At 36.0% G+C, this 57,671-nt stretch carries 46 protein-coding genes (2 of these 46 running past the window's edge); 28 read left to right on the top strand and 18 right to left on the bottom strand.

The window, feature by feature from the left end; all coding sequences use genetic code 11:
- Together JOD96_RS04985 and pdeM are read left to right on the top strand one after the other, a co-directional pair.
- Positions 1-63, top strand: partial view of a ligase-associated DNA damage response DEXH box helicase gene (locus JOD96_RS04985; protein ID WP_209563169.1) — the 3' portion only. The gene continues 2,397 nt to the left of window position 1, outside the view; only the last 63 of its 2,460 coding nucleotides appear in the window; its start codon lies beyond the left edge, outside the window; it ends in the stop codon at positions 61-63.
- Positions 64-68: 5 nt separating this feature from the next.
- On the top strand, positions 69-704 hold the full coding sequence (gene pdeM, locus JOD96_RS04980) for a ligase-associated DNA damage response endonuclease PdeM (protein ID WP_209563168.1): 636 nt from the start codon (positions 69-71) through the stop codon (positions 702-704).
- A 65-nt stretch (positions 705-769) separates the two neighbouring features.
- On the opposite strand, the gene JOD96_RS04975 is transcribed toward pdeM, so the two are convergent.
- Complete coding sequence (locus JOD96_RS04975) at positions 770-1,753, bottom strand: hypothetical protein (RefSeq protein ID WP_209563167.1); 984 nt, start codon at positions 1,751-1,753, stop codon at positions 770-772.
- Between the two features lie 658 nt (positions 1,754-2,411).
- Here JOD96_RS04975 and JOD96_RS04970 point away from each other — a divergent pair.
- On the top strand, positions 2,412-4,241 hold the full coding sequence (locus tag JOD96_RS04970) for a T9SS type A sorting domain-containing protein (protein WP_209563166.1): 1,830 nt from the start codon (positions 2,412-2,414) through the stop codon (positions 4,239-4,241).
- A gap of 34 nt (positions 4,242-4,275) precedes the next feature.
- Positions 4,276-5,769, top strand: a complete 1,494-nt coding sequence (locus tag JOD96_RS04965; RefSeq protein ID WP_209563165.1) for a hypothetical protein — start codon at positions 4,276-4,278, stop codon at positions 5,767-5,769.
- 420 nt (positions 5,770-6,189) lie between these two features.
- Here JOD96_RS04965 and JOD96_RS04960 read toward each other — a convergent pair whose 3' ends face one another.
- The 4 genes from JOD96_RS04960 to JOD96_RS04945 all read right to left on the bottom strand — a co-directional run bounded on the left by JOD96_RS04960 (position 6,190) and on the right by JOD96_RS04945 (position 9,337).
- A complete protein-coding gene (locus tag JOD96_RS04960) occupies positions 6,190-6,645 on the bottom strand; it encodes a DUF1810 domain-containing protein (RefSeq protein ID WP_209563164.1) in 456 nt (151 codons plus the stop codon).
- A gap of 117 nt (positions 6,646-6,762) precedes the next feature.
- Positions 6,763-7,539: an exodeoxyribonuclease III gene (xth, locus tag JOD96_RS04955; RefSeq protein ID WP_209563163.1), complete on the bottom strand. Its 777-nt coding sequence runs from the start codon at positions 7,537-7,539 to the stop codon at positions 6,763-6,765.
- A gap of 73 nt (positions 7,540-7,612) precedes the next feature.
- Positions 7,613-8,995, bottom strand: a complete 1,383-nt coding sequence (locus tag JOD96_RS04950) for an exonuclease domain-containing protein (RefSeq protein WP_209563162.1) — start codon at positions 8,993-8,995, stop codon at positions 7,613-7,615.
- Positions 8,996-9,181: 186 nt separating this feature from the next.
- On the bottom strand, positions 9,182-9,337 hold the full coding sequence (locus JOD96_RS04945; RefSeq protein WP_209563161.1) for a hypothetical protein: 156 nt from the start codon (positions 9,335-9,337) through the stop codon (positions 9,182-9,184).
- Between the two features lie 93 nt (positions 9,338-9,430).
- Here JOD96_RS04945 and JOD96_RS04940 point away from each other — a divergent pair, with 93 nt between their 5' ends.
- From JOD96_RS04940 to JOD96_RS04920, 5 genes are all read left to right on the top strand, one after another.
- Positions 9,431-9,985 carry an RNA polymerase sigma-70 factor gene (locus JOD96_RS04940; protein WP_209563160.1) on the top strand — a complete coding sequence of 185 codons (555 nt, stop codon included), beginning with the start codon at positions 9,431-9,433 and terminating at the stop codon, positions 9,983-9,985.
- 91 nt (positions 9,986-10,076) lie between these two features.
- A complete protein-coding gene (locus JOD96_RS04935; RefSeq protein WP_209563159.1) occupies positions 10,077-11,009 on the top strand; it encodes a FecR family protein in 933 nt (310 codons plus the stop codon).
- 66 nt (positions 11,010-11,075) lie between these two features.
- The gene (locus tag JOD96_RS04930) at positions 11,076-14,465 is read left to right on the top strand and encodes a SusC/RagA family TonB-linked outer membrane protein (protein ID WP_209563158.1); all 3,390 of its coding nucleotides are present in this window, start codon (positions 11,076-11,078) and stop codon (positions 14,463-14,465) included.
- 19 nt (positions 14,466-14,484) lie between these two features.
- A complete protein-coding gene (locus tag JOD96_RS04925; protein WP_209563157.1) occupies positions 14,485-16,020 on the top strand; it encodes a RagB/SusD family nutrient uptake outer membrane protein in 1,536 nt (511 codons plus the stop codon).
- A 191-nt stretch (positions 16,021-16,211) separates the two neighbouring features.
- On the top strand, positions 16,212-18,035 hold the full coding sequence (locus JOD96_RS04920) for an alkaline phosphatase (RefSeq protein WP_209563156.1): 1,824 nt from the start codon (positions 16,212-16,214) through the stop codon (positions 18,033-18,035).
- Positions 18,036-18,092: 57 nt separating this feature from the next.
- Here the strand turns inward: JOD96_RS04920 and JOD96_RS04915 are convergent, their stop codons facing one another.
- Both JOD96_RS04915 and JOD96_RS04910 read right to left on the bottom strand, forming a co-directional pair.
- The gene (locus JOD96_RS04915) at positions 18,093-18,482 is read right to left on the bottom strand and encodes a DUF4260 domain-containing protein (protein ID WP_209563155.1); all 390 of its coding nucleotides are present in this window, start codon (positions 18,480-18,482) and stop codon (positions 18,093-18,095) included.
- Between the two features lie 61 nt (positions 18,483-18,543).
- The gene (locus JOD96_RS04910) at positions 18,544-19,113 is read right to left on the bottom strand and encodes a Crp/Fnr family transcriptional regulator (protein WP_245188348.1); all 570 of its coding nucleotides are present in this window, start codon (positions 19,111-19,113) and stop codon (positions 18,544-18,546) included.
- 518 nt (positions 19,114-19,631) lie between these two features.
- On the opposite strand from JOD96_RS04910, the gene JOD96_RS04905 reads away from it, so the two are divergent.
- The 7 genes from JOD96_RS04905 to JOD96_RS04875 all read left to right on the top strand — a co-directional run bounded on the left by JOD96_RS04905 (position 19,632) and on the right by JOD96_RS04875 (position 29,713).
- Entirely contained in the window at positions 19,632-20,201 is a 570-nt protein-coding gene (locus JOD96_RS04905; protein WP_209563154.1) for an RNA polymerase sigma factor, read from the top strand.
- Between the two features lie 289 nt (positions 20,202-20,490).
- Positions 20,491-21,333: a FecR family protein gene (locus JOD96_RS04900; RefSeq protein WP_209563153.1), complete on the top strand. Its 843-nt coding sequence runs from the start codon at positions 20,491-20,493 to the stop codon at positions 21,331-21,333.
- A gap of 59 nt (positions 21,334-21,392) precedes the next feature.
- Positions 21,393-24,623 carry a carboxypeptidase-like regulatory domain-containing protein gene (locus JOD96_RS04895; protein WP_209563152.1) on the top strand — a complete coding sequence of 1,077 codons (3,231 nt, stop codon included), beginning with the start codon at positions 21,393-21,395 and terminating at the stop codon, positions 24,621-24,623.
- 528 nt (positions 24,624-25,151) lie between these two features.
- Entirely contained in the window at positions 25,152-26,450 is a 1,299-nt protein-coding gene (locus JOD96_RS04890) for a hypothetical protein (RefSeq protein WP_209563151.1), read from the top strand.
- A 168-nt stretch (positions 26,451-26,618) separates the two neighbouring features.
- Positions 26,619-27,467, top strand: a complete 849-nt coding sequence (locus tag JOD96_RS04885; RefSeq protein ID WP_209563150.1) for a T9SS type A sorting domain-containing protein — start codon at positions 26,619-26,621, stop codon at positions 27,465-27,467.
- Positions 27,468-27,529: 62 nt separating this feature from the next.
- On the top strand, positions 27,530-28,312 hold the full coding sequence (locus JOD96_RS04880; protein ID WP_209563149.1) for a hypothetical protein: 783 nt from the start codon (positions 27,530-27,532) through the stop codon (positions 28,310-28,312).
- A 30-nt stretch (positions 28,313-28,342) separates the two neighbouring features.
- Positions 28,343-29,713 (top strand): S41 family peptidase, encoded by a 1,371-nt coding sequence (locus JOD96_RS04875; RefSeq protein WP_209563148.1) that lies wholly within the window; start codon positions 28,343-28,345, stop codon positions 29,711-29,713.
- A 13-nt stretch (positions 29,714-29,726) separates the two neighbouring features.
- Here the strand turns inward: JOD96_RS04875 and JOD96_RS04870 are convergent, their stop codons facing one another.
- The 3 genes from JOD96_RS04870 to JOD96_RS04860 are packed head-to-tail and all read right to left on the bottom strand — an operon-like array spanning position 29,727 to position 32,643.
- Entirely contained in the window at positions 29,727-30,443 is a 717-nt protein-coding gene (locus JOD96_RS04870) for a YqjF family protein (RefSeq protein ID WP_209563147.1), read from the bottom strand.
- A 33-nt stretch (positions 30,444-30,476) separates the two neighbouring features.
- Complete coding sequence (locus JOD96_RS04865; RefSeq protein WP_209563146.1) at positions 30,477-31,055, bottom strand: flavodoxin family protein; 579 nt, start codon at positions 31,053-31,055, stop codon at positions 30,477-30,479.
- 7 nt (positions 31,056-31,062) lie between these two features.
- The gene (locus JOD96_RS04860; protein WP_209563145.1) at positions 31,063-32,643 is read right to left on the bottom strand and encodes an FAD-dependent oxidoreductase; all 1,581 of its coding nucleotides are present in this window, start codon (positions 32,641-32,643) and stop codon (positions 31,063-31,065) included.
- Between the two features lie 246 nt (positions 32,644-32,889).
- Here JOD96_RS04860 and JOD96_RS04855 point away from each other — a divergent pair, with 246 nt between their 5' ends.
- From JOD96_RS04855 to JOD96_RS04840, 4 genes are all read left to right on the top strand, one after another.
- Entirely contained in the window at positions 32,890-33,321 is a 432-nt protein-coding gene (locus tag JOD96_RS04855) for a hypothetical protein (protein ID WP_209563144.1), read from the top strand.
- A gap of 488 nt (positions 33,322-33,809) precedes the next feature.
- The gene (locus tag JOD96_RS04850) at positions 33,810-35,987 is read left to right on the top strand and encodes an HAD-IIB family hydrolase (RefSeq protein ID WP_209563143.1); all 2,178 of its coding nucleotides are present in this window, start codon (positions 33,810-33,812) and stop codon (positions 35,985-35,987) included.
- A 7-nt stretch (positions 35,988-35,994) separates the two neighbouring features.
- On the top strand, positions 35,995-37,506 hold the full coding sequence (locus JOD96_RS04845; RefSeq protein WP_209563142.1) for a glycosyl hydrolase family 32: 1,512 nt from the start codon (positions 35,995-35,997) through the stop codon (positions 37,504-37,506).
- A gap of 142 nt (positions 37,507-37,648) precedes the next feature.
- Positions 37,649-37,840: a cold-shock protein gene (locus tag JOD96_RS04840; protein WP_209563141.1), complete on the top strand. Its 192-nt coding sequence runs from the start codon at positions 37,649-37,651 to the stop codon at positions 37,838-37,840.
- A 207-nt stretch (positions 37,841-38,047) separates the two neighbouring features.
- On the opposite strand, the gene JOD96_RS04835 is transcribed toward JOD96_RS04840, so the two are convergent.
- The 6 genes from JOD96_RS04835 to JOD96_RS04810 all read right to left on the bottom strand — a co-directional run bounded on the left by JOD96_RS04835 (position 38,048) and on the right by JOD96_RS04810 (position 40,812).
- Entirely contained in the window at positions 38,048-38,254 is a 207-nt protein-coding gene (locus JOD96_RS04835; protein ID WP_209563140.1) for a hypothetical protein, read from the bottom strand.
- Between the two features lie 149 nt (positions 38,255-38,403).
- Positions 38,404-38,751 carry a hypothetical protein gene (locus tag JOD96_RS04830; RefSeq protein WP_209563139.1) on the bottom strand — a complete coding sequence of 116 codons (348 nt, stop codon included), beginning with the start codon at positions 38,749-38,751 and terminating at the stop codon, positions 38,404-38,406.
- Positions 38,752-38,796: 45 nt separating this feature from the next.
- Positions 38,797-39,066, bottom strand: coding sequence for a hypothetical protein (locus JOD96_RS04825; RefSeq protein WP_209563138.1), 270 nt, complete (start codon positions 39,064-39,066; stop codon positions 38,797-38,799).
- Between the two features lie 232 nt (positions 39,067-39,298).
- Entirely contained in the window at positions 39,299-39,502 is a 204-nt protein-coding gene (locus JOD96_RS04820) for a hypothetical protein (RefSeq protein WP_209563137.1), read from the bottom strand.
- A 53-nt stretch (positions 39,503-39,555) separates the two neighbouring features.
- Complete coding sequence (locus JOD96_RS04815) at positions 39,556-40,557, bottom strand: SDR family oxidoreductase (protein ID WP_209563136.1); 1,002 nt, start codon at positions 40,555-40,557, stop codon at positions 39,556-39,558.
- Positions 40,558-40,602: 45 nt separating this feature from the next.
- On the bottom strand, positions 40,603-40,812 hold the full coding sequence (locus tag JOD96_RS04810) for a hypothetical protein (protein ID WP_209563135.1): 210 nt from the start codon (positions 40,810-40,812) through the stop codon (positions 40,603-40,605).
- Between the two features lie 340 nt (positions 40,813-41,152).
- Between JOD96_RS04810 and JOD96_RS04805 the strand changes: the two genes are divergently transcribed.
- Positions 41,153-42,472, top strand: coding sequence for a gluconate:H+ symporter (locus JOD96_RS04805; RefSeq protein WP_209563134.1), 1,320 nt, complete (start codon positions 41,153-41,155; stop codon positions 42,470-42,472).
- On the top strand, positions 42,460-43,893 hold the full coding sequence (locus tag JOD96_RS04800; protein WP_209563133.1) for a gluconokinase: 1,434 nt from the start codon (positions 42,460-42,462) through the stop codon (positions 43,891-43,893). Before JOD96_RS04805 ends, JOD96_RS04800 begins: the two co-directional genes overlap by 13 nt.
- Positions 43,894-43,922: 29 nt before the next feature.
- Here JOD96_RS04800 and JOD96_RS04795 read toward each other — a convergent pair whose 3' ends face one another.
- On the bottom strand, positions 43,923-44,318 hold the full coding sequence (locus JOD96_RS04795) for a response regulator (RefSeq protein ID WP_209563132.1): 396 nt from the start codon (positions 44,316-44,318) through the stop codon (positions 43,923-43,925).
- A gap of 121 nt (positions 44,319-44,439) precedes the next feature.
- Positions 44,440-45,957, bottom strand: coding sequence for a hypothetical protein (locus JOD96_RS04790; protein WP_209563131.1), 1,518 nt, complete (start codon positions 45,955-45,957; stop codon positions 44,440-44,442).
- A gap of 408 nt (positions 45,958-46,365) precedes the next feature.
- Here JOD96_RS04790 and JOD96_RS04785 point away from each other — a divergent pair, with 408 nt between their 5' ends.
- The 6 genes from JOD96_RS04785 to JOD96_RS04760 form a co-directional block, all read left to right on the top strand.
- A complete protein-coding gene (locus tag JOD96_RS04785; RefSeq protein WP_209563130.1) occupies positions 46,366-49,296 on the top strand; it encodes an Ig-like domain-containing protein in 2,931 nt (976 codons plus the stop codon).
- A gap of 181 nt (positions 49,297-49,477) precedes the next feature.
- Positions 49,478-49,801, top strand: a complete 324-nt coding sequence (locus JOD96_RS04780; protein ID WP_209563129.1) for a DUF6660 family protein — start codon at positions 49,478-49,480, stop codon at positions 49,799-49,801.
- A gap of 167 nt (positions 49,802-49,968) precedes the next feature.
- The gene (locus JOD96_RS04775) at positions 49,969-54,285 is read left to right on the top strand and encodes a CusA/CzcA family heavy metal efflux RND transporter (RefSeq protein WP_209563128.1); all 4,317 of its coding nucleotides are present in this window, start codon (positions 49,969-49,971) and stop codon (positions 54,283-54,285) included.
- A gap of 19 nt (positions 54,286-54,304) precedes the next feature.
- Complete coding sequence (locus JOD96_RS04770) at positions 54,305-55,570, top strand: efflux RND transporter periplasmic adaptor subunit (RefSeq protein ID WP_209563127.1); 1,266 nt, start codon at positions 54,305-54,307, stop codon at positions 55,568-55,570.
- A gap of 128 nt (positions 55,571-55,698) precedes the next feature.
- Complete coding sequence (locus JOD96_RS04765; protein ID WP_209563126.1) at positions 55,699-56,106, top strand: Fur family transcriptional regulator; 408 nt, start codon at positions 55,699-55,701, stop codon at positions 56,104-56,106.
- Between the two features lie 75 nt (positions 56,107-56,181).
- Positions 56,182-57,671, top strand: the 5' portion of a protein-coding gene (locus JOD96_RS04760; RefSeq protein ID WP_209563125.1) for a heavy metal translocating P-type ATPase. The gene runs 526 nt beyond the window's last position; only the first 1,490 of its 2,016 coding nucleotides appear in the window; it begins with the start codon at positions 56,182-56,184; its stop codon lies beyond the right edge, outside the window.

Raw genomic sequence — 57,671 nt, 5'->3', positions numbered from 1 at the left:
AAACTTTCGAGTGAAACATTAGCAGAACGAATTAAAAAAATGACAGCTTCTTACATGAAGTAATAAATATGATAGCAACCATACAAAACGAAATATTTATACTGCACCCAAGCGGTGCTTTATTTTGGAAGGAAAAAAAGCTTCTCTTAATTTCGGATGTGCATTTAGGAAAGGTTTCCCATTTCAGGAAACATGGCGTTGCCATTCCGAATGATGCCATTTTAGAAAATTTTAAAAGACTGAATACTATTGTGGAAGTTTTTGCTCCCGAAAAATTGATTTTTCTTGGAGATTTATTTCACAGTTCAAAAAACCAGGAATGGAATTTATTTGAAGAATGGGTTTCCTGTTGTGTCAGCGAAATCACCCTCGTTGCCGGAAATCATGATATTATTAATAAAAAACATTATACGCAAATCAAAGTCAATGTCGTACAATCCCTTGAAATTGATGATTTTCTATTGACACACCATCCTACAGTAAAAGAAGGATTTTTTAATTTTTCAGGACATATTCACCCCGGAGTTATTTTGAGAGGTTTAGGCGGTCAGTCTCTCAAACTGCGCTGTTTTTACCAAAATAAAAACCAGATGATTCTGCCTGCATTTGGAGAATTTACAGGAAAACATATTGTAAAACCTACTCAGGAGGATGTTATTTATGCTATCGCTAATGAAGAAGTTATGTTGGTGAATAAAAAGTAATTATAATGAAAAAAGGGATGAACTCAATTTCTAGAGTTCATCCCTTTTTATAATTTTCGAAAAAATTAAAGATGGTTTTTGATATATGTTATAATCTCCTGAATAATTTCGTCTATTGCATATTTTTCTGGATTAAAATAAGTACCGTCAAAATATCTTGCATTAGTTCCTTCACCGGTTGGAGATCCGTGATGGGCATCTATAGATTTTCTCCAGTATTCTGCATGGTTTTTCCATTCTAGTGTATTGACCGCTGCAGGTTCAGTAAACCAAAGATTCCATGATAATGTATTTCCTGCCTGCAGCATATTTCCTGATGCAAGATTAAAAGCTCTCATAATTATTTCGTTAAAGCCATCAACAACCGGATCTTTAGTCAGTTTGATATCGCCAATTTCTACCGCAATATATCCGGTTGAAAAAGCTTCACTTTCGTGTAATGCAAATGGCGGGTTAATAAACTCAGGAGATATTCCTTTGTTTACAGGAAAAATCGGCTGATCGGGATTTCCGGGAAGGTGTGTAATCACCCTGATGGCGTTTTCCTTATCTAAAGGAAATTTGGGAAGACTGTATCTCAGCAGCGGCCAAATCTCTTTTATTTTATCGCCCTGATGCTCACTTGGCGTAAACCAAATTTTGCCCTCAACTGTCATATCTACAGCTATTTCTTTTGTTGTTTCATTCACCCAGCCTCTTTGCCCGGTAACGGTTACCTCTACATTTAGGCAAATTTCGTCTTCAAGCCAGATTCCCTGCTGAGGACAAATAACAGAATACACTCTTCCTTCGTCGGTATAACCAACTCTCGATATGTATGGCGCAAATTGCTGATAGCATCTTTGCGGATTGGCGCTGCCTTTTTGTGTTTCCCAGCTAAATTCCGGCCATTTTACGCCAAGCTGACGCTGAAGAAAATTAATATTATCCATATTGCCCAGCATAGGCAGGGAGGTAAGATCTCGTGTTGGATATTGCATTGGGGAATCTGCAGGAGGGAATCCACCAATCCATCCATTAGGAATGCAGGAGTTTTGATTGTTTTGCATGACGTTTTGGGTTTTTTAAGTTAAAGAAGTAAACTTAAGCTAATGTAAAATCTTACAAAAGAGTAGAATCACGCATTTTTAATGATTTTATTTAAGAAATTACCTACTTTTATTTTGCTTCTTACAAGTTTAAATTTTAACATTTGAAAGAAAAAAATGCAATTTTGAAAAATAATAGATAATTTAGTTAATTTTTTTATTTTATAATAAAAATAATTGATTTTTTTTGTATATTTGAGAGAAGGTGATTAGTTTTGACTACAATTGCATGGAATAAAAAAAGGCTTAAAAAGATGATTTCTTATCAGTTCATCGGTTTGGTTTCCTTTTTTAAAGTTGCATAATACCACATAATTTATTTCAGATAAATAAGGAGATTCCTTAATTATTATCATTAAAAAAAAAATTATATGCGCATTAGAAAATTAAAATTATTTGAACTCTTTTTTATAGATTATACAATCTATTTTTTACACCTATACACACTTCCCCCCCATAGGTTTTTAAATCCGTAGATTATTATTCAGAACTCATCAGTTTTGAACCTGTCAATTACTTTTTTTAGTATCTAAAAAAAGTATTCATAATATCTTTTGCCAAAAAATTAACAAAACGAAATGGCAAAAATGTTTTTTACTTAATCCTTAATGTGTTAAAAATGAGAGCGATTAAAAAAATAGTACTACTTTTTTTGGTATTCTGCGGCACAAAATCTGTTTCTCAGATATACTTTAGTCCGGATGCTTATATGTATGTAAAAAATGAGGTTTTATATGCAAAACAGGATATAAATTTGGCTGTAAATTCAAATTTATATCTAAGAAATAATTCGCAGCTGGTTCAGGGTACAACTTCAGTTTCAACCAATACAGGCTTGGGTAAACTATCTGTATACCAGGAAGGAACAACAGACAGTTATGAGTACAATTATTGGTGTTCTCCAGTAGGGACTCCATCTTCTGCGAGTGGAAATGAAAATTTTGGTATCAAGTTGTTAAATCGACCTACAACATCTACAGCGGCAACTCCTGCGGCAATGCTGCCATGGGGAACTCAAAATGGTACTGCAAACCCGCTTGGGATTTCTACCAGATGGATTTATAAATTAGTCAATGCCAACAATTATTCGCAATGGATTCATGTAGGTGAAACAAATGGATTGGCTGCCGGTGAAGGTTTTACTATGAAAGGGACCAGTGGTACAGATGCCTTGAACCCGGAAGGAACCGGAGTTACAAATAATCCCGGAGCGGCTCAAAGATATGATTTCAGAGGGAAACCAAATGATGGTAATATTACAATAACATTAGGTGCCAGCAATTCAACCTTAACAGGAAATCCTTATCCGTCTGCTTTGCATTTGAATGCATTTTTATTGGATGGGTCAAATACAGCAACCGGCGGTGTAGCTTATTTTTGGGAACAGGACAAAACTGTAAATTCTCATTTTCTCGCTGCTTACAAAGGTGGTTATGGTACTTTTTCTCCTGTGAGTGATGCATCAAACGGACTATATGTTCCGGCTACTTTTAATACTTATAATGGAGATGGAACGGTAAATCATACGGGTGTTTCATCAGGACTTGCGATAGAGCGTAAATACGCGCCTATAGGTCAGGGCTTTGTAATTTTTGCTACTGCCAACGGAACTGCAACATTCAAAAACTCGCATCGCGTACTTTATAAAGAAGGAGGCGGCTTAACTCAATTTCAAAAAATAAGTATAAAAGATCCAGATGTAAAAGACACGGACAAAAAGGAAAGCAATAAAACAGATGAAGAAGAAGAATCAAATCCAGTATCATATTTAAGGTTAAATACAATTATAGACAATGCATTTACCAGACAGCTTGCCCTGGCACTAGTACCAGAAGCAACAGATGGTGTTGATTATGGTATAGATGCCCTAAATATGGATGGTTCGCTACCTAATGATGTTACTTTTTGGTTGGAAGGCGGCAGTTATACTATACAAGGAGTCAATTTTGAGGTATCAAAAAAAATTCCTTTAATGGTAAAAGTAACTACAGAAGCTACTTTCAAATTTTATATACCGGAAATAAAAAACTTTGACCAGTCGCAGCCGATCTATCTTTATGATAATTTGGATAAAACGTATCATGATATTAAAAACGGATTTTATCAGGTTACGATTGCTCCCGGAACATATTCTGACAGATTTAAAATTGCTTTTACAAGTGAGTCACTGGGAACACCGGATAATGTTGCCAAGCAATTTATTATTTATGAGGATAACAGCAATAGTGTTCTAAAAGCTTCGAACCCAAATAATCTTACGATACAATCATTTAAATTATATGATATACTTGGAAAAGTAGTCTTATCAAAAAAAGCCCTGGGTAACGATTCAGATTATGCTTTTTCTACAAGCGGCCTTAGCTATGGTATTTATATAGCTGAATTCCTGACTAATGATAATCAAAAACTGACTCAAAAGGTTTTTATATCAAATTCAGGTAAAAACTAAAAAAGAATAATATCAACAATTAATATTAGAAATTATGATCACTATCTCTACTCCGAAGAATCAAAAGAAATTATTGTTACTGTTTTTCTTTTTGTTTACTTTCATAACAAATGCCCAAATCGGAATTGGTACGGTTACACCAAATGCAAGTTCGATATTAGACATAACTTCTACTACTCAGGGACTTTTGCCACCGAGAATGACATCGGCGCAGAGAACTGCAATTGTAACCCCTGCAGACGGATTGATGGTTTATGATACCACCTTAAAATCATTGTATTACTATAACAGCACTTCGGCATCGTGGCTGCCACTGGTTAATGGAACAAGTTCGAGATTAAATTATAAACTCATTAAATCTACAGATGTGCTGGCGACTGTTTTGGCGACCGAACGTGCTGCCGGAGGTGGAACTAAATATCTTATGGATTCTAATACGGTTTATGAAATAAATGGTACTATAAGTCTGGATTTACCAATAGAACTTAATAACTGTTATATAGAAGGTTTAGATGCTAATGGGGACGTTCTAAGCCGTGCTGGAGGAATTTTTGTGGGAAGTACAGGCGGAAGTGTTAAAACACTCACGCTGAGTGCTTCCAGCGGCAGTGTTTTTGCTCTTAGCGGTGCTGCAAGCCAGAGTTTATTGGTAAGGGATTGTATTGTAGCAGGATGCTCGTCAGTTGGCTCGATATCCGGTTTTGGGCTCACTTTTTTTAGCGTTATTCAGTTTCTTTCCAATGCTAACGGGATTACTTTTGAAAACATAAACTACGTATTGCTTAGTCAACTGGCTTGGTTTGGAAGTAATCAGGGAACATTTGAGAAATATACAGGAACTTTTACCCTTATAGAAAAACAAGGAGGATTTAGTCAGGTTACGGGTACAGCAATCGGTATTGATGTTTCAACTAATCCGGTAATTACTGGTGATGCTGTTATAGAATCTGTTGTTTTTACAGGTACGCTTACAACCGGGGTATATGTAAAAGGTTATACAACAGGAGCCTACACAGGATATAGTTTTAATAATAACTGGACAGTAAGATCCGCTGGAATCCCTACTGAATCGGATACGAATGCAACGGGAGATTTTGCAGTAGATTATGCGGTTGGTACAGGTATTGCTGTATCTTTTAATAGTTCTAACCCCAGTAATATTGTAAAAATTGGTTCGGCAAGTACAGTATATACCACTTCAAATTTATTCAGGTTTTCGGCACCGTCATCAGATCCGGCTAGATTAGTTTATCAGGGCAAAAAGAAAAGAATTTTTATAATTGCGGGTTCTGTTTCCTTTCAGGTTCCTTTTGCTGGGACGTATATTATCTATATTGCCAAAAATGGATCTGTCCTGAGCCAGTATAAAGTATACGGTCGTGGAGCATCAACCAATGATATAGTGGTACTGCCGGTAAACGGTACAGCCGAATTGGCAAATGGTGATTATATTGAAATATTTGCACAGCGTTATACAGGTAGTTTAGGCAATATTGTTGTTCCTAATATGACGATTACCCTTAAATAAGGTCTCGAAATTTTACTATTTAAATGCAAATGATTGCATAACTTATACAGAAAAACGAAATGACTATATGGGAATTATATAAAAAAGAAACATAAAAATGAAACCGATGCGGTTACATTATTGGGGATATTTGAATTATCCATGCATTTAATCATACTACCTTGTACTGAATCAGTGCTCTGAAACGCCGGACAGTCTAAGATTGTTTTTTTGGAAGATTGGGATCTTTAAGTTGCCAGGCATAAAGAATCAGGCAATTTATCTGTGAAAGTGATTAATTTACAGATTGAAACAGTACATGACATGGAAAGTATTAAAAAGGCCATCGGAAACGATGGCCTTTTTTGTGGATTTTTCCGACAGTCGATTACTCTTAGGTAATTCATTTCGGTATAATAGAATAAGTTTTAAGCTTAATTTTTATGCTGACATTTCAACTGGAGACATAATATTGGTCAGAGATAAAGTAAGCGGATCTAACTGGCCTGAAAAAAATCTATCTAATAATTGTTTAAAAATAGGATCTGCATTTTCGACCTGACTGAAAAGTGTCAGGCAAGAACGAAGTTTTCGGGCATCTAAATCTCCCAAAATAGTTTCGGCAGACTTATTTTTGGCACTTACCAATAGCTGTTTGGATATTTCTATAAGATGTCTGGCCAAAATAGGATGCTGCAGATAAGCTCTCGCTTCATTAATATCGGCGATAGCATAATAATCTGCAATACTGCTTTTGCCTAATCCTTTTATTTGAGGAAAAATAAACCACATCCAATGCGTTTGTTTTTTTCCTTTTTTTAATTCCGAAAAAGCAGTTAAGTAAAGTTTGTTTTGAGCGTCTAAAAAACGAGTTAAATCATTGTTTCCGTAAGCCATCGCAGAATATTTTAAAAGGGTTGAACTACTGTTTGTTTTGGTCATTCAAAAATACATGGGTGCCTGACTTATTTGTTATATAATTATTTCACTTTGTTATATAATTACATGATAGTATTATTTCCTGTCAATTTCGATCCAGACAGGAGCATGGTCACTGGTCTTTTCCCATCCACGAACATGGCGGTCAACTGTGGCAGAAATTAGTATTTTTTCTATTTCCGGACTTAGTAAAAAGTGATCAATTCTTAATCCGGCATCGCGTTGATAAGCGTTTCTAAAATAATCCCAAAAAGTATAAATCTTTTCATCGGGATGCAATTTCCGAATGGCATCGGTCCAGCCTTGCGCAACTAAATCCTTAAATGCTTTTCGTACTTCTGGTCTGAACAGCGCATCATCTACCCAGCGTTCCGGTTTATAAACGTCAAGCTCAGTAGGCATTACATTATAATCACCAACCAAAATAACAGGGGTTTTTAGATTTAAAAGCGTTTCGGCACGTTCTGCCAGTCTTTCAAACCATTTCAGTTTATATTCTAATTTAGGACCGGGCGCCGGATTACCATTAGGCAGGTATAAGCATGCAATCACAATTCCGTCAATTAGAGCTTCAATATACCTGCTTTGCAAATCATCTTCATCTCCGGGCAGCGTGCGTGTGATTTCTTCAATTTCCATATTTTTTGCCAGTATCGCAACGCCATTCCATTGTTTCTGGCCATGCCAAATGGCATTGTAACCTGCATCATTAATAGCTTTGAGAGGAAATTTTTCATGAGGTGCCTTTAATTCCTGAAGACACACAATATCCGGAGCAGATTCTTCCAGCCAGCGAAGCAAAACATTCAGACGTCCATTGACACCATTAACATTATATGTGGCGATTTTCATAATACAATACATAATTAGTTCGTATTTCTAAGTTACGAATATTAATGCAGTATATATTCTTAAAAAATCGGTTTTACTTTATTTTTTTCGACCCATTAGAAAATACTTTTCCGGGATATTTAGCAGCATATGAAGAAATCAGCTGCATAATATAATTGCTGCTTCTGTACTGTGTTACATAATCCTTAAGTTCAGAAGGTTCTGCAATTGCAATATCTGTGGCGATATAACCCATTCCGTAAAAATGACCATTTTCTACCCAGATGCAGCTGCGTTCATCGGGAGTCCTGCCTTTATCAATAATACCAAAACTTGGCCTGCCTTTGATCAGAAAATCAATAGCATTTTCGATTCGTTCATTGTGCGATTCCACATCGGGTAGTTCAGAAATGTCTTTTTTCTGAATAAATTCTCCTTCTTCGGGTCTGGAATATTTACAAAAACGGTAATCAATATCAAATTGTTCCGTAAGATTTCGCAACAGATTAATAGCATCAAATTCGCTGTTGAAAACTTCTGTACAAGCCTGAAATTTATTGAGTTTTCCGATTGCCAGATATTTATAGCCGTTACGGGCTTCATACTGATAAAGTCCAAATTTGGCTTCAAAGCGTTTTAAAGCCCTGTTATACGCCGGCCATAAATTCTTGATTTCAGTACATTCCAACAGCAAAGCCATTAGTTCAGTACCGCACACCTCAAAAGAAATGGCATGAATATCACGGAGAAAATTTTGCCTTTGCGGGGTAATTTTATGACCGCTAAAATGAGAAGCAACGCGCTTTTTTATATTAATAGCTTTGCCCACATAAATGACTTTTTTTACCTCATTGTAAAAATAATAAACGCCGGGTTTTTCGGGTAATTGCTCAAAATCTGCCGGAGGAAGGTTAGGAGGGAGCCGTTGGTCCTGAGCTGTTTTTTTAATCATTTTTGCCATTTCTCCTTCTTCATCCCAAACTAACAGGCGCGAGAATAATATGGCAGTCGCATCTGCATCGCCACCGGCGCGGTGTCGTCCGTTCACCGGAATATCAAGGGTATTGCAAAGATTTCCTAAACTGTATGAGCTTAGACCCGGACGTATTTTTCTTGTAGCACGAACGGTACATAACTTTTTTGCAGTCCATTTAAATCCGGCTTGCTCCAGTTGATGGCGCACAAACGAATAATCAAAGTTTACATTATGGGCGACAAAAATACGGTCGGTAAGCATCTCCAGTACTTTTTCTGAAATATCATCAAAAATAGGGGCATTCTGAACCATTTCATTATTAATTCCCGTCAGGGCAAAAATAGGAAGCGGTATCTCTTTTTGGGGATTCACGAGACTTTCCCAGCGATCTGTTATTTTGGTGCCGTCATGAATAATAATGGCAATTTCTGTAATTCGGCTTCCACTGGCATTTCCGCCCGTGGTTTCAATATCTACTATGGCATATTCCTGCTTTTTCATGTAATTCTTTTCGACAATGCAATACGTCTTTTTAATCTGATTTTTGATTGAAATTCAGGAAACTAACCTGAAAAAACAAAGCTACAAAACTTTTTATTTCAACCTTATTTCAAGAGCAGAATTGGAACCGTAATACATCATTTTGTTACGGATTGTAACAATAAAATGTTCTTAATAAGGATATTCTTAGATTAATACATAACGGTAACATTTGGCCACAAATGTTAATAATATGTTTAGTAATCCTGCTGTTTTATTAATGTAAACGTAACCTTTTCCGCCTACCCTAAGGGCTAATTTTGAAGACATATTATAAGAACCCAATACTTGTAAATATGTCATTTTTTAATTTAAGGACACTTCACAAAACACCAATCGAATACGCTTTTCCGGCCTGCATTTTTTATTGCTTAAGACCTCTAAAAATAATGAATCATGTATAAAAAATATACAGACGAAGAACTTGTTGAATTATTAAAACAGGGAAAAGACCGGGCTTTTGATGAATTATACTTTCGGTATAGGGATTTACTGGTTCGTTTTGTATATCAGAGAATGAAATCTATTCCTGTTTCAGAAGAAATTGTTCAGGAAGTTTTTACCAATATATGGGAACGCCGTAAGGATTTGACTATTCAGAAGTTTTCGGCTTATGTGTATACTTCTGTAAGGTACACCACTTTAGATTACATTAAATCAAACACCATTACAGATCAGTATATTAAAGAAGTTATCGACAGAAACTTAAGTGACTCGCTCGACCACAATGCAACCGAAGAAGCTATTTATCATGACGAACTTCAGGATGCACTGGATAAGGCGACTTCATTGCTTCCAAAAAAATCAAAAGAAGTATTCATTCTCAGCAGGTTCAAACAATACACCAATAAGGAAATTGCAGAAGAGCTAAATGTTTCTCACGAAACCGTAAAATATCATATCGCTTATGCCCTCAAATTTATGCGGACTTACCTGGGGGAATTCAATTGATATAGATATTTCTTAACAAAAGCGTAACCTTTTGCACCTACCGAAAAAAAGAAATCTCAAGACATACTATTAGAAAGATAAATAAAATATAATGCCTGATAAATTATATAACAATATAAAACATTTCTTAGAAGACAAGCCTTCCTTAAAAGGAGAAGAGATGTGGAATAACTGGTACAATAACCCAGAGAAGAATTTAGAGAATAATTCAGAAAATGAAGTACTTATTTCATCTTCAAAATCAAAATTAAGAAGAGAAGTTAATGCAATAAAAAAAACAGATTCGGTTATTTCCTTACATCCAAAAAAATGGATGATGGCAGCTTCTGTTTTGTTTGTATTGGGCTTGTCCGGTTTTTTATATAAAGCTTCTACAGCAGTTTCTCAAAAACAATATACCGCAAAATTAGGCCAGCATGGCAAAATTACTTTGGCAGACGGTACTCAGGTCTGGCTTAATGCAGGCAGTGTACTAAAATATCCAAAAACATTTAAGGGCAATACCCGTGAAGTGACTTTGACCGGCGAAGCATTTTTTGATGTTGCCAAAGATGCCAGTCATCCTTTTATCATTCATACAGATAAAATGGATACTAAGGTCTTAGGAACAAGTTTTAATATCCAGGCATATCCGGATAAAAACATTCAGGAAGTTTCTGTAGTGACCGGAAAAGTAAATGTAAAATCTATTGTTACCGATGAAAATGTAAATGTAACGCCGGGACAAAAAGCGGTTTTTAAATCTAAAACCAATAAACTGCATGCTTTTACAGATGTGCCGATTAACTCGATTTCGCTATGGCGAAGAAATATAATTGTTTTTGAAGATACCCCGCTTTCAGAAGTTATTGCCACAATAAACCGTGATTATAATGTTGTGGTCGAACTTAAAAACAAGGAACTGAACAATCTCAAAATCAGCGCTTACTTTAAAGAGCTTCCGGCAGATCAGGTTATTGCCTTGGTGTGCAATATTATTAATGCCAGTTATAACCAGCAGGCAGGTGTTTATATAATCGAATAATTTAAACAGAAATAAGAAACTACAAAACATACTTATACAATCAAAACAATTAAAAACTCCACAATTATGACTGAAAAACAAATGCGGGACACCGCAACTTTTCAAAAAATCAAAAAAGCATTATCGCGCAAATGGCTTTTTCTTGCCGCCTTTCTTTCTATAGGATTGTCGCTAAAAGCTGCAAATGTTGACATTAATAAAAGAGTAACCTTAAAAGTTGAAAATGAAGGAATAAAAAATATTTTTCAGGAAATTGAAAAACAGGCTGACGTGCATTTTATGTATGAAAGCAGCCAGATTAACAGCAATCAGAAAATTAGCCTGAAATTAAATAATGTAACGTTAGAACAGGCGCTTGATAAAGTTTGTTCCAGTTTTTTATTGAAATACGAAATTGTAAAAGACAATATTGTAATCAGGAAAAACCAAAAAGTGGCAAGCACAGATCAAAATAAAATTACAATAAGCGGAACTGTTTTTGGCGGAGATGACGGCATGCCGCTTCCGGGGGTTGGCATTAAGGACAAAACCTCTAATGCTGCTACAGCTACCGATTTTGACGGAACTTTTAAATTGGAAATCAATGCTTCTGAGGCCACACTTATGTTTTCTTACGTAGGTTATGTGACGCAGGAAATTAAAATAACAAAATCTGAAACCAATCTGAGTATCAAATTAGCAGCCGATATGAAACAGCTTCAGGAAGTTGTTGTAATGGGATACGGAAGCGTTAAGAAAAGTGAAGTTCTGGGCGCTGTTGGTTCTGTTTCCATGAAAGAAACGTCAAGCAGAACGTATAACAACGCTGCCGAATTACTTCAGGGAACTGTTGCCGGGGTTACCGTAATTAATAATGGCGGAGACCCAACGAGCGAACCTACCATTAATATTCGTGGTATCGGATCTTTAAACAAAGAAACTCCTTTAATTGTACTGGACGGAATTATCTATAGTGGTTCTTTAAATACAATAAATCCAAATGATATCGGATCGATAAGTGTTTTAAAAGATGCGGCTTCTGCGGCTATTTATGGTGCAAGGGCTTCTGGAGGCGTTATTTTAATTACTTCCAAAAAAGGAGTTTCAGAACGTATTAATGTAAATGTAAACTACCAGGGAGGTTTTCAGAATGTGGCTAAAAAACTGGATGTACTGAATGCTGCAGAATATGCAGACGCTATGAATACAGCAAGAGACAATGCAGGAATGCCAAGAATACCGGCCTTTGACACTGCATTTGAGCCAACTGCAAGAACGACAAAAACAAACTGGATGGATGAAATTTTCCAGACAGGAGAAATTCAGGATTTGTCGATTTCTATAAACGGAAAAACAGAAAAATCTAATTTCTTTATCTCAGGAAGTTATAGAAAAAATGAAGGGATTTTATTAAATACTTTCGGAAGCCGTTACACAGCCAGAGCAAATTCTTCTTTTAAACTGGCACCAAATTTTACTATTGGAGAAAACATGAGCTACTCCCTGACGGATGGACAGACTGCCAATACTTCTAATGCTTATACCGGAGCTATTTTGGGAGCCATTTTTTATCCGCCAAATGCAACGATTTACAGAGAAGACGGTTCAGGACAATTTGGAGGCGTGCCCGAAAAATATATTGGTTCTTATGGTGACGTTATAAATCCGGTTGCTTATCTAAAAAGGCTGGATAACCGAAATCCTGTTTCGACCATATTATTAAATCCGTATGCAGAATGGGAAGTTATTAAGGGATTAAAATTGAAATCAAACTGGGGTTATACCAGAATTCAAAGCGACTACAAAGAGTTTGATGTAAAGATTACTGAACCTGGAAAAATTTTCGATTTTAACAGATTGACACAACGAACTGCCACAACTACAGATATCTTAAGCGAGCAGACCATTTCTTACGAAAAATCATTAGGAAACCACAACTTTTCTGCTTTGGGAGGATACACTTTTCAGCAGACCAAAAGAGAGTTTTATGATGTCGAAGGAACTGGTTTTGACAGTGAAGATCCATCTCAACGCTATTTGCTAAATGCCAAATTGATTCAGCAATTGGGTGCAGGACTGGAAGAAGAGATTATTTCATCTTACGTAGGAAGGCTAAATTACGATTACAATCAGAAATATTTGCTTTCAGGAATTGTTCGTCGTGACGGAACATCAAAACTTTTGTCACAAAACAGATGGAAAGTTTATCCGTCGGTTTCTGCAGGCTGGTTAATTTCTGAAGAAGGATTTATGAAAGGACTTAACCCAATTGTAAATAGTTTGAAACTTCGCGGAAGCTGGGGACAAATCGGAAACTTAGGAAATCTTGGGCCATACCAGTTTAGTGTGCCATTGTCTCAGACTTCAGGTTTAATTGGTGCTACACCGGTAATTAATTATGGTTATTCTGAAAGAGAACTTTCAAATCCAAATTTAAAATGGGAAAGCTCCGAACAAGCCAATGTCGGTTTGGATTTTAGTTTATTAAATAATGCCTTGTCAGGATCTTTGGATGCTTACGTAAAAACAAACAAGGATATGTTGGTGCGCGACCAGCTTCCGGGTGTGGCAGGAACTCCAGACGGAAGAATTGTAAACTCCGGAGATGTAGAAAACAGAGGTATAGAAGCAAGTTTGACTTACCAGAAAACACGCGGGGAATTTAAATTTGATGTGACGGCAAATGCTGCTTTCCTAACCAATAAAATCGAATCAATTAAAGATGGGTTAACTTCTCTTGAGCCTCTTAATTTAAGCAGGGTAAGAAGTTTACCATTGGCAAATATTTATCAGGTCGGAAGTCCTGTAGGTGCTTTTTACGGATATGCTACAGACGGATTATTTCAAAGTACGGCAGAGGCAAAAGCATATGTAAACTCAAAAGGAGATGTGTATCAGCCAAATGCTGTTGCGGGAGATATCAGGTTTAAAGATGCAAACGGAGACGGCGTTATCAATAACAGCGACAGAGTGGTATTAGGAAGCCCTTTTCCAAAAGCAACTTACAGCCTGAATGCCAATTTTAGATACAAAGGATTTGATATGAATATCTTTTTGAATGCTGTAACCGGAAACAGTGTTTTCAATGCTGTTAAATATACAGGTCTAAATGCTTCTTTTCCGGGGTATAATTTATTGGCAGATTCTAAAGATGCATGGTCTCCAACAAATACAGATACCAATATACCAGTCCTTTCGTCAACAGATAACAACAACAATTTCGGGCGTATTTCTGATTTTTATATTGAAGATGCTTCTTTCTTAAGATTAAGAAACCTTTCTATCGGTTATACGGTAAAAGAAAGCTGGCTGAACGGAAAAGCAAAACTGAGATTTTTTATCTCAGGTCAGAACCTGTTTACTATTACCAAATATTCAGGAATGGATCCTGAGGTTGGTTTAGACAATTTCGGAATGGATTTGGGCCGTTACCCGCTTTCCAGAATATACATGACCGGTGTAAATGCTACTTTTTAAAAAAAATAAAACACATAAGATGAAAAAATTAAGTATTGTATTGTTGAGTTTTGCACTGCTGCTGGGAACAGTATCTTGCGAAAGCGAACTTGATGTAGTGCCTCAGGGAGCGCCGTCAAGCGGAAATTTCTGGAAAACCCCGGCTGATGCAAAAGCTGGAGTAAATGCAATTTATGCCTTGTATTCTGACGATAACATGTATGGACGTGGTTTTTTCTGGCTAAATAATGCCAGCGATGATATCGGGACCAAACCAAGACAGAACGCAGAACGTATCAAGAATTTTATTGTTGACGGATCAGAATCTGATACAAAGGATATCTGGAGACTGCATTACGAAGTTATGAAACGCTGTAATGATGTTATTCGCAACATTCCAAATATTCCATTAGACGAAAAAACAAAAAATATGATGTTGGGAGAAGCTTATTTTAATCATGCTGTAATGCATTTAGAACTGGCTTATCATTACGGAGATGATCGTGCCGGAATTCCGATTCAGGATAGAAACGACCCAACAAATGTATATGTGCCGCGTACGAAAAACGTAGGAGAAAATTACGCTTACATTGGTGCCGATTTGATTAAAGCTGCTGAATTATTGCCTTATTTTAATGAACTTACTTCAGACAATTATGGCCGTGCCCACAAGACTGCTGCATGGGGTTACCTTGTGCGCACGTATTTGTATGCAAAAGACTGGGATAATGCCATTAAATATGCCAACCTGATTGTTAACAGCGGAAAACACAAACTGCTTGACAATTTTGAAGATGTATTTAAAGTTAAAAACAACTGGTCAACAGAATATATCTGGTCTGTAACTTCGAGTGCAGAAAATACTTCTCTTGGTTCTATTTTTCCGGGTGTTTGTCTTGAAGATAAAGGCTGGGGAGTTTACAATGGCTGGGGAAATTTTTATCCGACCAAAGAATTATTTGATACTTATGATCCGGCAGATGAAAGAAGAAGTGCTACGATTTTGCAAAAAGGCGATCAGTTTATGTATTTTGGTGAATTGGTTACTTTCAATGAAGGAAAATATGTAGTGAGTTCCAGTAACAGAACCGGATATCAGTTTAAAAAATACATGGAGCCATTCGGATACCCAAAAACCACTTCCGGAGGGATAGACATTCGTTATGTAAATGCAAACGGAGATAAGCCTTCTACAGCTTTAAATGTACCGCTTCTGCGCTATGCTGATGTAATTCTGATGTTGGCCGAAGCCAAATTAATGAAAGGACAAAATGCAGATACAGAGATTAATATGATTCGCCATCGTGCCAATCTTGGTGATCTTTCGGGCGCAACACTGACAGATTTAAAAAGAGAAAGAAGATGCGAACTGGCAGGAGAGTGGACAGACCGTCATTTTGATTTAGTTCGCTGGGGAGATGCAAAGGCAACTTATGCAAAACCGCTGCACCATTATAACGGAACTGAAATTTATCCGGCGCGAAATTTTAATCCTCTCATTCACCATGTCTGGCCAATACCACCAGATGAAATTGCCGTAAGCAAAGGAGCTTTATGGCAAAATGAAGGCTGGTAATTAAGAATTTCATTTAGTTTGTGTTTTTTTACACTGCGGGCTTTCGGGCCTGCGGTTGTATAAAAATAAAACAGACTAAAAATATAAACACTTCATAAACCAGTTTCTAAGGAGACTGGTTTATGTATTAATAATTATTCAGTTTTATAGGTTACCTACGGCTTTATAAAAACGAAAAAAATAAATTTCAGATGAAAAAAATAACTGTCCTTTTTTGCCTCCATTTCTGTCTTTTGGCGCAAGCACAGGAATACAGCTCAGCCAATATCCACTCGCATAATGATTATGCCGGTAAACTTCCTTTTTACGAAGCTTATTCTAATGAAACAGGTGTTATTGAAGCAGATGTTTTTTTAGTAAAAAACGATTTGATCGTGGCCCATACTTCCAAAGAAATCAACCCGGATAATTCACTTCGAAATCTTTATCTGGAACCGCTGGCACTTAAGTTAAAAACTTTGGGCGGTAAAGCATATAAAAGCGATAAGCCATTAATTTTAATGATTGATATTAAATCTGATGCAGATACGACTTTAAAATTAATTGCTGAACAGCTAAGAATGTATCCGGATTTAATTTCCAATAAAAACCTCAAAGTTGTTATTTCCGGAAACAGGCCTTTGCCTTCTAAATGGAATGAATATCCGTCTTTTATTTATTTTGACGGAAGGTTAAACGAAAATTATTCACAACAGGAATTGTCACGCGTAGAGATGATTAGTGAAGATTTGCATCAAATTACGGTATGGAACGGCAAAGGTGTTTTGACACAGCCCGACTCAGAAAAAATACAGGCCATAATTAAAAAAGTGCACGACCAGAACAAAAAAATCAGATTCTGGGCAACACAGGATAATGTTAATACCTGGATGACCTTAATGAACCTGCATGTAGATTTTATAGGTACAGATAATGTTCCGGCATTGACACAGTTTATAAAAACCCTGAAAAACAACTTTTACCAGAACACAGAATTTTATGAGGCTTATACTCCTAAAAATACGCCTGGATTTAAAAATAAGCGCCCCAAGAATATAATACTTCTTATCGGAGACGGAATGGGACTGACACAGATTTATGCAGGTTATACAGCCAACAAAGGTAAGCTGAATATGTTTAATATCCCGACTCAGGGATTTTCCGTAACTGCAGCTTCAGACAGTTATATCACCGATTCTGCAGCGGGAGCAACAGCAATGGCTACCGGGCATAAAACCAATAACCGTTTTATTAGTGTGGATGAAAAAGGAAAACCGATTGAATCCATTACACAGCAATTGGCCAAAAAGAATTATAAAACCGCCATTATTTCTGCAGGAAATATTACAGATGCAACTCCGGCGGCTTTTTATGCCCATCAGCCGGAAAGAAGTTTTAATGAAGCTATTGCAGAAGATTTTTTATCAAATCTGTCTGATATTTTGATAGGCGGGGGAACAAATGAATTTAAATCGAGAAAAGACGGAAAAAACCTGGCAGAGGCATTACAAAAGAAAGGTTATACTTTTTCGGATAAATTCAGCTCTTTGGATACCATCAAAAATAACCGTTTTGTAGTATTAGAAAATGCATCGGTAGTTTCCATGAAAGACGGAAGAGGTGATTTTTTAGCCAAATCTTTATCAAAAGCAACAACAACTTTCTCAAAATCAAAAAATCCATTTTTTATAATGGCAGAGGGAGCGCAGATCGATTACGGCGGTCACAGCAATAATGTAGAATATGTAGTTCGGGAATTATTGGATTTTGACCGGGTAGTGGGACAGGCGATGGAATTTGCAGATAAAAATCAGGAAACCTTATTGATTGTTACGGCAGATCACGAAACAGGAGGACTTTCTCTTATTGACGGAAGTATAGAAAAAGGGTATATACACGGAAGTTTTAGTACAAACGATCATACCTCGGTCACAGTACCGGTTTTTGCTTACGGTCCGGGAGCTCAAAATTTTTCGGGCGTGTATCAGAACACTGCCATTTATACTAAAATAATGGAGCTTTTGTCGGCTAAATAAACTTAATTAAAGCTATAAAACAAACCACAATACTATAAATATTGTGGTTTGTTTTTTTTATTGAATACCTTTTTCTTTACCCATCCAGCCTAAGTTGGTGTGCTTAAAATTGTCCGGAAATTTTAATCCGTAACCCAGCATCCTGTCAAACGAAGCATGCCCCAACAATACAAATGCCGACGCGGTAAGTATTTCAGAATGTTGTAAGAAGCCGATCAGCAGCACTACTAATGCAATAGCACGGTGATGAAATAAATTATATGTAAAAGCCCCAAACCGCGTGCTAACGAGATACCCCAACATAGAAATATCCGGAGTAAAGAAAATTAATATCCAGAGCCAAACCGAGATGCCTAAATTGTTTTGAGATAAAAAATAGATAGAAACTGCTGTTATTGCTGCTTCTTCGATTTTGATGGAAATATCCATTACTTTTTCCTTTTTCATTTTGACTTTTTTTGTTTTGTCAAAGATAAAAGTCTTTACAGTTACAATCTCTTGACAAAAATCAAGAAATCATTTTTCTGCGTATTCTGCTAAAAGTTTCCGGAGTCATGTCCATCATGGAGGCCAGATATTGGAGAGGAACCTGATGAAATAGTTCGCGATTAGTGTCAAATAATTTTTTGTAACGTTCCTCAGCAGTTAGTGAGATAAAATCAAAAACCCGGTTTTCGAGCATTACAAAGCATTTTGAGACAAACAGTTTTTCAAAATCATTCCACTTAGGAACCAGTTTTCCTATCATAAGATAATCTTCATAATCGATTGTATATAAACGGGTATCTGTGAGTGCCTGAATGGTAAACCGCGACGGATTTCGATAGATAAAAGATTGCAAATCTGTCAGGAAATAGCCCCGTGTTGCAATCCATTGCGTGATTTCACGGTCAGGCATTGTCGCAAATATTCGTAAAATGCCTTCTTCAATGAAACTTAATTTATTGCAGCTTTTCCCTTCTGTCGAAAAATAATCTCCCTTTTCGATAATTTCCATTTTAAACAGTTTGGAAATTTTTTGACAATCCTCCAAAGTCATATCAAAATGTTGATGAATGTGAATTTCCAGTTCGTTCATTTGTGTTTTTTTCTACTAATAAAGTTCACTAAAGTAACTATAAAATCTTCCAAAAACACGACTATTTACTCATTGTATTTGCAAAATTTTAAATTTTTATAAACGATAATTTTTTAAAAATTATGCAGCTTCCGCTAAAGCCAATTATACGTTACGACTTGCTTAAGTGTATTTCATCGGACAATTTTAGCATTTAATCGATATTTTTTACTTGTTATATTAAAATTAATACATATATTCGCTAAAATATAGAGTTGTTTAATTCACCACTTTATTTAAGTTATTGTTTTGGAATAGTTAGTTGAAGCTGCAGTCGTGTACTCTAAACATGGCTGCAGTTTTTTTTTGAGGCCTATGTGCAAGCTTTGTAATGGCAGCTCAATTCGTAAATCTTTAATCTTCTCCAGTGGTTCTGTCCTCAAATATTAATAAATCATTAAATGAGTGAAACTGCAAAATAATGAAACGGTCTTTAAGGTAATTTTGTAAGGATTCCTTTTCCAATTTAAAATTACATTATGAATACTATTTTGATCACAAAATTGCGGAACGGAGATGATTCTTGTTTTAAGGAAATCTACGAACTCTATCATTTTAAGGTATTTTGTTTTGTGAAAAAGTATGCTCAGCCCGCAGATGCAGAAGACATAACCCAAAATGTGTTTATACATCTCTGGAAATACCGCAACAAGATTGACCCAACTGTAGAACTCGATTCTATTTTGTTTAAAAGCTGTAAACAGGAAATCTCAAGATGGTATAAGAAGCAAAACAAAATTCTCTCGATAGAGTATATGCAGTTAGTAAAAGAACTGGATAATACAGAAGAGGCAGAAGAAGTGATATCGCTAAAACTTGAAAAAATCGAGCACTTACTACAGCAAATTCCGGAAAAAAGAAGAAAGATCTTTACACTTCACAAATTTGATGAATTGAGTTACAAAGAGATCGCAGCAGAGATGGGAATGTCTCAGAGTGCAGTTGCCAATCAGATTTCGAAAACACTGCAATACCTCAAAAAAAATTCTGTAAAAAGCCATGAATTGTACTGGTTTGCTTTGGTTTTTATCAATCATTGCCAACAATAAAGTTTTGCTTATTCGATAATTTTATTTTTGTTTTTTCTGTTGCAAAAATCTATACGCTGAAATTTTCCTTTTTGTGGTAATGTATCTTGTATGTAAAGTAAATGTAACCTGTTTTTTTGATCAATATTTTAAATTGTTGTTTTTCAATTGTTTAAAAATAAACGATGTAATTTGATATTAAAAAATCATTAAGTGTCAGATTGCCCGTGATTTTTTGGACCGCAGCTATCTAATGTGTGTAGAAAGGATATTTAAGGATTTTCCTTAGATATTAATTTACTCAAATAAGATGAAATTGAACAGATTCAAAGAAGAATGGGATGAATTACCACAAAAAGGAATATTTCCTGATGAAATAAAATCCAGAATGTGGAAAAATATTTCGGCGGCTACCATAAACAGACGCAGAAATAACTTTAGAAGAGCAATTGCCGCCTCCGCCGCACTTCTAATCTCTGTTGCAGGATATCAGTTTTATTTCGCATCAAAATCAAAAACCCAAGAAATTATAACACAGACATTTCCGCAGGATATCCGTTTGCTTCGTTTGTCTGACGGTACACGTGTCTGGGTAAACGAAAATACCCAAATCGAATATCCGGAACATTTTGCTGCAAACGAGCGGATTGTAAAATTAAAAGGAGAAGCTTTTTTTGAAGTGGCAAGAGATACAACACGTCCTTTTATTATTAGCTCCGGGAATATAAAAACGACCGTTCTGGGAACTTCTTTTGATGTTAAAGCCTACGGTGATATTGCAGAAGTAAATGTCAGAACCGGAAAGGTGAAGGTAGAGAGCACGCAAAATGCTGTTTTCATAGAAAAAGGGTACGCAGCAATATTTGTTTCGCACAATAAAACAGTAAAAAAACAAAAAGCGGCTATTCTGGAACCCGAATGGAAAAAAGCGCTTATTGATGTTGACGGCATGACGCTGATGGCTGTTATCGAGAAGCTCAAAACCGATCATCTTTTTACACTTGAATACAGCAATGAGGATTTAAAAAACCTTCAGGTAAAAGGAACGCTGGACACCAGACAAAGTATTGCAGAGATATTGCAAACTATTGCATTTGCCTTAGAAGTTACCATTAAGCCAATTGGTAATAATACTTATATCGTAAGCAGATAAAAAATTCACCATTACCATTATCCAGTAAACAAAACAAAACCAAAACAAATAATTTAATTATGAATGATTATTTCAGGCAATTTCCTGTTGCCATACAAATTCTGTTTTTTAGCATTTTCTTCGGTTGGACCAATGCTTATTCTCAAACCGGAACTGTATCAGTAGATTTTAAAAATGCATCTCCAAAAGAAATTTTTGAAAATTTAGAATCCAGAACTCCTTATCGCTTTATTTATCAAAAAGATATCGATTTCAGCAAACCGCTTATTACGCTTAAAAAAGACAATGTTTCTATCGACGATGTTTTAAATGAACTTCAGGCATTGACAAATTTAAATTTCAGAAGAAACAATACCAATATTGCGGTCAATAAAAAGGTAAGCACGGGAAAAAAACTGGGAAATATTTCCGGAAAAGTTATTGATAAAAACGGTCTTCCATTACCAGGCGCGACGGTAAGAATTGTTGAAACCAATAATGCGACGGTTTCTGATTCTGACGGGAATTATGAGTTTAATCTGGAACTTGGCGTTTATTCACTAGAGGTAAGTTTCGTATCCTTTCAAACACAAAAAATAACTGATATAAAACTTACCGGACCCAGTAATATTGTGCTTAATGTTGTGCTCAATGATGATGCCGAATCGCTGGACGAAGTTGTCGTTACCCAGACATTTCAGAAAGCGACAGCTTCTACAGAAGGAATGTTATTACAGCAAAAAAGAGCGGCTCAGTTTTCTGATGGAATTTCGGCTGCGCAAATTGCCAGAACACCGGATAAAGATGTAGGAAGTACATTAAAACGTATAACTGGTGTAACCACAATCGATGATAAATATGTTGTAGTACGCTCGATGGGAGAACGCTGGAACCAGGCTGTAATGGATGGTGTGAATTTGCCAAGTACAGATCCGAGCCAGAACCAGTTTAATTTTGATATTATCCCTACAGCAATGGTAGAAAGTATTATCGTGAGTAAAAATGCAACTCCGGATATGAATGCCAATTTTGCGGGAGGATATGTAGAGGTAAAAACAAAAGATATTCCGAGAAAAAATTTCATGGGATTTTCTATAGGGACTTCATATAACAGCAGGGCTACTTTTGAAGATCGTCTTACCAAACAGGAAGGGGATAATGATTATTTAGGATTTGATGATGGAACAAGAGGTTATCCTTCTGGTTTAGCCACTATTGAAGTTCCGACTACAGAGGCAGAATCGGGTCCGTTTATAGAACAGTCAAAAAGATTTACACAAGATAATTTTACCACTTACAAAACATATGCAGCTCCTGGAACTTCACTGCAATTTTCTATTGGAAGAGTGTATGAATTAAAAAACGATAACAGATTTGGGTTTGTAGGTTCTGCAATTTTCAAAAACACACAAGAAAAATTAGAAATTGACCATACAGAAAGAGGAAGTTATAAACCGAACACAGAATTTACTGCCGAAACAGAAGATGGTTATTCTACTTTCAAAAAATATGGCTATAAAAATTCTGGTGCTTCTTACAGCTTCAATTCTACTTTGGGCGGAATGCTGAATGCCGGTTATCAGTTCGGAAAGCATAAAATAACGGTTCGTAATACTTATATGCATATGTACGACAACCAGTTAACTCAAATTACGGGCTTTAGAATGGAAGATGCTACAACTGATATTGTAAATGGAACAAAATTACCGGATACCAGAGAAACAGATTATCCGGTGTATCAGACTTTTATTCAAAACAAAATAGAAGGAAATCATCGCTTTGAAAATCTGGAAATCAATTGGTTTGGTGCTTATACCGGTACAACAAAAGATACTAAGGATGCTACTTTTATGACAAGTCTGAGAAAAAGAGTTGGAGATGACATATTGCTTTATCACGAAATATATAATGCTGCACCCGACTTATTTAAAAGATCAAACTTCAATAACACCGAAAAAGATTATAATGTTGGAATCAATTTCAATTATGCTTTTCAATTTAGTGAATCATTTAAAAACAATATCAAGGCAGGTTATTTCGGAACTTACAAAAAAGCAACCAATCAGCAAGAGTCAGCAGCTTTGACTGTTATCGGCCAGGGAACAGACAGAGCCAATATTGACTTTCCAATTTCACAATTGCTGGATGGTTCTTATTATCGTTGGGGCGGTTTCGGGTGGAACAGAATTGCTACATATGGTAATGAATATATAGGAGACGTAAAAGTTCATTCTCCATTTTTAATGCTGGACAACAAATTCAGTCAGTACGTACGATTAGTATGGGGATTACGTGCAGAAAGTTATGTATATACACAGATCGCCAGTCAGTCTGATAATTCAGGAAGTTTTGAAACGATACAAAAAGATGATGATGTATGGCAATACCTTCCGTCGGTAAACTTAACCGTAAGTCCTACAAGTAAAACAAATCTTAGATTAGGATATAATAAATCAGTTCTGCGTCCTCAGTTTTCAGAACGTTTAAATATGCCTTATTACGACCCCGTTCGTAATGCATTGGTTCTAAATTATACAGGAGGAGTTGTTTCCACTATAGTAGAGAATTATGATTTTAAAGCAGAGTGGTTTCCTTCACAAGGGGAGATTATATCTTTTGGTATTTATCAAAAAGACATTAAAGACCCAATTGAAGGTGTGACACAGATTGGAGAAGATGGAGCTACACGTACTATTTATAATATGAATTCGCACAGTGCCAAACTTTTTGGAGTAGAGTTTGAAATTTATAAAAATTTATCTTTTCTGGGAGAAGGAGATCTTTTGAAGAAAATCTTCCTATGCGGTAACGCAGCATTTAACCACACCAAAGTTACCGGATATACCGCAATCGATGGTACAGGAGGTCTTTATGAAGCCAATCGTCCTTTGTACGGACAGGCGCCTTACAACTATAATTTAGGTCTGGATTATATAGGAGACCGTGCAGGATTTAGTATCAGACATAATGCTATCGGAGATCAATATATTCTGGTAGGTTTTAATTATGATGCCGAAGAAATACGTATGCCTTATTCGATTACTGATGCCCAGATGAGTTATAAACTTGGTAAGGAAAAGGATATAGAATTGAAGTTTGGTATAAAAAATTTATTTGACACTGTTATTGAAACATATAACAATTTCAATAGCTATTCTAAGATCGTTCCTTTTGAAGCAGGTGGAAATCCAAGAGATCAGAGAGCATTGGGAGCAGGAGCTACAAAAAAATATGATGAAAATCTGGATAGAACATTGTTCAAAGCATGGAGTGGAAGAAGCTTTAATTTCTCTATAAATTATTCCTTTTAATTAACATTCACTCCTTCATTTTTAACATAAGGATTAGTTAAAATTAAGAAAAGGTTAAGGATAAAATTAGTGGTGATTTTTCTGTCTTTTGTTGTCTAATGTATATAAAGATGAGAAGTTAAGATTTCAAAAGCTTAAAAAAACAGCACAGAAATAAAACAAGTCATGCTTCTTCTTAAGAGAAGCTTTTAAAAATAAATTTCTTTGAAAAATTGTCACAAACAACAAGGTATGATCACGATAGAAATCTGCAAAAAAAATCCAAATCTCAAGAGTAGATTAGTATGGTAAATAGGTTTTCACGTTCAAAATAGTACTGATTGTTTGTTTTGATTTTAAAAGGAATGACCCTTTCATTACGCCCCAAAAATGAAAGATGAATTATAGGGATAAGTATCCGGCAGGTAAACGGAAAACTTATTAAAAAAATTTACCTAAAAAGGAAAGGTCAGAGGGAAGAAAATTTGCTGCTCTCCCCACCGACCTCAGATGTAAAATCAGCAGCAAAGGTAATCAAAATTAGTAATCATGAAAAAAGTTTTTTTGTTAGCAATTGCAACTATGTTCTTCAACTCATGTCAAAACGATGACGCAGCTACTGACTCGTCGTTCTCAATGAAATCTGCCAGCGCAGATTACTCAGGTTACCCAGCAACAGTACAAACTGTAAGCGGAAACATTACTACAAACACTACATGGACAAACGACAGAGTTTGGGAAATCGATGGAGTTGTTCGTGTAATCGGAGCTAAATTAACAATACAGCCAGGTACTTATATCAAAGCTAAACCATTAGCAGCAGGTGTTGCAGCGGGAGTTTTGGTAGTTACAAAAACAGGTCAAATCGATGCTCAGGGTACTCTAAGCAGACCAGTTATCTTTACTAGTTACAAATTATTAGACGGAAATGCTACTACAGTTGCTGCACCTGGAGATTTTGGTGGAGTTGTTATATTAGGAGACGCCGTAACTAATACTGGTGTATTTACAAACGTTATCGAAGGTTTGGGAGATCAGCCAAATGTATCTGATTTTTACTATGGAGGAACAAATAATGCTCACAACGGTGGTGCTTTAAACTATGTTCGTATCGAGTATGCAGGACGTATCTTAAATGCTTTAACAGGTGTAGAAATCAATGGTTTAACTTTAGGTGGAGTTGGTAGTGGAACAACTATCGCTCACGTACAGGTATCTTACGGAAGAGATGATTCATTCGAATTTTTTGGAGGAACAGTAAATGCAAGCCATTTAGTTTCTTTTGCATCAGATGATGATAACTTCGATTTTGATTTAGGGTACAGAGGTACTATTACAAAAGCAATTTCTATTGCTGATAAAAACTCTACTCACAGTGCAAGCGGTGGAAGCCCAGATTCTAATGGTATTGAGTTAGATAACAACGCAACAGGATCTGCTAATACGCCTATTACAAGACCTACAATTTCTCAATTGTCAATCATTGGTGTAGCTTCTGCTACAGACGGAGCACTTTATGAAAATGCAATACACGTACGCAGATTAGGAGAAATCAACCTTAGCAACGCTACTGTTACAGGATATGTTACAGGTATCAGATGGGAAACTCCTTCAGTTCCTGCAAATTCTCTATGGAGCAGTATCTCAGTTCACGGGTTTACAAACGTTGTATTACCTACTGGTACTTTTGCAATTGGTACACCTACATCTACTGCTAATCCTGCAACTCCATGGAGTTTAACACAACCATTCTTTAATAATGGTACATTAAATTTCACAGGTGCAACAGGTGCATTTGCTACAGAAGCTAACTGGACAAACACTTGGACTAAGTTCACAGGTTTTTAATTAGCATAAAAATTAAATAATATTTTGGGACTGTCTGAAGAGTGTGTTTATGTTTTTTTTTGAGAGTAGAATAGGTCAGTATATTTCAGTTGGTATTTGCTCATCATGTAGCAATTGGGTATACTACTGTTCTCACTCTTCAGACAGTCTCTTTTTAAACATTAAAAAATGAAAAAAAAATTACTTGTATTACTTTTTGTATTTATATATGGAGCTGCCTCGGCGCAATTCACCATTTGGGAAGATTATTTTGATGATTCAGATGCATCAGACTGGAGTTTTATCGATGAGGACGGGGATGGTAATGGCTGGAGGGCACGCAATAATATCCAGATAGACGAGAATGGTGCCATTGTTGGCGGTACTTATAAAATACTTGGAGATTATAGTATAGAATTAGAATATGGGCAAAATCTTCCGGGTCCACAAAAAAATTGGGCAGTTGCTCCGGCAATAGATTTATCTTACTATGCAGGCAGTATGGAGTTAAACCTGACAGTTCAGAAAGCAATCTATGGGGCACAAACAGAAGATTTATATGTATATGTTTCTACAACAGACACAGCTCCGGGTTCTTTTACTCTGGTAAAAAATGTAAATGTTACGAGAGGGACAATGCTCGATGTTGAATTTAACGATTATGTAGTAGATATTTCTCCTTACGTGGGACTTGCGCAGGTTTACATTGCCTTACTGACCCCACCAAGTTTTTCCATAGGTTATGAAATAGATAAAATGTGGGTTACGGCTCAAAAATTAGGCTTAGAAGACGTAGAAGCAAATGGAGGAACGCTCCTAAAACAAAATCCTGTAAAGGATTATTTGCAGTTACACCTGTCTGATACTTTTGATAAAGAAGAAACAAAATTAAAAATATACAACACAACCGGCAGTTTAGTTCAGCAATCAAAATACGATGAAGCGGGTGTTTCGGTTGGTAACCTGTCAAAAGGAATTTATTTTATGGTTATTGAAGAAGGAACAACAGTTCAGAAATTAAAATTCATAAAAGAATAACAAAGAATAAACAATCAGATTCTATTAAAACAAATCATTAAAATAATATACAAGTACAACTCATGGATAATTTAGTCAAAGTAGTAATTCTTTTTTTTATCGCCACTTTTTTACTTACCTCGTGTGCCAACGACGAATTACTACCATTTTATCAGGAACAAAAAGCAGGCAAAATAGTGATAAGAGGCTACAACGCATTGCAGGATTCCATACAAATATCGGTAAATAATAAAATAGTGACAGCCGATAAAAAGCAGGATGCTTTTATGAAGAAAGTAGAAAAAGATTATGAGTTTGTATTTTATGATAATGAAATTAAAACAGTTAATATTACCAATAAAAAAACGAATAAGCTTTTGTATTCTCAAAACTTTACCAGCCAAAATGCGGTAGATACCCTTTCTTTTTACGTGAAAGAAAATCTATTAGTTTCAGATTTTATGTCTGTCGCTAATAAACCCGGCACCTTGAGCGCAGCAGGTTTAACGGGATACCGATTTATTTTTCCGGGAATTAACCAATATTCTAAAACAGGTTATAATGGCCCGGTTGATGCAATAATAAGAAAGATAAACGGAGAGATTGTGGGCGTTTCTGAAAATATTAATAAAAATAATGCAGGTTCATTTGTAGAGTTTACGTTCAGTCTGCCTCCCATTATTGAGATAGAACTGGTAAAACACGGAACAAACGAATCTTATGTTCCCGGCAAAAGAATTGCTTTCCGCACCGTGATGCAAAAAAACAAATCAGGTTTGGTTGTTTTAGAAGAAACAGCAAATGCAGATAATAGTTTTGCCCGTGTAGAAGGTTTTCTAAATTTAGCAGATTACTTTTCTTTTTAAAGTTTTTCAAATCAGTATAATTTATTTTTAATGTTTGAATTCACAAATAAATATCATTTTACTATAAAAAGTTGTTTACTTATTGTTTTCACATTTTTTGTTTCCTGCCAAAATGATGATAGTCCGGTTGAGTACGACAAAGGAACCAATCAATATGTGAATAACTGGATGTACGAACAAATGAAAAAATATTATTTGTGGAACGAAACGATCCCTGAAAATACAGATTTAGCCTTAAACCCAAAAATATATTTTGATCAGTTACTGCATAAAGATGATCGTTTTTCTTATGCGCTAAATATATTATTACCAGAAACTTCACCTAAAAGCATTAGAAACAATTACGGATTTGATGTTTCTTTTATTGAATTTGAAAATAAGGCTTATGCCGTTATTTTATATGTACTGAATGATTCTCCTGCAGAACGTTCTGGTTTAAAGAGAGGTCAGTTTATAAAATCCATAAATGGAGTTTTGGTAAATAATCAAAACTATGAGAATTTACATGCTGATTTGGCTTCTACGGACAAGACAGTACTCGAAGTACAGGAATACTCCTCTGTATCAGGTTTTTCTACAGCCAAGCAAATAGAAATAAACCGCGGATTTACTTTTTCACAGCCTGTAAAATATCATGTTATCAATCAAAATGGTGAGAAAGTCGGATATATAGAAATTCCGCATTTTGATATAGGACTGGCAGGTATTTTTTTGCAGATTTTTAATGAATTCAAAAATCAGTCTGTAACCAAAATTGTGATTGATTTAAGGTACAATGGAGGAGGTGATGTCTCTTCAGCAGCTGCTTTGAGTACAATTCTTGCTCCAAACATTAAATCAGGTGATTTGTTTATTGTATTTAAAGGAAATAAAAACGGTGGGTTGGTTCATAAAACTTTTGCAGAAGCTTTAGAAATGAACGAATTGCAGGTTAGTTTTGAGCAGTTAAGAGCAGTTCATCCGCCCATTCAGGAAGTATATGTTTTATGCGGAAGCCATACCGCATCGGCTTCAGAAATTATCCTCAATAACCTTAAGCCCTTTATGAATGTGATTTCTATAGGAGAAAAAACAGTAGGCAAGGACGCTGCCGGTTTTGAAATTAAGGATGACAGAACTCCAGATCAGCCCGGATGGATATTATACCCGATTATTTATAAGTTATTTAACGCCAATAACGAAGGCGATTATACTTTGGGAATAAATCCTTCTGTTCAACTGAATGAACTTCAGGAAATGGAAATTTTTCCAATGGGAAATCCAGAAGAAACTTTACTGAGCAGGGCTTTAAACGGAACAATAAATTCAAAAAAGAAACAAATCTTTATAAAAGAACTGCCATTAAAATCGATTTATAATAATGCAGATCCTTTTGTTCTGATTAAAAACGAATTCGAGTAATTTATTTTGGGCGTTAAGCAATTTCCCTCCCCCATAAAAGAACATCAAGTTTATTGGAATAATGAATTTTGTCCGGATTTATATTCAGCGATATTGTATTAAAATTGTAATTAATATCCCAGACCGAAATATCAGCTTCTTCCAGATTCCACTCTTTATGATGAATATTATGACGGTAGAATCTTTCTTTTTGATAATTATATAAACAATGACGCTCTGTAAGCCAGTAATCTAGTTCTGTTTTTGCATTAGAAATGCCAATACGCTGGTAAGTCAGATCCAGATAATAATCATGAGCCTTGTTTGCCGACGATAATTTTCCGTTAGATTTTTTGATTTCGGATTTCACATACGGAATCCCGATAAAACTTCTTGTCAGGAGAACTTCAATAAATTTATCTGTTTCAATCGAAAATAGATATATACCACTGATTCCGTCTTTTGTGACATACGTGCGCACATTGATTTCGGTAAAATTCGAAACAAAAGGAAATGGAGGCAGGTATTTAAGCCTCATTTTGTTGACGTCAAATGCAACGAGAGAAATCCAGGCATTACCTTCAAACGTATCAAGTTCAAGTCCCGGCGGAAGCAATTCCTGAATTTTTTCTGCCGGAACAATCCAATGCAAAAAAACAGTATTATTCCATTGTTGGTAATATTTCCAGCTTCTTTTGGGAAGAGGAAAACTCCTGTTTGACAGGTCTCTCAAAATAGCATTTGCGTTCATAAACCGTTTATTGATTTGCTTAATTTCAGGATATTATTTAGCCGCTTTTAGCAAAGATTCTGCCATTGCCTGTGCATCTTCTGCATAAGTACGTTTGTAGTAACTTAATAGTTGTGATTTTGTCTTCTTAGAATCTTTGGCATGCCCCTCCCAGATAACACCCAGCGAGGTATAAGGCGGAACGGTTACGCCAACCGAACAGAAAAAGTTAGCAATATTTCCTGTAATATGTTCAACTCCATCAGAATCCCCGGTCACAATCACACCGCCTATTTTTCCGTCCAAAGGCGAATCTTTTCCGGACAAAATAATATCGTAAACTTCATCAAGCCGTTCTATACATCGTTGCAGTTCAGACGAATGACTGTTCCACCAGATTGGCGTTGCAAATAATATAATTTTGGCAGCAAGGATTTTTTCATAAATTTGCGGCCAGTCGTCTTTAACATCCATATGTGTATAAGATCCGGGAACTATATGATGATTGGCAAGTTTAATAATCTCAAAATCAATATTTTGTTGTGTGAGATAAGTGCCAAGAAATTCGGTAAGAGTCTCGGTATTGGAGCATCCCTTATTTTTGAGGGTTGCTAAGAGAATAACTGCTTTCATTTTTTACTTATTTAATATGAATTTTTCCTAAATCTGATTTGGCAGGCCCATTGATAACAGTTCCGTCCACAGCGAATCGCGAACCATGACAAGGACAGTCAAAAGATTTTTCATCTGAATTCCATTTGACAAGGCATCCCAAATGCGGACAGACAGCAGAAAATGCGCTTAATGAATTGTCGTAATCGCGATAGACAGCAATTTTTCTAAGCCCGGAAGAAAGTATACCGCCTTCGCCTGCAGGCAAATCTGCAGTATTTTGTAAATCCTGAACCGATATCCAGTCCAAATATTGAGAAGCCATATTTCCGGCTTCCTTTAAAAAATCACCAGTTGCATTCAGAGTAATTCGTGACGGACTGTATATTTCTTCCCATTTATTTTTAACACCCGTTATCATATCACTGATAATCATGGCGCCAATAGTGGTATGGGTCATTCCGTTTCCTGAATCTCCAGTAATGATATAAATATTGTCATCGCCTGGATTTTTACCCATAAAACCAAGAGAATCTACGGGTTCCATAACCTGTCCAGACCATTTGTATGTGATTTCATCCAGTTGCGGAAAATATTTTCTGGTCCATATTTCGAGTCTGTCATATCTGTTGAATTCAGAAATCCCTTCTTCGTCAGACTGGCCGGTTTTATGATCCTCACCACCAGCAATCAGTAGGTCGTATTTATCATCAAAATTTTCAAGACGAACATAATGATAAGGCTGAGAAACCCATTTAGATTCCACATCACCGCTATCCCACCAAAGTGAATAAGGTATTGAACCTTTTGCAACTTTACCTGCAATCACATAGGTTCTGTAAGCATGCTGTTTGGTATGCATGGTAACTACGTCATTTATTGGAGTATTGGTAGCCACGACAATATGCTGTGCTGAAAAATCGAACCCGTTTACCGTAGCGCCTTTTTTTGAAATGTTTTCTGCGTGAGCTTCGGTATAAATGGTACCCCCCAAAGCTACAATTGCATCTGCAAGTCCCTTCATATAGCGAAGAATATGAAATTGTGCCTGATTGGCAAATTCAAGGCATCGCATACTTTCGCCGCCGGCAATAACCGGAGTGCTATTGAGGAGATTCGTTTTTAATCCGGCTTTTAAAGTAGCATTATACTCCTTATCTAAATTTTCTTCTTTATCTGTCGGATGCAGGAATAAATAACCATTTACCCTTTTAAAAGAGCAATCAATATTTAATTCCGTAACATTTTTTTCAATTTCGTCAATTGCTGCCGAGTGGCTTTCTGCAGCAAGTTTTGCTGCATTTTCTCCCAAAATATTTTCAATGTAATAATATCGGTCATCAAGCGCGCTGGCGAGGTGTGCAGTTGTTCTTCCTGTTTCACCGCTTCCAATAAAGCCATCTTCTACAACAACGACTTTTTTTCCTTTTTTAAGAAGATTGTAAGCTGTAGACAAACCCGCAATTCCGGCGCCTATTATTAAGACTTCCGTTTCTATGTTTCGATCTGGTTTATCACAAGCTAAAATCGAAGTAGAGTCGATCCAGAAAGAAACATTATCCCCGGATGTAATTGCTCCACTATTTAATTCATTATTTAGATTATTCATAAAGCATTTTATTTAAAAATTAGCCATAGTAATTAAAAAGCGTAAACCCTTCATTCAAAGCTAATAATCAACTAAATAAGTGGTTTACATTTTTAGTTTTTAATATTATAGGATTGCCAGTTTCTGATTTTATTTAGCATTTCAGTTCCAGAAAATTCTATAATAATCAATCAAAATGATGTAAAAAATATACTACATGTAGTTTTATATTTGAGAATACTGAATAAATAATTAAAATATATTGCTATGAAATCTCTAATTAGTTTGAAAATTATAATGATGATTATAACAACAGGAATTTTATTTTCATGTAAAAATAATCAGGACGGTTACAGTGATGAACTAAATACAGCTGTTAATCCTTCTGATAGTATGAAGACTCCATCAGACAATGATGCTGGTGTAAGAAGTGTTGGACCGGGTACAAATGAATCTCCTACAACAACTACCAAAAACAATCCACAAGGTTCTGGCACAAATAGCAGTGGAGAAGGCAGCACAGGAACTACTGCCAATGATAATACCAATTCACAAAGTTCTGGCTCAAGCACAAGCGGTAAGGGCAGTGGCCCTGGAGAAAGTCCAAAAGACGGTGCAACCTATACCAATTACAGTAAAGCTAAAAATGATAGTTTAAGCACTAATACACAGAGTACTAATCAGAAGAAAACTAAATAAGTAGCTAGTCAAAAATAGCTTATTTTTAAATTAAATTGTAAATGTGTTTTCTGAAAAGATCAAACGCATTTACAATTTCTATTTTTTAGCGCATTCTTTCCTTCTTTATCCGAATCTATTTTAAAATTAATATGCTGATTAATCATATAACATCAGCGGAAAATCATATAAGAAAAAAGATTACTCCTGACTGTACTTTTATTAAAAAAAATCATGCAGATTATGGGGTAATTTCTTAACTGTTTTCATCAAATAAAATAGTCTTTCAGAGAAATTAGAACAGATATAAAAACGAATTATCGTATATTTAGGAAAGAACACAGTTGTGCTGTTTTAAATTTTAAAGGTTTCAATAGTATAAAACCATAAATTTTACCTGTGCCGTTGGTACTTCGCCAAGGCGCAAATCCAAAAAAAAATCATGCGAAAAATAAAGAACTCAAAATGGGGTATAGGAGTATGATTTATAATTACAAACAAAATTAAAAATGAAAAAATTACGAATTTCACTAATTAATATACACGGCCTTTTAAAAGGTTCAGGTCTGGAAATAGGCCGGGATGCCGATAACGGAGGCCAAACCAAATATGTTTACGAGCTTGCAGAATTTTTATCACAACACAAAGATGTAGAACACGTTCATTTATTTACAAGATTGATTGACGATCCTGCCCTTTCTCCGGAATATGCAGTTCCGGTAGAAGTTATAAATGATAAATTAGACATAAGAAGAATTCCTTTTCTGGGAAAAAAATACAAAGCCAAAGAACAGTTATGGGAAGGTCTGGATACTTTTGTTGATGGTGTCATGCAGCACATCAAATTGCATAATATTTATCCCGACTGGATTCACTCGCATTATGCAGATGCAGGATATGTGGCGGCAGAGCTGTCCTCGATATTAAATATCCCTTTTGCTCACACCGGACATTCGCTCGGTGTTTATAAAAAGAAAAAATTACTCGAAAGCGGACAAACAGAAGAAGAGCTTGAAAAAAAGTTCAAGTTTGAAGCCAGAATTGCTGCTGAAGAAAAAACATTAGAACTTTCTGAATTTATTGTGACTTCTACAGAACAGGAAATCGAAACCTACAAAGTGTATAAAAACTTTGAACTAGCAAAATATCATGCGATTTCTCCGGGTATTGATACCAGAAAATTTGCTCCTTATTACTACAATGAACCCGATAGTGATAAGCATATGGAGGAAACCCAAAGAAAATACTGGGTATCTGAAACCATTTCTAAATTCCTGACCAATCCGCACAAACCTTTTATCCTGGCACTTTCAAGGCCTGATCGCCATAAAAACCTAAACACACTAATTGAGGTTTACGGCAAAGACAAGGAATTGCAAAGTATAGCCAATCTGGTCATTTTTGCCGGTATTAGAAAAGATATCCAGAAGATGCCTGAATCTGAAAAAAATGTCCTGACCGATTTATTATTACTTATGGACAAATATGATTTGTACGGAAAAATGGCAATTCCGAAAAAGCATGATGTCGAAAACGAAGTTTCGATTATTTACCGCTATGCTGCCGAAAAACGAGGCGTATTTGTCAATCTTGCTTTGCATGAAAATTTCGGGCTTACTGTTATAGAATCTGCAAGTTCGGGACTTCCGGTTGTTGTTACTAAAAATGGCGGACCATCAGAAATTATTCCGACTTGCCAGAACGGAGAACTGGTGGATCCGCAGGATGAAAATCAGATTAAAAAAGCCTTATTGAATATCCTGACAGATGAAAATCAGTGGAAATATTATTCTAATAACGGAGCAATCAATATTCAGAAACATTACAGCTGGCTGAGCCATGTAAATCAATATATAGAAGCGGTAAACGAAAACTTATCGGTCTCGTCTGGTGCCGGAATAAAAAAGCAAAATTATGCCAATATCAATGTTGACCGCTTAAAAAGAGAAATAGATCATTTGCTGGTTTCAGATATTGACGGAACGCTTATTGAACCAAAATTAAATAATCCGGGGCTGGAAGAATTAAAATCACATTTGACAAACCGTACCGAAAAAATGGCTTTTGCGATGGCTTCGGGCCGAAATCTAAGGCTGGTGAAAAAGATTATAGACGAAGAAAAATTTCCATTGCCTGATTTTATTATATGCTCTGTTGGTACCGAGATTTATTATACCAACGGAACCGATTATATTTTAGACAAAGGCTGGGCTAAATTTCTGGCAGGCCGATGGAAAAGAGAGGATGTCGTAAATCGACTGAAAGCAATAAAATGGATCAGACTGCAGGAAGAAGAAGCACAAAATCCCTTTAAAATTTCTTATTACTATGAAAAAGAACATTACAATCATGAAGAGCTTATAGAAGCATTAGGCACAGGATGGTACAAAATAAACATTATTCCGAGTCACGGGCTTTATCTGGATTTTATCCCAAAAAGAGCCTCCAAAGGAAATGCGATTAAATTTCTATGCCGTAAATGGGCAATTCCTTTGTTTAATGTAGTAGCGGCAGGAGATTCGGGAAATGACATTGATATGTTCAGAGGCCCGGTAAAAGGAATTATTGTCGGAAACCGAAGTTTGGAATTAGCCAAATATGAAACGACAAAAAGTATTTATGTAGCCCAAAGTTCGGCTTCGTCGGGTATTTTGGAAGGATTAAAACATTATAAAATCATAAAATAATATTAGGATGTATTCAAGTTCAGGATTTAGCAACTGGGAAATAGGAGACGTTGATATTTTTATTGATGAAAATGGAATTCACCATTTATTTCATTTAATAATTCCCAATCATGATTACATTGCGCACGCAATATCAAAAGACGGACTTTCGTGGAAAAGGGTAAAAAACGCGCTCTGGGTCGGTGAACCCGGCGAGTGGGATGATGATATGCTGTGGACTATGCATGTGAGCAAAATATCGGAAGGAGAAGGTTACGAAATGTATTATACTGGCCTTAAGCGTCAGGACAAAGGAATTGAGCAAAAAGTAGGACGCGCGGTATCTGAGGATTTAATTCATTGGACAAAAGAAAATAAATATGGAATGCCTTTTAAAAGCGAGGCGCCTCATTATGAAAGTAATTCCAACAATCCCCGTGAGTGGATAAGTTTTAGAGATCCGTTTAAATACCAATACGAGGGAGAAGATTATTTGTTGATTTGTGCCCGAAGTGCTTCGGGGCCAACATACAGAAGAGGCTGCATAGGGGTTGCAAAAAGAGAAAAGGAAGGTTTTGTCCTGCAAAAACCTTTGCATATTCCGTATGTTTATGATGATGTAGAGTGTCCTTGCGTTGTAGAAATAAAAGGAACACATTATCTTTTAGGTTCTATTCGTGAAGATATAAAAGTCCGTTATTGGTCAGCACCGGAATTTAAAGGTGAATATTGTGCTTTTCATAATAATGTTTTGCTACCGCAGGGTAATTATGCGGCGCGCATTGTAAAAGACGGAAATCATTTTTTGGTCTATAATTTTTATTTTGCCGACGGAAATGTCAACACTCACCGCGTGATTCCGCCGCCAAAAGAACTGGATATCGATCACAGCGGAAGGCTTTTATTAAAGAGTTATTATTATTGGGAACGTTTGTATCAAAAAACTATTTTTCAAAAAGACCTTCCTCAGCCATTGCCAATTCTGGGAAATCCTACGGCAGATTTTGTGATAGAAAACGAAAATAAATGGGTATTGGGCTGTAGAAGCGGTTACGAAATTTATTGTTTTGAAAAACCTTCAAATGATTTTGTATGGGAAGGAACCCTGGCTGTAGAAGGATTAGGAAAAACCGGATTTGTAATTGAATGCGATAAGGAAGGAACGGCCTATTATATTTCTATTGATTTTGTAAATGGTTTTGTGCAGTTTAGGGCCTGGGGATTTAACGATAAGGACGTAAAGAATAATTTTATTTTTGAAAATATTCAAACCAATCAATTTGGAATACAGGATGACAGGCAGATTTATTTTAAAATCATCCGCTACGGAAATTATTATGAACTTTCTATCAACGATATTGTAAAGCTGACTTTACTCGACTTTAGATATAGTGAAGGAAAAATAGGAATGTATGTCTGCTCGGCAGTAGTGTCGGTAAGTGATTCTAAAATTCATGTTATTCCAGAACCAGAAAATGAATATGCAGCTTCTGATCCTGATAAATATCTTAAGGATTTCGGCAGGATAGTGCAGATGTAAAAAACTCTTTTGATTAAATTTTATTATCGAAAACCGGGTTTTGAAAAAACTTAAAAAAAAATGTTATAAAAATCACCTTTTTTGTAAGTATTGTATTTGAAATTATGTTATCTTTAGAAAAGTAAATATTAAAATATATAAAATGCAAGAAGGTACAGTAAAATTTTTCAATGAAGAAAAAGGTTTTGGATTTATCACACCTAGTAATGGCGGAAGTGAAATTTTTGTTCATGCCACAGGTTTGTCAGAGAATGTTCGTGAAAACGACGCAGTGCGATATGATATCGCTGAAGGCCGTAAAGGACCAAACGCAATAAACGTAGTTTTAGCTTAACATACTATTATTATACGGTTTATAAAAGCACCTGGCAATAAGGTGCTTTTTTTATGCTCAAAAAAAGCTCAATTCATAGGTAGAATTGAGTTTTTTATTTTTGGATGGCAAAACTACTTTTGTTATTTGTTTGATTGAGTAATCATTTGAAAAGCTAAATTCATAAGAATAAAAAAAATGCCGGCTTAATTTAAAGCCGGCATTTTTTTATTTTTTTTCTTCATTAGTAAGTTTGTCATCAAAATCAGGTTCTTCACCTTTAAATTTCTGAGTGTCTCCATCATAATTCTCATCGTTTGTTAAAACTTGATCATAATCCTGATATTGATGTTTTCTGGTATCACTACGATCAGAACCCTTTTTTGAATTGCCGTCTTGTGAATTATTGTTCGAATTTTGATTATTTGTTTTCATAATAGTAAAGTTTAAATATTCATATTTCAAAATTACTGGAAATACCCGGCTTTGAGCTTACACAATCCTTTCTGAATGTTATAAAATACAACTATAAAAGGTTGATAGTCAATTTGCCTTTATTAAACGGACTTTTCGTGAATATTGTTTTAGTCAATTTTCAGACTGTCATCAGTGAAGGTTTCAGGTTCTGTTTTTTCGTCAGAATCATCATCTTCCTCTTCTTCCCAGTCATTCTCGTCATATTCTGCGTCATCGTCGTCTTCAAGGTCTTCCAGATTTTCTTCTTCCAATTCATTTTCCTGATAATCCTGTTCAAGATCATCCTGGTCGTCTGGTTCGAGAGCATTAGAAAATTCACTGTCTACATAATTTTGATCGCTTAAACGCAGTTCTTCAAAACTGCTTTCATCGCCTATAGGCTGTTGATTTTGATCTTCTGTTATAAAATTACCTTCGTATGAATTGTAATTTGTGTAGTTATCTGTTATCATCATAAGTGTGTTAAAGGTTTGTATAGTCGAAGGACATCATAGTCAGTATTAAATACTTTCTGGTTTAAGATCAAGCTGGTTTTCTAATTCTGCCTTCAGTACATCTTTATATTTAGCAAGACCAATCCCTATGATGGGAATTGCCAATTTTCCAATTACCGAACCAGCCTGCGTTTTTCCTATTTTAGTAAGATATGAAGATAAAAGTAAGGAGCCAATTGCCCCAAATAATATATAATTGCCGGGAATGTCAGCAATTTTGCTTTCAATTAATTCTCTGATATCTTCCAGGTTTTCCTGATTAATTAAATTTTCCATGATTTTTTATTTTTAATGATTTTTATCTTGTCTAATATTTTAAAATTACTGTGTTATAATGATTTCGCTTTTATATAATTCGAAACCTGAGTTATATAATTATCTGCCAGTATAGAAGATAGTTAGGATTTCTAAGATGAAAATGAAGATTTTGATATAAAATTAAATCTGGACAAAAACTCATAAGCAATAGTTCTTGTCCAGATATTAAATTAAAGCAAATTGCAATTGCCTACTCATCATCAGAATCATCCTCGTCAGCCTCAGATTCATCCAGAGTTCTTCTGTCCCTGTCATCATGGTAAAGTTCCTCCTCCAGATCCCTTGCTATAAAAGCATTTTTTTGAAAAAAAGGATCTAAAGTGTCATTTTCCTGATTTGTTCTAAGGTAATTACGATCATCCCGATTCTCATTACCATAATTGTCTGTTATCATGATTTTCAATTTAGTGTTTCACTTAATTTTTTAAATACAAATTATTTGCAATTTTACGGATTACCTTCTCCGCCACTTGCGCCGTAAATTTGTCCGGTAGCATAACTTGCGTCATTAGCAGCAAGCTGTACATATATAGAAGCAAGCTCGGCAGGCTGTCCTGGTCTTTCCAATGGGGTTTGAGAACCAAACTGTTTTAGTTTTTCCATAGTAGCTCCTCCGCTTACCTGAAGTGGAGTCCAGACTGGTCCCGGAGCCACTCCATTAACCCTGATACCTTTTGGAGCAAGCTGTTTGGCCAGTGATTTAATATAATTTGTAGTTGCAGCCTTGGTTTGTGCATAGTCATAAAGGTCTTCGGTAGGCGCGTAGGCTTGAACAGAACTTGTACCTATTATAGAAGACCCTGGCTTGAGATACGGAAGTGCCGCTTTTATAATCCAGAAAGGAGCATAGATATTCGTTTTCATTGTCCAGTCAAATTCTTCTGTTGAAATATCCAGAATAGAAGCGTGTGTTTGTTGTCTGGCTGCATTATTAACTACAATGTCCAGCCCGCCAAGTTCTTTTGCCGCCTTTTCTACCAACGATTTGCAAAATGTTTCATCTCTTAAATCTCCCGGAATTGCTATTGCTTTTCTCCCTTCTGCTTTTATGAGCTGAATTACTTCTCTGGCATCTTCTTCTTCGTTTGGAAAATAGTTTATGGCTACATCAGCGCCTTCTCTTGCATAAGCAATCGCAGCTGCTCTCCCCATTCCGGAATCACCACCTGTTATTAATGCTTTTCGCCCTCTTAACCTGCCGCTGCCTTTATAGCTTTTCTCACCATGATCTGGCCTTGGATCCATTTTGCTTACCAAACCCGGCCACGGTTGTGACTGCTCTTTAAATGGCGGTCTCGGGTATTTTGTTTTAGGGTCTTCTTCTGAATTTGATAATTGAAATTCATCTGTCTGAAATCCATTACCCAGTATTGGATTAAATGCAGCAGTTGCCAAAACCGCTCCCATGCCCGTAAGTACCGAGCGACGTGATATTGTTTTAGTTTCCATAAAATTAAAATGATTTGAATTGTTTATATAGTATGCGAATCAACGCTAGTGTTCTCTTAGGTTCTGCTGATCAAACTGTTCCAAAATAGGACAGAATTCGCTGTCAAGGTAATTTGATTCTTCGCCCCAGCACATAAGCTGCTTTCCTGAGGAGGTAAGGTACTGCTCAAAGTGGCGTTCAAATGGTTCCATACGAATCGGTGAGTCATCAGATTGGTGTAGTTGCTGGTAGTTTTGGTAAGTTGCTTTTATCATCTTGATGTTTTTTGAATTAATAATTTAGGGGGTTAATTATTAGCAGTTTATAAAATTGTATCTTAACCTATAAACCAAATATAGCCACACAATTTGTGAGATTTTTATATAATTAAACGGAATAGTTGTTTAATTTTCAGTAACTTATATTTTGACGAAGAAGTAAAATTTAAATAATGCATTTAGGTTTCAGGAAATAGGATTTAATTTAAATTCAAAATTTAAATTATGGCTTTATATAAAATGATATTTTTACGAATCAAAGTACGAAGCCATTAACCAGATTGCTCATGTGAATTTGTTTCAAAAAATAGGATTATTATCTGTAAATTATTAATATATGTCTTTACTAATTCTGATTGCAAGTGTTCTTTTATTATTGGTTTTGATTTCCGGTGCTAAAATCAATGCATTTCTGGCATTACTTATTAGTTCATTCTTTGTTGGAATTTTAAAAGGAATGCCATTTACAGAATTAATAAATGCCATTCAGAACGGAGTTGGCAGCACTTTAGGATCGCTGATTTTGATTATTTCGTTTGGAGTTATTTTAGGAAACTTACTTTCAGACAGTGGGGCAGCCCAGCGAATCAGTTCTGTTATGATTAGACTTTTTGGCAGTAAGCATATTAAGTGGGCAATGGTGATAACGGGCTTTTCTGTCGGAATTTCGATGTTCTACAATGCCGGATTTATTATTTTGATTCCAATGGTTTTTGCAGTAGCAAAAAGTACAAAACAGTCTATTATTTATCTGGGTATCGCCATGGCATCTGCACTTTCTATAACACATGGTTTTTTGCCTCCGCATCCTGGCCCGACCGCTATTGCAGTTCTTTTTAAGGCAAATATTGGCAAAACACTTCTCTACGGAATTATAGTGGCAATCCCGGCGCTTTTGGCAGCGGGAATTATTTTTCCGGAGTTTATAAAAAAGATAAATGCTTTTCCTCCAAATGGTTTATTTGAAAGTAAAACATTTGCGGAAGCCGAAATGCCTTCCTTTAAAATAAGTATTCTCACCGCATTGATTCCGGTATTTTTAATGGCAACAGCTACATTTAGTGAATTGTTATTGCCTGAAAAAAGTGACCTGCGTTCCCTTTTGCTCTTTATAGGAAACCCAACTACCGCTATGTTGCTTTCTGTACTTTTTGCCCTGTTCTCACTAGGCATTTTTCGCGGGAGGAAAATGCAGGATATAATGGATAAATCGGGTAATGCCCTGAGCGCTGCCACAATGATAATTTTGATAATCGGTGCAGGCGGAGCTTTTAAACAAGTGTTGATTGACAGCGGAATAGGTACTGATATAAGTAAAGTATTTGAGCAATCGTCGCTCTCGCCTTTGTTTTTGGGATGGCTCGTTGCGACCATAATCCGAATTGCTTTGGGATCGGCTACTGTTGCGGGGCTAACCGCCGCAGGAATTGTTCAGCCGTTAATAGCAGCCTCGGGTGTGAGTCCGGAATTAATGGTACTTTCAATAGGAGCGGGAAGTTTAATGTGTTCTCATGTTAATGATACCGGATTCTGGATGTTCAAAGAGTATTTTGGGATAAGCGTTTCAGAAACTTTTAAAACATGGACAGTTATGGAAACCATTATCGGAGTTATGGGATTAATAGGCGTATTGATATTAAATATATGGATCAAATAAATAAAGACAAATTTTATATCGGAATAGATATTGGGACCACGGCAACAAAAGCGGTATGTTTTGATGTGGAAGGAAATGTGATACATGAGATTTCATACTCCTATGCCATGTATCATCCTAAACCGAATTGGAGTATTCAGCATCCGCAGGAAATTTTAGAAACGGTTTTGAGATGTTTAAATGAAATCACAAAAGATATTCAGCCTCAGTTTATCAGCTTTAGTGCTGCCATGCAAAGTATTATCGCCATTGATGAAACCGGAAAACCACTCACAGATGCTGTTTTATGGGCAGACAGCAGAGCAGATATAATAACTGATACACTTAAAAATACCGAAACAGGAAATCTTTTTTATCAAAAAACAGGAATTCCGATTCATCCTTTTTCACCCATGACCAAAATAGCCTGGTGGAGAGAATTTGACAGCGAAATTTTTTTAAAAGCCGATAAATTCATTAGTATTAAGGAATATGTATGGCATTATCTTACCGGAGAATATTGCATTGATTCCTCAATGGCTTCGGGAACCGGGTTGTTGAATATTCACACTCTTAAATGGGATGAAGAAATTCTTGATTACCTTCAAATAAAACTACAACAGCTTTCTGCAATTTATGAAGTAACTCATCAGGCCAAAGGAATTTCGGATGATTTTCTATATGTGCTCGGCGGGGGAGACGGGCCTTTGGCAAATCTTGGAACCGGTGCTATGAAAGAAGGTTTTATGGCATTGACTATCGGTACAAGCGGAGCGGTACGATTACCCGTAAGCAAGCCTTTTCTGGATGAGCAAATGCGAACGCAATGTTATCATTTGTATGGAAATCAGTATCTGTCATTGGGAGCTGTAAACAATGGTGCTATTGTTTTGCAATGGCTAAAAGAATCAATTTTAAAAACCACTGTTTCTTATGAAGAACTTTTTGCAGCAGCAGAAAAAATCCCTGCAGGTTCTGAAGGTTTGCTTTTTGTACCTTATTTATTGGGAGAAAGAGCACCAATTTGGGATGCCTCTGCACAAGGATCTCTATTAGGAATGCAGATTATTCATACACAGGCACATTTGGTCAGAGCAACATTAGAGGGGATTTTATTTGGATTATTTCAAATTACAGAAATTTTATTGCCAGATCCTGAAAAAAGAAAAAAAACAACCATTATGGCAAGTGGCGGATTTGGAAAAAGTGAACTATGGCTGCAAATAGTAGCCGATATTTTTCAAATGAATGTTCAGACCTCACATACCATTGAAGGCTCTGCGTGGGGTGCTGTTTTAATAGGTTTGCAATCGACAAATGTTGTAGTAAAAAATCAAACTAAAACCGAGAAAACTTTTTTGCCTGACCGGGCAAATAAAAAAGTATATGAAGAAGCTTTTACGAAATTCAGCAAAGTATATAGTTTGCTAAAGGGATTATAGACAGAGATTTGCAACAACTTACCAATATGCTATTTAGGCAGCATATCCAATGCATTTTTGATTTCCTCACGCATTTTCAGCATACTAAAAGGCTTATGTATAAAACCGATTGCTCCGAGACTTATACATTCTTCAACTACAGTCTCACTTCTTGAAGCGCTGTACATAATGACAGGAATTTTTTTATAGTCTTCGGATTCCTTTATTTGCTTTAGGCATTCTATACCATTCATTATGGGCATATTGATATCCATAAATATAACATCAGGACAAAATCCTCTTGTTTCCAGACGTTCTAAAGCTTCGCATCCATTGGCAGACGTAAAAAACAAGACAGAAGGATCTACACTGATCAAAGCCTGTTCAAAAATAATCCGGTCATCGTCATCATCATCCGCAAGTAATACTATTCTGTTTTTATTCATAATTGATTGATATCAGTAACACAATTTTTGCTTTTTTGGAAGATGTAGTATTAGTATACAAATATAACTAATTTGTTTAAAAGGCATTAGTTAGCAACAAATTCTGTTACAATAGAGTATGCTAATTATTTTCAACTGGCAAATCAGATACTATATCCAAATATTCTTTTCCCTGAAAATCCAGCCATCCTTTCTGTCCATTTGGTAATTCAAAACGGGCATAATTTCCTTTAAAATCTTCCAGTTTTTTATATTTAATTTCTTTCATGATCGGATAATAAGTAAAAAGACCTTCTTTTTCTATTAAGTACACACCTAATAGGGTAATAGCATCAAAATTTTTAGGTAACTTATTATTAAAAGTTTCCACTTCCTTGTCCGGATTTTCAGCTATAAGATAATCAAGCGTATTTAGATTAAATTTTCCGTTTTTGAGTTTTGTATATAAATAAATGGGATAACTCATTGTGGTTCCCATCATTTCAGAATAAGAGGTGATGAACTGAAGTCCTTCATCTGCATATTGAATAGTTTCAAACTGTTCTCTGTTATATAATTTATAACGCCCTCCGGAACCTGAAAAATTAGGAACTAGAGAACCCATTTCACCGCCATAAATATAGAAATCATTATTCTCTGACATAATTTTGAACGTGATATTCATATCCGGAAAATAATGTGTTCCGCTTGGAATATAAGACAAATCTTCTTTTTTGTAATCTTCGCCGATAAGATTTATTCTTCTTAAACTATTTCCTTCAATGATTTGTAAACTTGGATAAAATCTTTCAAAATTAAATGCGCGAACATTCTTTAAGTTAAACTTTTTAAAAGCATAATTATAAATATCAATTTTTCCTTTTTTATAACCAATTATAAAATAGGCTGTACTTTTAATAGAGTCAAAAGACTGATTGATAACCGTTTGGTTGTAAAAGTCTTTAATTCGTAATTGCTTATTTTTTAAGGTATCAATTTTATAAAAATGACCATTAAGCTCTAAATCTCTGCTATTGACAAGCTGCATATCTATAGCGTTGAGATCTTTAAACACCGTAGTGTCATAATTATTAAAAGAATCGTTTAAATCTCCATGATCAAACAAAAAACGTACTTTTTCTTTTGTGGGAACAATGAAACCCTCTGGCTGATAGATAACCTTATTATGAGTTCCAAAATCTAAAATACAATAGTGCAATAAATATTCATTTCTTGGATGCTGGATAGAATCTTCTAAAATACTAACTGCAAAAAAGTTTTTATTATACTTATACAATCTGTAATTATCATCTTCATTAATATCATTCTTAGTAGTAAATTTTTGATTATCAAGTTTTTTAAAATCAAACTTTATAATTTCAGAAGCATTTATGGTAGCAGCATCTTTTTTTACTTCTTCAATTTCCTTAGAAGTAACATTCTCAAGTTCGTATTTTAGATTCTTAGATAAATTTTTATAATAACTTATATCTTGTAATTTGACATGATAATACTGGTCATTTTTTTTAATATAAATACCTTTTTCAGGATTGATAAATTGTAGCTGACCTTCCTTTATTTTAAAAACTTTTTGCCCAAAACAAATTTGAGCCAACAGAATAAAAATGAAAATTAATTTGGGAGTGTGTTTTTTATTCATCAAATGGTCAGGGTTTTTATTTTTAATGCTAATGGCTCTTTTTTAATATTGATTACAATTTAATCCAAAAGGTTGGGAGACATATGTAAAAATATATTTTTATGTGAAACATTCTAAGGAACAACACCATTTTATTTAGAAGTAAATGTTTTAAAAATCTGTCAGACATAATTTTCGATTACAACTTACCCATTGTTTTTTTATCAAACTATAAATTATTTCCTATATTTTTTCTTGATTTTTTATTTACATGATAAATCTTATAGTTTTGATTATCAGTTTTTTATATTGGTTTTGTATGTATGTAAATCTTGATTTTTAATAGATGTTTTCCTTAATTTTTTTTTAAAGTCTAGTTTCGTTATGTCCTCATTTGGGGATACTTTCTAACTTTAAAAACCACAAATTATGAAAAATCAATTACTTGCTTATTTTAAAAAGAACCGTTTTTGGCAGATAATATGCCTCTTAGCGGTGCTAATATCATCAAACCTACAGGCACAGCGCGGCTATTATGATGCTCCTTACAAAAGATATGAAGCAAACGCTGGACAATTATCTAACGGAGCTTCGGTTACTTCAAAATCGTATGTTCAGTCAGACCTGCAATCAGAAGCTTCAGACCAGCAATGTGTAAACCTGTCTGCAACCAATGCTACCGTTCAGTGGACACTTACAGAGGCTGCAGACGGCCTTGTAATTCGATATAGTGTTCCTGATGGACAATCGGCAACTTTGGGCGTCTATAATGGCAATACAAAAATTACAACCCTGACGCTGACTTCAACCTGGTCGTGGGAATATTTATGGAGTAACGGAAATCCAAATAATAACGGAATCACAAATCAAAACCCAAGAATGCGTTTTGATGAAGTCCGCTATAAACTTCCGGCAAAAATAGCAGCATCGGGAACTTTAAAACTGGTGAGAGAATCAGGAAATGTTCATGTAGATTTTGCAGAATTGGAACCGGTTCCAACAATTATCACTGCGCCCGCAGGATCAGTAACGTATACCGGAAACGGAAGTGATCTTCAAACCTTTATTGATGCCAACGGTGGTAAAAAAATATATGTTCCGAGTGGTGTTTTTAATGTTAATCGCGAATTGTATTTTGGTGTTGCCAATACGTCATTGGTTGGTGCGGGAATGTGGTATACTCAAATTAACTTTACCAATACCAGTAGTTTAAACGGAGGATTACGTGCCAATGCAGCAGGAATTTCATTTACAGATCTTTATCTGACAACAAATTCAGCTTCAAGAAGTAATTCGTATAAAGCTATAAATGGCGTTTTTACAGCTGCTTCAACAATAAAAAATATCTGGGCAGAACATTTTGAATGCGGTGCCTGGATTGCACAATATAATGTGGGCGGACCGGCAATTGCAGATGGATTTACACTTTCTCATTGTCGTTTTAGAAATAATTATGCCGATGGAATTAATCTTTGCAAAGGAACAGCAAATGCCATTGTAGAACATTGCAGTTTTAGAAATAATGGTGACGATGATCAGGCGATCTGGTCTGCTGACGGACTGGAATGTATCAATAACACGTTTAGGTACAATACTTCAGAAAACTGCTGGCGTGCCACTGGTTTAGCCATTTACGGCGGAAAAAACAATAAAGCTTACAATTTGGTTATAAAAGACAATCTTGAAGCAGGAATCAGGGTTAGTAATAATTTTCCCGGAGCACCTTTTAACAATGATGGAAGCCACGAAATACATGATATCACGGTATCAACCTGCGGAACTTTTAATGATACGTACAACAATCCTGTAGCCGCAATAGATATTTTTAGCGCCAGTAATGCCGGAAGTCAGGTTAAGAATGTTCAATTGTATAATATTGATATTTTAGATTCAAGAAATGATGCTATTTCTATTAGTAAGAGATCAGGTGATGGAATTTATAATCTTAGTTTTAAAGACATAACAGTTAACGGAACAGGTAAAGAATTTCCAAACAACAATGCACTGAACAGAAATTGGGGCAGAGGTTATTTTGTACTCATAGCAGGTTCTCCAGCCGGAAACGGAACGTACTGCAATATGAATTATTCCAATAGAGGCGGCAATGCAACTGTCAATGAAGAATTAAGTGCTATTGGTACATTTTCCTGGACACAAAGCACAAATTGTTCCACCACATCAATTGCAGTTACAGGAGTTACAGTTTCGCCAGCAACAGCAACTTTAAGCGTTGGTGCAACTCAGCAATTAACGCCAACTGTTGCTCCGGCAAATGCTACAAACAAAACGGTAAGTTATAGTTCTAACAATACCGGCGTGGCAACGGTAAATGGTTCAGGTTTGGTTACTGCAATTGCTTCTGGTACGGCAACAATTACGGTTACAACACAAGACGGAGCGAAAACAGCAACTGCTGTAATCACAGTAAATACTTCAAATGTAGCGGTAACAAGTGTGAGCCTTAGTCCGGCATCGGCAACTTTGACGGTAGGTGCAACTCAGCAATTAACGCCAACTGTTCTGCCATCAAATGCAACTAATAAAGCGGTGAGTTATGCCTCAAACAATACGGGTGTTGCAACGGTAAATGCTTCGGGTTTGGTAACAGCAGTTGCTAACGGAACAGCGACAATTACGGTAACAACAGCAGACGGAAACAAAACAAGCACCGCTGTTATTACGGTTAGCACGGCAACAGGAAATTATTTTACCATAAAAAACAGATGGACCAATAATTATTTATACGATGCCGGAGCCAATGTAGGATATGGCCCAACAGTGGCAAACAACAACTATAAATGGCAGAAAGTTGCTGTTGATGGCACTTATTTTATATTAAAAAATCTGGGAACCGGAGATGTCATGCATATCGAAAACCTAACAGGAGTTGTACAATGTACTGCAGGAGATTCTGGATGGTGGAGTGCACAATGGTCAAACGAAAATGTAGACGGAACCTGGGTAAGAGTAAAAAACAGATGGCAGACAGGCAGTATGATTCATATTGAGAATCTGACAGGTTCTGCTCAATATATTGGAGCTCAAAATAATTGGGAAAGTGCGCAATGGCAGTTTCAGACGGCTTCTGCAAAAAATGCAAATATTGCAAAAACAGAAGATAATTCTTTGGTTACAATTTTTCCAAATCCGGCAATAAACAATGAGTTTAATATTGCCCTTCCGGAATTAAAAGCAGATGACACGGCAACAATAATAGTTACAGATACAAACGGAAGAAAGGTTTTGGTAAGCAAACTCAACGCTTCCGGAAAAATATCTCATACTTTAGCTTCAGGTATATATATTGTTACCATTAGTTCTAAAGCTTTTAATGTTTCTAAAAAACTAATTGTAAAATAAGATGTAAATTTCAATAAGATCAAAACCTATTTCGTTATGAAATAGGTTTTTTTATATCTTTTAAAAACGTTTGCCAAGTTGGCCGAAGTGAGCTATATAGCAACTACTGTTTTCTTATTTTGTATTGTTTAGCTTCACTTTGCAATTCGATTGCATAAAATATTACTTACATTTGTACTGTATGAAATGGATATCAACAATATTATTACTCTACATTCTGGCGCTTCTTTTAGTGCCATGCAGCGATGTATATAATAATTGCACAGATACCAATTCAAAATTTCAGGAAGCCAGCCACAGCCATAGTCAGGATAATGATGATCATTGCACACCTTTTTGTCAATGTTCATGCTGCAGTGTTTCGGTGATAAAAATTCAATTTAAATTACCCGATTTCAATCTTCCTCAACATTCTTATACTTCAAAAAAGACAGTAATAAAAGACTGCCAGATTATTTCCGGATACTTCGGAAATATATGGGAGCCGCCAAAGTTTTTCGCTTAATTTTCCTTTGAATTGTGTTGTATTCAGATAGTGATTTTTCTTTCGTAGAATCACTAGCAGCATGCTGTAGAATATTTTTACAGTCATGTAATCTGTCAGCATGCATTCTTATTTCCTTCATTCTTTGAGGATACAGACTATTTTCTAAGCGTAAAACAAATTACATTGTGTTAGATACTATAATTAAATTCAGTATAAAAAACAAAATCGTTATTGGTATAATGACTTTGCTTCTTATAATTTGGGGCGTCTGGAGCGCTACTAAATTGCCAATTGATGCCGTACCCGACATCACAAACAATCAGGTTCAGATATTCACAAGCTGTCCGACACTGGCGGGTCAGGAAGTTGAGCAGCTGGTCACTTTTCCAATTGAACAGAGTATTGCCAATGTTCCAAAAATTCAGGAAATCCGTAGTATATCCAGATTTGGGTTATCGGTAATTACCGTAGTTTTTGATGATGAGACAGACATATATTTTGCCAGACAGCTTATTAATGAAAGACTAAAAGAAGCGCAGGATCAAATTCCTCAGGGCGCAGGAACACCAGAAATGGCGCCGGTTAGTACAGGTCTTGGAGAAGTTTATCAATATATTATTCACCCTAAAAAAGAAAGCAAAAACAAATATAATGCAAAAGACCTTCGGACGATGCAGGACTGGATTGTTGCCCGACAATTATACGGCACGCCCGGAATAGCAGAAGTAAATAGTTTTGGAGGCGAACTAAAACAATATGAAGTTGCTGTTAATCCGGACAGATTAAAAGCAATGGGAGTAAGTATCCCCGATCTCTTTACGGCATTACAAAAAAACAATCAAAATACGGGAGGCGCATACATTGATAAAAAACCTAATGCGTACTTTATCAGAGGGATTGGACTTGTTACTTCATTGGATGATGTAAAGAAAATTGTGGTAAAAAATTCCGGTGCAACGCCAATTTATGTAAGCGATATAGCAGAAGTACGATTTGGTAAAGCGGTCAGATATGGAGCTTTGACGTACAATGGAGAAGTAGATGCCGTAGGTGGCGTGGTACTGATGCTAAAAGGTGAAAACAGTAATGAAGTTGTAAAACGCATTAAAGAAAAACTTCCTACTATCCAGAAATCACTTCCTGATGATGTTATTATTGAGCCTTATCTTGATCGTACCGATTTAGTCGGAAGAGCAATCAGCACCGTTGAAAAAAACCTTGTTGAAGGAGCTTTAATCGTAATTTTTGTGCTCGTATTATTTTTAGGAAACCTCCGTACCGGGTTAATTGTTGCATCAGCCATTCCGCTTGCAATGCTTTTTGCTTTGGGAATGATGAATGTATTTGGCGTAAGTGCCAATTTAATGTCCCTTGGGGCTATTGACTTTGGGCTTATTGTCGATGGAGCCGTAATTGTGGTAGAAGCTACGCTGCACCATTTGGGAATGCGAAAGGCAATGAGGAGCCTTACACAGGAAGAAATGGACGAAGAAGTTTTTCAGTCTGCATCAAAAATACGGATGAGTGCAGCATTCGGAGAAATTATCATCTTAATCGTTTACATTCCGATTCTTACTCTTGTTGGAGTTGAAGGAAAAATGTTTCGTCCTATGGCACAGACTGTAGGTTTTGCAATTTTTGGAGCCTTAATATTGTCTCTGACTTACATCCCGATGATGTGCGCTTTATTTCTGTCTAAGAAACCCAATTATAAAGAGACTTTTAGTGATAAAATGATGCATAAGCTTCAAAGTATTTATCAGCCATTGCTTCAAAAAGTAATTCATATAAAATATGCTGTTGCAGGGTTTACAGCCTTTTTATTTGTGATAGCTGCTTTCTGCTTTTCCAGAATGGGTGGTGAGTTTATACCACAGCTTCAGGAAGGTGATTATGCATTTCACTGTATTCTTCCGCAGGGAAGTTCTTTAAATCAAAGTATTGAAACCTCAATGCAGGCGTCCAGAATTATCAAACAGTTTGATGAAGTTAAAATGGTTGTTGGAAAAACAGGAGCAGCAGAAGTTCCGACAGATCCAATGCCTCCCGAGGCAACTGACTTAATGATTGTTCTGAAACCACAAAAAGAATGGAAATCAGACAGGGATTATAATGAGCTTGCTGATGCCATTACCGAAAAACTTGAAGCTATACCGGGTGTTTTCTTTGAAAAAAATCAGCCAATCCAAATGCGGTTCAATGAACTCATGACGGGTATAAGACAGGATGTTGCGGTAAAGATTTTTGGTGAAAATATTGACACCCTTTCTGTTTATGCAAAAGAAGTCAGCAAAGTTATTCAGAATGTAGAAGGAGCCACTTCGCCGCAGGTAGAAAGAGTAAGCGGCCTGCCACAAATCAATATTGAATACGACAGAACCCGTATTGCAAATTATGGGTTGACTATTCAGGATGTAAACGATGTTGTAAGTACAGCTTTTGCCGGAAAAAGTGCAGGGCAGGTCTACGAAAACGAAAGGCGTTTTGACTTGGTTGTTCGCCTGGATAGTATTCACAGAAGTGGAATTGATGATGTAAGCAATTTGATGATTCCGACAAATACAGGAAACCAGATTCCGCTGTCTCAGGTTGCCGGCATTAATTACAAACTTGGACCAGCACAAATAAGCAGGGAAGCAGGACAACGGAGAATAGTGGTAGGATTTAATGTAGCAGATCGTGACGTTCAGAGTGTGGTCGAGGATATACAAGAGAAATTATCAGAAAAAGTAAAATTGCCATCAGGCTATTACTTTACATATGGAGGGCAGTTTGAGAATCTTCAAAAAGCAACTGCGCGTTTAATGATTGCTGTTCCAATATCGCTTCTTTTGATTTTTGCACTGTTGTATTTAACATTCCGCTCTTTTAAACAGGCAATTTTGATATTCACTGCGATTCCGATGAGCGCCATCGGAGGTATTTTTGCACTGATGCTTCGTGGGATGCCATTTAGTATCAGCGCCGGAATCGGATTTATTGCCCTGTTTGGAGTTGCAGTACTGAATGGTATTGTTTTGATCGGGACTTTTAATCAACTCGAAAAAGAAGGGATCAGTGATATTTTTGAAAGAGTAAAAGAAGGAACAATAACCAGACTTCGTCCTGTATTGATGACGGCGACAGTAGCTTCACTGGGATTTTTACCAATGGCAATCAGCAGCAGTGCAGGAGCAGAGGTACAGAAACCACTGGCTACAGTAGTTATAGGAGGATTAGTCACAGCTACATTCCTTACCTTATTTGTATTGCCCTTACTATATATAATTTTTAATTCGAAATTCAATTTTAAACGAAAATTTAAAGGAAAAAAAACCACAGTTATAATATTGCTTTGTCTGGCAGGACTAGGATCTGCAAACGCACAGGAAAGAATTTCAATGAATAAAGCTGTAGAAACAGCTTTGAAGAACAATCAGCAATTAGATATAAATGAAGCTGAAATACGAACTGCCGGACTGAATGTAAAAACTGCTGTTGATATACCAAAAACGGGAATATTTGCAGAGAATGAAGATCTTCGTCCATCTGATAATACCGGAATACTAAAAATAGGTATTTCTCAGAGTGTTGCCTGGCCGGGTTTGTATGCTGCAAGAAAAGATTATTTTAATAATCAGTTGAAATTTGCAGAGTTAAATAAAGACGTTTTAAATGCAACAATCAGGAGAGACGTCCGTACTGCTTATTATAAACTTTGGTACCTGCAGGACAAACAATTGTTATATAAACGTTTGGATAGTATTTATACACTGCTTTTTAAAACTGCCGAAGTTCGCTTAAAAGCTGGCGATGTAGCAGCACTGGATAAAATTGCCGCCGAAGCAAAACTTCAGGAACTTAAGGCTTTTTCTGACCAGAACAAAAAAGAAATGACGGTTCAGCAGCAGCAATTAATGATGCTTTTAAACCAAAATGAATGGCTGCTTCCGGTAGAAACACCACTGCAAAAAGCAGAGGCAATTTTATCTGAAAATAATGGGCTCCATCCTCTTCTGATCCTGCAGGGACAAAATATAAAAATTGCAGAATCAAATGTATTTGTACAAAAAAATAGTAACAAGCCAGAATTTTCAGGAAGGATTTTCAGCCAGCGACTATGGGGCGCAAACGATCCTTATACAGGCTTTTCGGCAACAGCTTCCTTTCCACTATTTGGTGCAGGTTATGCGCGCAATAAAGTAAAAGCAGCTTCTGCAGAACAAGAAGTGCAGGAAAAAAATCTGGAATATCAGACACGGCAGATGCAGGCACAAAAAGCTTCTTCTGTCGCAGAGATCGAAAAGAACCTTTCTTTACTCAATTACTATGAAACTACCGGATTAAAACAGGCTGAAGAAATTATAAAAGCCTCAGCTTTAAGTTACAGAGCCGGAGAAATCAGTTTTGCAGAAGTGGGTCAGTTTCTAAGTCAGGCAGTTGGAATACGTCAGAATTATTTAGAGATCCTAAATCAGTACAATCAATCGGTAGTCCAGTTTAATTACTTTAATAATCAATAATTTAAATAAAATAGCATACATGAAACTCAAAATTAAAATGCTAATTGCTGTTACAGCTGTCTTTTCACTAATAAGCTGCGGGAAAAAAAATAATGGCAGTGAAAGTATACAGGAGACTGAAATTACAGCAGCAAAAGAAGAGGAACACAGAGAAGAACACGTTACAATTGCTACGCTGACAGAAGATCAAATAAAAACAGTAGGAATTACACTTGGTACTATTGAAAACAAAAATCTTACTGCATCTATTAAAGTAAATGGAGCTTTGAGAGTGCCCAATAACAACAAAGCCAATGCAACATCATTGTATGGAGGAGTTGTTAAGTCACTTAAGGTGCAGCTTGGGGATTATGTGCTTAAAGGTCAGGTTATTGCGACTATAGAAAACCCTCAGTTTATACACCTGCAGGAAGAATACCTGACGATTGGGAGCAAAATAACATTAGCAGATCAGGAATTAAGGCGTCAGCGTGAACTTCAGGAAGGAAATGCGGGTGCCTTAAAAAACCTCCAAAGTGCTACAGCTGATGTAAATGCTCTCCGCGCACGCAAAGCATCATTACAAAAACAAATTCAGCTCATGGGAATAAATCCGGCAGGAATCAATAATGCTACCTTAAGATCATCACTTACCGTTACAAGCCCAGTAAGCGGAACGGTAAGCAGTGAGTTTGCAAAAATTGGCAGCTATGTAGATGTTTCTTCGCCAGTAGTAGAAATTGTAGATAACAGCCTTATTCATCTTGATCTTCAGGTTTTTGAAAAGGATCTTCCGCTGGTAAAAGTGGGACAAATAGTAAATTTTACTTTAACTAATAATCCCGTAACTTCTTATACGGCGAAAGTATTCAATATTGGTTCTTCTTTTGAAAATGAAAGCAAAACAGTTGCCATTCATTGTACTGTGACAGGTAATAAAACAGGGTTGATAGACGGAATGAACATTACAGCCATGATAAGTATTGGAAATGCTTTAACAGCTGCTGTAGCAAATGAGGCTATTGCTGAAGCGGATGGCAAGTACTATATTTTTGCTCAAACAGATAAAGAACCGCAAAAAGAACATCACGCAAAAGCAGATGAAAAAGACCATGAAACTGAAAAGAAGAAAACCCCTGCGCAGAGTATAAATTTTGAAAAAATTGAGGTGTCAAAAGGAGTTTCTGAACTCGGCTATACTGCTGTAACACCAGTTAAAGAAATACAGGTAGGAACGAAAATAGTCACCAAAGGAACATTTTTCGTCAATGCCAGGTTAAGTAATTCAGGAGAACACGAACATTAATAAGACAACAAGAATATTAAATTATTAAAAGAAATTCAGAAGGAAGTGTTAGTGAAATTCTTTGTAAATTTACTAATATGACTTATTTAGATTGAGCCTTCTGGTTTTGTTTTGTAAAGTAAATTAAAATGAAAAAATCCACAGAAGATATTTTTGCAGTCAAAGATATTCGTTTAACCACAATGCGTATCTTGATTTATGAATATCTGGAAACCGTTACGGCAGCCCTGTCGTTGTCTGAAATTGAGAAGTATTTTTATAAAGCAGATAAGGTGACAATTTATCGAACCCTTCAGACATTTCAGGAGAAAGGCCTTGTTCATAAAATTCTGGATGAAAGTATTGCAAAGTATAGACTTTGTGCAGAAGTATGCAGTGAAAACGATCATAATGACAGGCATTTGCATTTTTATTGTAAAAAATGCCATGAGACTACTTGTCGTGAAGAAATTATTTTTCCTGAAAATAGTATCTCAGGAATACAGATAGATGAGATTCAGATATTGGCAAAAGGGATATGTGACAAATGTTTATAAAAAATCATTCTCTACTTTATTGAAAAATAACAGGTTAAAGACTTTTACTGTAGTAAGGTTAAAAAAAAATAATACATGGAAGATAAACATAAAGAAAAATCATGCTGTGCGCATACTGAAAAAGTGTACGGGAATGCAGGCAAAGAAGTAGTAGAAAAGCATTCATCTGACGATGGACATGATCACGCTGGGCACAGTCATGACGGACATAATCATGATGCTGTAGAAGGAAATGTTTTTAAAATGTTTCTTCCTCCAATTTTGGCTCTAATACTTTTGATTGCCGCAATAGTAATAGATAATTGGGTTTCTCAATCCTGGTTTACAGAAACAGTACGACTTGCATGGTATCTGGTGGCGTATTTAATTGTTGGTTATGCCGTTATAAAAGATGCGGTAATGAGCATCGTTAAAGGAGATGTTTTTTCAGAGTTTTTACTAATGAGTATTGCCACAATTGGAGCCTTTAGTATCGGAGAATATCCGGAAGGAGTAGCAGTAATGCTTTTTTATGGAGTCGGCGAAGTTTTTCAGACACTTGCTGTTTCGAGAGCTAAAAGAAATATTAAAAGCCTGATGGATCAAAGACCGGATGAAGTTACTGTCATTGTAGATGGAAAAACTAAAACAATCAAAGCCCAGAATGCTGCTATCGGAGAAATAATTCAATTAAAACCCGGAGAAAAATTAGGTCTTGATGGAGAACTTCTTACAGATGGCGCATCGTTTAATACAGCAGCACTTACCGGAGAAAGCAAACCGGATACAAAAGTAAAAGGTGAAACCGTCCTTGCCGGAATGATCAATCTGAATGTAGCGGCTCAGGTAAAAGTAACAGCACTATATACAGAAAGTAAACTTAGCAGAATATTGGAACTGGTACAAAATGCAGCTTCACAAAAAGCACCAACAGAATTATTCATCAGAAAGTTTGCAAAAATTTACACGCCAATAGTCGTATTTCTGGCCATTGGGATTTGTCTTCTACCATACTTTTTTACGGATACTTATAATTTTAACAGCTGGCTTTACAGAGCATTGGTGTTTTTAGTTATTTCGTGTCCGTGTGCTTTGGTTATTTCTATTCCGCTTGGTTATTTTGGGGGAATCGGCGCAGCAAGCCGCAATGGAATTTTATTTAAAGGTGGAAATTTTTTAGATGTGATAGCTTCTGTCAGGAATGTTGTAATGGACAAAACCGGAACAATGACTGAAGGCGTTTTTAAAGTTCAGGAAACTGTTTTTAAGCCCGGGTTTGACAAGGATGAAATTTTAAAAATGGTAAATGCTGTAGAGAGCCAGAGTTCCCATCCCGTTGCAACTGCTATACATGAGTATGTGGGAGAGGTAGACACCTCCATAAAAATAGAAAGTACCGAAGAGATTGCCGGTCATGGATTGAAAGCGTTTATTGAGGGAAAAGAACTTCTGGCAGGTAATTTCAAGTTGATGGATAAGTTTAATATCAGTTATGATATTGATTCGTCTTCAATTGTTTACACAACTATTGCTGTCGCTTATGACAAAAAATTTGTGGGCTATATTACTATTTCAGACAGCATTAA

This window comes from Flavobacterium sp. 1355 (assembly GCF_017833415.1).
Classification (GTDB): domain Bacteria; phylum Bacteroidota; class Bacteroidia; order Flavobacteriales; family Flavobacteriaceae; genus Flavobacterium.
This window is presented reverse-complemented; position numbering and strand designations above follow the sequence as displayed.

Bases quoted from the DNA above. Each gene is read 5' to 3' on its own strand.
- pdeM (WP_209563168.1), top strand. From the start codon at position 69: ATGATAGCAACCATACAAAACGAAATATTTATACTGCACCCAAGCGGT.
- JOD96_RS04975 (WP_209563167.1), bottom strand. From the start codon at position 1,753: ATGCAAAACAATCAAAACTCCTGCATTCCTAATGGATGGATTGGTGGA.
- JOD96_RS04970 (WP_209563166.1), top strand. From the start codon at position 2,412: ATGAGAGCGATTAAAAAAATAGTACTACTTTTTTTGGTATTCTGCGGC.
- JOD96_RS04965 (WP_209563165.1), top strand. From the start codon at position 4,276: ATGATCACTATCTCTACTCCGAAGAATCAAAAGAAATTATTGTTACTG.
- JOD96_RS04960 (WP_209563164.1), bottom strand. From the start codon at position 6,645: ATGGCTTACGGAAACAATGATTTAACTCGTTTTTTAGACGCTCAAAAC.
- xth (WP_209563163.1), bottom strand. From the start codon at position 7,539: ATGAAAATCGCCACATATAATGTTAATGGTGTCAATGGACGTCTGAAT.
- JOD96_RS04950 (WP_209563162.1), bottom strand. From the start codon at position 8,995: ATGAAAAAGCAGGAATATGCCATAGTAGATATTGAAACCACGGGCGGA.
- JOD96_RS04945 (WP_209563161.1), bottom strand. From the start codon at position 9,337: ATGACATATTTACAAGTATTGGGTTCTTATAATATGTCTTCAAAATTA.
- JOD96_RS04940 (WP_209563160.1), top strand. From the start codon at position 9,431: ATGTATAAAAAATATACAGACGAAGAACTTGTTGAATTATTAAAACAG.
- JOD96_RS04935 (WP_209563159.1), top strand. From the start codon at position 10,077: ATGCCTGATAAATTATATAACAATATAAAACATTTCTTAGAAGACAAG.
- JOD96_RS04930 (WP_209563158.1), top strand. From the start codon at position 11,076: ATGACTGAAAAACAAATGCGGGACACCGCAACTTTTCAAAAAATCAAA.
- JOD96_RS04925 (WP_209563157.1), top strand. From the start codon at position 14,485: ATGAAAAAATTAAGTATTGTATTGTTGAGTTTTGCACTGCTGCTGGGA.
- JOD96_RS04920 (WP_209563156.1), top strand. From the start codon at position 16,212: ATGAAAAAAATAACTGTCCTTTTTTGCCTCCATTTCTGTCTTTTGGCG.
- JOD96_RS04915 (WP_209563155.1), bottom strand. From the start codon at position 18,482: ATGAAAAAGGAAAAAGTAATGGATATTTCCATCAAAATCGAAGAAGCA.
- JOD96_RS04910 (WP_245188348.1), bottom strand. From the start codon at position 19,113: ATGAACGAACTGGAAATTCACATTCATCAACATTTTGATATGACTTTG.
- JOD96_RS04905 (WP_209563154.1), top strand. From the start codon at position 19,632: ATGAATACTATTTTGATCACAAAATTGCGGAACGGAGATGATTCTTGT.
- JOD96_RS04900 (WP_209563153.1), top strand. From the start codon at position 20,491: ATGAAATTGAACAGATTCAAAGAAGAATGGGATGAATTACCACAAAAA.
- JOD96_RS04895 (WP_209563152.1), top strand. From the start codon at position 21,393: ATGAATGATTATTTCAGGCAATTTCCTGTTGCCATACAAATTCTGTTT.
- JOD96_RS04890 (WP_209563151.1), top strand. From the start codon at position 25,152: ATGAAAAAAGTTTTTTTGTTAGCAATTGCAACTATGTTCTTCAACTCA.
- JOD96_RS04885 (WP_209563150.1), top strand. From the start codon at position 26,619: ATGAAAAAAAAATTACTTGTATTACTTTTTGTATTTATATATGGAGCT.
- JOD96_RS04880 (WP_209563149.1), top strand. From the start codon at position 27,530: ATGGATAATTTAGTCAAAGTAGTAATTCTTTTTTTTATCGCCACTTTT.
- JOD96_RS04875 (WP_209563148.1), top strand. From the start codon at position 28,343: ATGTTTGAATTCACAAATAAATATCATTTTACTATAAAAAGTTGTTTA.
- JOD96_RS04870 (WP_209563147.1), bottom strand. From the start codon at position 30,443: ATGAACGCAAATGCTATTTTGAGAGACCTGTCAAACAGGAGTTTTCCT.
- JOD96_RS04865 (WP_209563146.1), bottom strand. From the start codon at position 31,055: ATGAAAGCAGTTATTCTCTTAGCAACCCTCAAAAATAAGGGATGCTCC.
- JOD96_RS04860 (WP_209563145.1), bottom strand. From the start codon at position 32,643: ATGAATAATCTAAATAATGAATTAAATAGTGGAGCAATTACATCCGGG.
- JOD96_RS04855 (WP_209563144.1), top strand. From the start codon at position 32,890: ATGAAATCTCTAATTAGTTTGAAAATTATAATGATGATTATAACAACA.
- JOD96_RS04850 (WP_209563143.1), top strand. From the start codon at position 33,810: ATGAAAAAATTACGAATTTCACTAATTAATATACACGGCCTTTTAAAA.
- JOD96_RS04845 (WP_209563142.1), top strand. From the start codon at position 35,995: ATGTATTCAAGTTCAGGATTTAGCAACTGGGAAATAGGAGACGTTGAT.
- JOD96_RS04840 (WP_209563141.1), top strand. From the start codon at position 37,649: ATGCAAGAAGGTACAGTAAAATTTTTCAATGAAGAAAAAGGTTTTGGA.
- JOD96_RS04835 (WP_209563140.1), bottom strand. From the start codon at position 38,254: ATGAAAACAAATAATCAAAATTCGAACAATAATTCACAAGACGGCAAT.
- JOD96_RS04830 (WP_209563139.1), bottom strand. From the start codon at position 38,751: ATGATGATAACAGATAACTACACAAATTACAATTCATACGAAGGTAAT.
- JOD96_RS04825 (WP_209563138.1), bottom strand. From the start codon at position 39,066: ATGGAAAATTTAATTAATCAGGAAAACCTGGAAGATATCAGAGAATTA.
- JOD96_RS04820 (WP_209563137.1), bottom strand. From the start codon at position 39,502: ATGATAACAGACAATTATGGTAATGAGAATCGGGATGATCGTAATTAC.
- JOD96_RS04815 (WP_209563136.1), bottom strand. From the start codon at position 40,557: ATGGAAACTAAAACAATATCACGTCGCTCGGTACTTACGGGCATGGGA.
- JOD96_RS04810 (WP_209563135.1), bottom strand. From the start codon at position 40,812: ATGATAAAAGCAACTTACCAAAACTACCAGCAACTACACCAATCTGAT.
- JOD96_RS04805 (WP_209563134.1), top strand. From the start codon at position 41,153: ATGTCTTTACTAATTCTGATTGCAAGTGTTCTTTTATTATTGGTTTTG.
- JOD96_RS04800 (WP_209563133.1), top strand. From the start codon at position 42,460: ATGGATCAAATAAATAAAGACAAATTTTATATCGGAATAGATATTGGG.
- JOD96_RS04795 (WP_209563132.1), bottom strand. From the start codon at position 44,318: ATGAATAAAAACAGAATAGTATTACTTGCGGATGATGATGACGATGAC.
- JOD96_RS04790 (WP_209563131.1), bottom strand. From the start codon at position 45,957: ATGAATAAAAAACACACTCCCAAATTAATTTTCATTTTTATTCTGTTG.
- JOD96_RS04785 (WP_209563130.1), top strand. From the start codon at position 46,366: ATGAAAAATCAATTACTTGCTTATTTTAAAAAGAACCGTTTTTGGCAG.
- JOD96_RS04780 (WP_209563129.1), top strand. From the start codon at position 49,478: ATGAAATGGATATCAACAATATTATTACTCTACATTCTGGCGCTTCTT.
- JOD96_RS04770 (WP_209563127.1), top strand. From the start codon at position 54,305: ATGAAACTCAAAATTAAAATGCTAATTGCTGTTACAGCTGTCTTTTCA.
- JOD96_RS04765 (WP_209563126.1), top strand. From the start codon at position 55,699: ATGAAAAAATCCACAGAAGATATTTTTGCAGTCAAAGATATTCGTTTA.